Annotated in this window: 60 protein-coding genes and 1 pseudogene (2 of these 61 cut by a window edge); 56 read left to right on the top strand and 5 right to left on the bottom strand. The window is 39.1% G+C overall.

Annotation, left to right across the window (positions count from 1 at the left end; genetic code table 11):
- The 47 genes from J7Q84_RS10230 to J7Q84_RS10000 form a co-directional block, all read left to right on the top strand.
- Positions 1-1120, top strand: partial view of a S8 family serine peptidase gene (locus J7Q84_RS10230; RefSeq protein WP_280635583.1) — the 3' portion only. It extends 1058 nt beyond the left edge of the window; 1120 of the gene's 2178 nt are visible here — the last part of the coding sequence; the start codon falls outside the window, past its left edge; it ends in the stop codon at positions 1118-1120.
- Between the two features lie 282 nt (positions 1121-1402).
- A complete protein-coding gene (locus tag J7Q84_RS10225; protein ID WP_209094433.1) occupies positions 1403-1627 on the top strand; it encodes an AtpZ/AtpI family protein in 225 nt (74 codons plus the stop codon).
- Between the two features lie 3 nt (positions 1628-1630).
- Positions 1631-2026 carry an ATP synthase subunit I gene (locus J7Q84_RS10220; RefSeq protein ID WP_209094432.1) on the top strand — a complete coding sequence of 132 codons (396 nt, stop codon included), beginning with the start codon at positions 1631-1633 and terminating at the stop codon, positions 2024-2026.
- A gap of 7 nt (positions 2027-2033) precedes the next feature.
- Positions 2034-2756, top strand: coding sequence for a F0F1 ATP synthase subunit A (gene atpB, locus J7Q84_RS10215; protein WP_209094431.1), 723 nt, complete (start codon positions 2034-2036; stop codon positions 2754-2756).
- A 54-nt stretch (positions 2757-2810) separates the two neighbouring features.
- Entirely contained in the window at positions 2811-3023 is a 213-nt protein-coding gene (gene atpE / locus J7Q84_RS10210; RefSeq protein ID WP_209094430.1) for a F0F1 ATP synthase subunit C, read from the top strand.
- A gap of 132 nt (positions 3024-3155) precedes the next feature.
- Positions 3156-3668, top strand: coding sequence for a F0F1 ATP synthase subunit B (gene atpF / locus J7Q84_RS10205; protein WP_209094429.1), 513 nt, complete (start codon positions 3156-3158; stop codon positions 3666-3668).
- Positions 3665-4207, top strand: coding sequence for a F0F1 ATP synthase subunit delta (locus J7Q84_RS10200; protein ID WP_209094428.1), 543 nt, complete (start codon positions 3665-3667; stop codon positions 4205-4207). The genes atpF and J7Q84_RS10200 overlap by 4 nt, the downstream gene beginning before the upstream one ends.
- 11 nt (positions 4208-4218) lie before the next feature.
- Positions 4219-5727, top strand: coding sequence for a F0F1 ATP synthase subunit alpha (gene atpA / locus J7Q84_RS10195; protein WP_209094427.1), 1509 nt, complete (start codon positions 4219-4221; stop codon positions 5725-5727).
- A gap of 118 nt (positions 5728-5845) precedes the next feature.
- Positions 5846-6706 (top strand): ATP synthase F1 subunit gamma, encoded by an 861-nt coding sequence (gene atpG, locus J7Q84_RS10190; protein ID WP_209094426.1) that lies wholly within the window; start codon positions 5846-5848, stop codon positions 6704-6706.
- Between the two features lie 80 nt (positions 6707-6786).
- A complete protein-coding gene (gene atpD / locus J7Q84_RS10185) occupies positions 6787-8199 on the top strand; it encodes a F0F1 ATP synthase subunit beta (protein WP_209094425.1) in 1413 nt (470 codons plus the stop codon).
- Between the two features lie 22 nt (positions 8200-8221).
- A complete protein-coding gene (locus J7Q84_RS10180) occupies positions 8222-8623 on the top strand; it encodes a F0F1 ATP synthase subunit epsilon (RefSeq protein ID WP_209094424.1) in 402 nt (133 codons plus the stop codon).
- Positions 8624-8805: 182 nt separating this feature from the next.
- Positions 8806-9165: a DUF975 family protein gene (locus J7Q84_RS10175; RefSeq protein ID WP_209094423.1), complete on the top strand. Its 360-nt coding sequence runs from the start codon at positions 8806-8808 to the stop codon at positions 9163-9165.
- Positions 9132-9314: a DUF975 family protein gene (locus tag J7Q84_RS18745; RefSeq protein ID WP_209094422.1), complete on the top strand. Its 183-nt coding sequence runs from the start codon at positions 9132-9134 to the stop codon at positions 9312-9314. The genes J7Q84_RS10175 and J7Q84_RS18745 overlap by 34 nt, the downstream gene beginning before the upstream one ends.
- A 268-nt stretch (positions 9315-9582) precedes the next feature.
- On the top strand, positions 9583-9951 hold the full coding sequence (locus tag J7Q84_RS10165; RefSeq protein WP_209094535.1) for an NADH-quinone oxidoreductase subunit A: 369 nt from the start codon (positions 9583-9585) through the stop codon (positions 9949-9951).
- Positions 9942-10460 carry an NADH-quinone oxidoreductase subunit NuoB gene (nuoB, locus tag J7Q84_RS10160; protein ID WP_209094421.1) on the top strand — a complete coding sequence of 173 codons (519 nt, stop codon included), beginning with the start codon at positions 9942-9944 and terminating at the stop codon, positions 10458-10460. The genes J7Q84_RS10165 and nuoB overlap by 10 nt, the downstream gene beginning before the upstream one ends.
- A complete protein-coding gene (locus J7Q84_RS10155; protein WP_209094420.1) occupies positions 10457-12022 on the top strand; it encodes an NADH-quinone oxidoreductase subunit C in 1566 nt (521 codons plus the stop codon). Before nuoB ends, J7Q84_RS10155 begins: the two co-directional genes overlap by 4 nt.
- A 5-nt stretch (positions 12023-12027) precedes the next feature.
- Positions 12028-13128 carry an NADH-quinone oxidoreductase subunit D gene (locus J7Q84_RS10150; protein WP_209094419.1) on the top strand — a complete coding sequence of 367 codons (1101 nt, stop codon included), beginning with the start codon at positions 12028-12030 and terminating at the stop codon, positions 13126-13128.
- The gene (gene nuoH / locus J7Q84_RS10145; RefSeq protein WP_209094418.1) at positions 13128-14129 is read left to right on the top strand and encodes an NADH-quinone oxidoreductase subunit NuoH; all 1002 of its coding nucleotides are present in this window, start codon (positions 13128-13130) and stop codon (positions 14127-14129) included. The genes J7Q84_RS10150 and nuoH overlap by 1 nt, the downstream gene beginning before the upstream one ends.
- A gap of 144 nt (positions 14130-14273) precedes the next feature.
- Entirely contained in the window at positions 14274-14693 is a 420-nt protein-coding gene (gene nuoI / locus J7Q84_RS10140) for an NADH-quinone oxidoreductase subunit NuoI (RefSeq protein ID WP_209094417.1), read from the top strand.
- On the top strand, positions 14690-15223 hold the full coding sequence (locus J7Q84_RS10135) for an NADH-quinone oxidoreductase subunit J (RefSeq protein WP_209094416.1): 534 nt from the start codon (positions 14690-14692) through the stop codon (positions 15221-15223). The genes nuoI and J7Q84_RS10135 overlap by 4 nt, the downstream gene beginning before the upstream one ends.
- Positions 15216-15530, top strand: coding sequence for an NADH-quinone oxidoreductase subunit NuoK (gene nuoK, locus J7Q84_RS10130; RefSeq protein ID WP_209094415.1), 315 nt, complete (start codon positions 15216-15218; stop codon positions 15528-15530). Before J7Q84_RS10135 ends, nuoK begins: the two co-directional genes overlap by 8 nt.
- A 15-nt stretch (positions 15531-15545) precedes the next feature.
- Positions 15546-17399 carry an NADH-quinone oxidoreductase subunit L gene (nuoL, locus tag J7Q84_RS10125; RefSeq protein WP_209094414.1) on the top strand — a complete coding sequence of 618 codons (1854 nt, stop codon included), beginning with the start codon at positions 15546-15548 and terminating at the stop codon, positions 17397-17399.
- Positions 17399-18910, top strand: a complete 1512-nt coding sequence (locus J7Q84_RS10120) for a complex I subunit 4 family protein (protein WP_209094413.1) — start codon at positions 17399-17401, stop codon at positions 18908-18910. Before nuoL ends, J7Q84_RS10120 begins: the two co-directional genes overlap by 1 nt.
- Positions 18911-18916: 6 nt before the next feature.
- Positions 18917-20428 (top strand): NADH-quinone oxidoreductase subunit NuoN, encoded by a 1512-nt coding sequence (nuoN, locus tag J7Q84_RS10115; protein WP_209094412.1) that lies wholly within the window; start codon positions 18917-18919, stop codon positions 20426-20428.
- Between the two features lie 79 nt (positions 20429-20507).
- Entirely contained in the window at positions 20508-20744 is a 237-nt protein-coding gene (locus J7Q84_RS10110; protein WP_209094411.1) for a DUF1146 family protein, read from the top strand.
- A 138-nt stretch (positions 20745-20882) separates the two neighbouring features.
- Entirely contained in the window at positions 20883-21614 is a 732-nt protein-coding gene (locus J7Q84_RS10105) for a YwmB family TATA-box binding protein (RefSeq protein ID WP_209094410.1), read from the top strand.
- A gap of 47 nt (positions 21615-21661) precedes the next feature.
- Positions 21662-22969, top strand: coding sequence for a UDP-N-acetylglucosamine 1-carboxyvinyltransferase (murA, locus tag J7Q84_RS10100; protein WP_209094409.1), 1308 nt, complete (start codon positions 21662-21664; stop codon positions 22967-22969).
- Between the two features lie 348 nt (positions 22970-23317).
- A complete protein-coding gene (locus J7Q84_RS10095) occupies positions 23318-23950 on the top strand; it encodes a glycosyltransferase (protein ID WP_209094408.1) in 633 nt (210 codons plus the stop codon).
- A gap of 118 nt (positions 23951-24068) precedes the next feature.
- Positions 24069-25082 carry a stage II sporulation protein D gene (gene spoIID, locus J7Q84_RS10090; RefSeq protein ID WP_209094407.1) on the top strand — a complete coding sequence of 338 codons (1014 nt, stop codon included), beginning with the start codon at positions 24069-24071 and terminating at the stop codon, positions 25080-25082.
- 207 nt (positions 25083-25289) lie between these two features.
- Positions 25290-26243 (top strand): nuclease-related domain-containing protein, encoded by a 954-nt coding sequence (locus J7Q84_RS10085; RefSeq protein WP_209094406.1) that lies wholly within the window; start codon positions 25290-25292, stop codon positions 26241-26243.
- A 144-nt stretch (positions 26244-26387) separates the two neighbouring features.
- Complete coding sequence (gene spoIIQ / locus J7Q84_RS10080) at positions 26388-27251, top strand: stage II sporulation protein SpoIIQ (protein ID WP_209094405.1); 864 nt, start codon at positions 26388-26390, stop codon at positions 27249-27251.
- A 178-nt stretch (positions 27252-27429) separates the two neighbouring features.
- Positions 27430-27579: a hypothetical protein gene (locus J7Q84_RS10075; protein WP_209094404.1), complete on the top strand. Its 150-nt coding sequence runs from the start codon at positions 27430-27432 to the stop codon at positions 27577-27579.
- A 104-nt stretch (positions 27580-27683) separates the two neighbouring features.
- Positions 27684-28076 (top strand): DUF6232 family protein, encoded by a 393-nt coding sequence (locus tag J7Q84_RS10070; RefSeq protein WP_209094403.1) that lies wholly within the window; start codon positions 27684-27686, stop codon positions 28074-28076.
- 399 nt (positions 28077-28475) lie between these two features.
- Complete coding sequence (gene spoIIID, locus J7Q84_RS10065; RefSeq protein ID WP_209094402.1) at positions 28476-28748, top strand: sporulation transcriptional regulator SpoIIID; 273 nt, start codon at positions 28476-28478, stop codon at positions 28746-28748.
- A gap of 173 nt (positions 28749-28921) precedes the next feature.
- Positions 28922-29923, top strand: coding sequence for a rod shape-determining protein (gene mreB, locus J7Q84_RS10060; RefSeq protein ID WP_209094401.1), 1002 nt, complete (start codon positions 28922-28924; stop codon positions 29921-29923).
- Between the two features lie 572 nt (positions 29924-30495).
- The gene (gene fabZ, locus J7Q84_RS10055) at positions 30496-30930 is read left to right on the top strand and encodes a 3-hydroxyacyl-ACP dehydratase FabZ (RefSeq protein WP_209094400.1); all 435 of its coding nucleotides are present in this window, start codon (positions 30496-30498) and stop codon (positions 30928-30930) included.
- A gap of 681 nt (positions 30931-31611) precedes the next feature.
- Entirely contained in the window at positions 31612-32316 is a 705-nt protein-coding gene (locus tag J7Q84_RS10050; protein ID WP_209094399.1) for a YveK family protein, read from the top strand.
- Positions 32317-32334: 18 nt separating this feature from the next.
- Positions 32335-33027, top strand: a complete 693-nt coding sequence (locus J7Q84_RS10045) for a CpsD/CapB family tyrosine-protein kinase (RefSeq protein WP_209094398.1) — start codon at positions 32335-32337, stop codon at positions 33025-33027.
- Positions 33028-33110: 83 nt separating this feature from the next.
- Positions 33111-33875: a tyrosine-protein phosphatase gene (locus J7Q84_RS10040; protein ID WP_209094397.1), complete on the top strand. Its 765-nt coding sequence runs from the start codon at positions 33111-33113 to the stop codon at positions 33873-33875.
- A 240-nt stretch (positions 33876-34115) separates the two neighbouring features.
- On the top strand, positions 34116-35000 hold the full coding sequence (gene galU / locus J7Q84_RS10035) for a UTP--glucose-1-phosphate uridylyltransferase GalU (protein WP_209094396.1): 885 nt from the start codon (positions 34116-34118) through the stop codon (positions 34998-35000).
- 91 nt (positions 35001-35091) lie between these two features.
- Positions 35092-35778 (top strand): sugar transferase, encoded by a 687-nt coding sequence (locus J7Q84_RS10030; RefSeq protein WP_209094395.1) that lies wholly within the window; start codon positions 35092-35094, stop codon positions 35776-35778.
- A 113-nt stretch (positions 35779-35891) separates the two neighbouring features.
- Positions 35892-36821 (top strand): glycosyltransferase family 2 protein, encoded by a 930-nt coding sequence (locus tag J7Q84_RS10025; RefSeq protein ID WP_209094394.1) that lies wholly within the window; start codon positions 35892-35894, stop codon positions 36819-36821.
- Positions 36822-36887: 66 nt separating this feature from the next.
- Positions 36888-38306: an O-antigen ligase family protein gene (locus tag J7Q84_RS10020; RefSeq protein WP_209094393.1), complete on the top strand. Its 1419-nt coding sequence runs from the start codon at positions 36888-36890 to the stop codon at positions 38304-38306.
- Between the two features lie 120 nt (positions 38307-38426).
- Entirely contained in the window at positions 38427-39578 is a 1152-nt protein-coding gene (locus tag J7Q84_RS10015) for a glycosyltransferase family 4 protein (RefSeq protein ID WP_209094392.1), read from the top strand.
- Between the two features lie 420 nt (positions 39579-39998).
- The gene (locus tag J7Q84_RS10010; protein WP_209094391.1) at positions 39999-40523 is read left to right on the top strand and encodes a serine acetyltransferase; all 525 of its coding nucleotides are present in this window, start codon (positions 39999-40001) and stop codon (positions 40521-40523) included.
- A gap of 134 nt (positions 40524-40657) precedes the next feature.
- Positions 40658-41839 carry a glycosyltransferase family 4 protein gene (locus tag J7Q84_RS10005; protein ID WP_209094390.1) on the top strand — a complete coding sequence of 394 codons (1182 nt, stop codon included), beginning with the start codon at positions 40658-40660 and terminating at the stop codon, positions 41837-41839.
- On the top strand, positions 41836-42987 hold the full coding sequence (locus J7Q84_RS10000; RefSeq protein ID WP_209094389.1) for a glycosyltransferase family 4 protein: 1152 nt from the start codon (positions 41836-41838) through the stop codon (positions 42985-42987). Before J7Q84_RS10005 ends, J7Q84_RS10000 begins: the two co-directional genes overlap by 4 nt.
- Positions 42988-43449: 462 nt before the next feature.
- On the opposite strand, the gene J7Q84_RS18740 is transcribed toward J7Q84_RS10000, so the two are convergent.
- Positions 43450-43584 (bottom strand): transposase, encoded by a 135-nt coding sequence (locus tag J7Q84_RS18740; RefSeq protein ID WP_209094388.1) that lies wholly within the window; start codon positions 43582-43584, stop codon positions 43450-43452.
- Between the two features lie 1097 nt (positions 43585-44681).
- Here J7Q84_RS18740 and J7Q84_RS09990 point away from each other — a divergent pair.
- The 8 genes from J7Q84_RS09990 (at position 44682) to tagU (ending at position 53452) form a co-directional block, all read left to right on the top strand.
- On the top strand, positions 44682-46028 hold the full coding sequence (locus J7Q84_RS09990) for an oligosaccharide flippase family protein (RefSeq protein WP_209094387.1): 1347 nt from the start codon (positions 44682-44684) through the stop codon (positions 46026-46028).
- Positions 46029-46082: 54 nt separating this feature from the next.
- Complete coding sequence (locus J7Q84_RS09985) at positions 46083-47225, top strand: glycosyltransferase family 4 protein (RefSeq protein WP_209094386.1); 1143 nt, start codon at positions 46083-46085, stop codon at positions 47223-47225.
- 68 nt (positions 47226-47293) lie between these two features.
- Positions 47294-48619: a UDP-glucose dehydrogenase family protein gene (locus J7Q84_RS09980; protein WP_209094385.1), complete on the top strand. Its 1326-nt coding sequence runs from the start codon at positions 47294-47296 to the stop codon at positions 48617-48619.
- A gap of 46 nt (positions 48620-48665) precedes the next feature.
- The gene (locus J7Q84_RS09975; RefSeq protein WP_209094384.1) at positions 48666-50042 is read left to right on the top strand and encodes a sugar phosphate nucleotidyltransferase; all 1377 of its coding nucleotides are present in this window, start codon (positions 48666-48668) and stop codon (positions 50040-50042) included.
- A gap of 67 nt (positions 50043-50109) precedes the next feature.
- Complete coding sequence (locus tag J7Q84_RS18585; protein WP_280635582.1) at positions 50110-50232, top strand: hypothetical protein; 123 nt, start codon at positions 50110-50112, stop codon at positions 50230-50232.
- A gap of 45 nt (positions 50233-50277) precedes the next feature.
- Positions 50278-51339, top strand: a complete 1062-nt coding sequence (locus J7Q84_RS09970) for a glycosyltransferase (RefSeq protein WP_209094383.1) — start codon at positions 50278-50280, stop codon at positions 51337-51339.
- A gap of 12 nt (positions 51340-51351) precedes the next feature.
- Positions 51352-52350, top strand: coding sequence for a UDP-glucose 4-epimerase GalE (galE, locus tag J7Q84_RS09965; RefSeq protein ID WP_209094382.1), 999 nt, complete (start codon positions 51352-51354; stop codon positions 52348-52350).
- Positions 52351-52546: 196 nt separating this feature from the next.
- Positions 52547-53452 carry a polyisoprenyl-teichoic acid--peptidoglycan teichoic acid transferase TagU gene (tagU, locus tag J7Q84_RS09960; RefSeq protein WP_209094381.1) on the top strand — a complete coding sequence of 302 codons (906 nt, stop codon included), beginning with the start codon at positions 52547-52549 and terminating at the stop codon, positions 53450-53452.
- 54 nt (positions 53453-53506) lie between these two features.
- On the opposite strand, the gene J7Q84_RS09955 is transcribed toward tagU, so the two are convergent.
- Entirely contained in the window at positions 53507-54280 is a 774-nt protein-coding gene (locus J7Q84_RS09955; RefSeq protein ID WP_247739189.1) for an LCP family protein, read from the bottom strand.
- A gap of 708 nt (positions 54281-54988) precedes the next feature.
- Here J7Q84_RS09955 and J7Q84_RS09950 point away from each other — a divergent pair.
- Positions 54989-55933: a coiled-coil domain-containing protein gene (locus J7Q84_RS09950; protein WP_209094380.1), complete on the top strand. Its 945-nt coding sequence runs from the start codon at positions 54989-54991 to the stop codon at positions 55931-55933.
- A 237-nt stretch (positions 55934-56170) separates the two neighbouring features.
- Here the strand turns inward: J7Q84_RS09950 and J7Q84_RS09945 are convergent, their stop codons facing one another.
- The 3 genes and pseudogenes from J7Q84_RS09945 to J7Q84_RS09935 all read right to left on the bottom strand — a co-directional run.
- Positions 56171-56500: a hypothetical protein gene (locus J7Q84_RS09945; RefSeq protein WP_209094379.1), complete on the bottom strand. Its 330-nt coding sequence runs from the start codon at positions 56498-56500 to the stop codon at positions 56171-56173.
- A 392-nt stretch (positions 56501-56892) separates the two neighbouring features.
- A complete protein-coding gene (locus tag J7Q84_RS09940; protein ID WP_247739188.1) occupies positions 56893-57531 on the bottom strand; it encodes a DUF3885 domain-containing protein in 639 nt (212 codons plus the stop codon).
- A gap of 49 nt (positions 57532-57580) precedes the next feature.
- Positions 57581-57671, bottom strand: a pseudogene (locus J7Q84_RS09935) (IS1595 family transposase); its annotated part runs 839 nt beyond the window's last position; the annotation flags it as partial.

Raw genomic sequence — 57671 nt, 5'->3', positions numbered from 1 at the left:
TTTCACAGAAAAAGTAAAAAATGCCCAAGATGCAGGAGCCGCAGCGGTTCTTATTTATAATAATGTATCCGGAAGTTTTATGGGGAAAGTAGAGGGAGTCAGTATTCCTGTTGCATCTTTATCTCAAAGGAATGGTGAATGGCTGAAGCAATCAAAAGAGAAATATGTAAAAGTCTTTTTTTTGAAAGAGCAGGACAAGGTAGCCCCATTCAGCTCCCGTGGGCCAGTAACAGCGACGTGGGAAATGAAACCAGATGTAGTAGCGCCCGGGATCGGTATTACGAGCACGGTCCCCGGAGGATATTTATCGCTGCAAGGCACAAGCATGGCAGCCCCCCATGTGGCAGGAGCAGCGGCATTGTTGAAACAAGCCCATCCCGATTGGTCGCCGGAGCAGATAAAGGCTGCTCTTATGAACAATGCAAAAGTGCTGTATAAGGACAATGGACGCCCTTATCATCTTTATGAGCAAGGAGCGGGGCGAATTCAGCTGGAACGGGCTTTGTATCCGAGTGCACTTGTGTATCCTTCGTCGGTATCGTTTGGGATGTTTAAACAGACGGAGCAGCGTCTCCAACGGAAAGTCACGATTACCTTACAAAATGAATTGAATGTACCAAATCGTTTCAGCTTTGAAATTCCGCCGGCCCGGACAGGCATACAATGGAAGGTGCCGCATACATTGGTTTTACAACCCGGTGAGAAACGAAAAGTTGAGATTACAGCGGATATTACGCCATCTGCTCAAACAAAAGGAATCCAGGAAGGAAACTTGGTAATACGGGATAATAAAGAATTGATTCGGTTGCCGTATCTACTGTTCACAGAAGAGCCGAATTATCCAAGATTAATGGGGTTTCAGCTTAAGAAAGGAGATACGCCTGAAACCTATCGATACGAGCTGTATTTGCCGGGTGGGGCAGAGGAAATGGGGATTGTTTTGTACGATCCGGACACTTTTCATTTTGTCGATTTTGTCGAATACAGAAAGAATGTACCGAAAGGGATTCTTAAAAAAGCCATATCCCTAGAGAAAATCAAAAAGGGAACTTATAAGGCAGTGATTTTCGCGAAAAAAGGAAATCGTGAAGATACGATAGAAGCAACCATCACATTTTAGCTTGAATTCTGTATTATGTCACAAATTCGACACATTTCCGCTTTAGGGTTAAATTTTTAGATTTTTTTCGACTTTCACATTGACCTTTTTAACACACTATTGTATGCTACGAAGGGGGACAGATGAGAGGGCTTTCAATGGCGAAATTTCATATATTTTGTGAAAAATTAGCAAACTTTATTATCTGTACATCTTCTCAGGAAACTTGAGTCAAGATTACCCTATCACCAAATTGTTTTTCAAATAGTTACCTCGATTTTATTATATTGGAGGGATGAACGCTTGCAGGGGAACAAACGCAACCCAATGAAGGCGATGGCCTTAATGTCCGGCATCCTATCCCAATTAGTCGGTTCCATTTTGATTGGCATTTTCGGAGGTCAATGGCTCGACCACCAATTCGGAACCTTTCCCTTATTCCTTGTCATCGGCTTACTTCTCGGCCTAGGTACGGGCGTGTATGCAATGATTCGACTTATCCAACACTTTTACTCAGGAGATAAATAACTGATGGTAGAAATGCATGAACTGATAACCCGGCAAAAAAAGTATATGTACTATTTATTAGCTCTTTTTGTTCTAGGGTGGGGGTTCACAACGTATCGTGCCGTCTTTTTAGGATTAATCCTGGGAACTATCGTAAGCTTTTTTGGCTTACGTTTAGTCGCAAGAAGAACGGACAAGCTTCTGGATCGAGTGACAGAGGGGAAGAAAGTGAAGGCAAGAGCCAAAGCGGTCAGTACATACTCCAGACTCGCAACCATTGGTTTGCTGGTGATTCTGGCTGTACGATATAAAGATTTGATTGAGGTTTGGGCTTTAGGAATTGGATTGATGACAGGGCATCTTGTCATGATCATAGATTTTCTTTATTTACAGTACATTAAAGGCAGGGAAGAGAGGTGAATTACTAGTGGAACACGGTAAGTTAGTTGAGTTTTTAGGCTTGACCTTTGACATGTCTAGCGTATTGATGACAACCATTGCTGCTGTGATTGTATTCTTGATTGCCGTGGTAGCTACTCGCACTTTGTCCATCCGTCCAACAGGAAAACAAAACTTTATGGAATGGGTATTGGACTTTGTGAAAGGCGTCATCAACAGTACAATGGACTGGAAAACAGGCGGCCGTTTCCTGACGCTTGGGACAACTTTAATCATGTACATTTTTGTATCAAACATGCTCGGTCTTCCGTTCATGATTTCTGTGCATGAAGAGGGCGGTCACCATATAGCGTGGTGGAAATCTCCTACATCTGATCCAGCTATCACATTAACATTAGCCGTGATGGTAGTTGCCCTCACCCATTATTATGGAATTAAAATGAAGGGTACAAAAGAATACGCGAAAGGCTTTTTCCAGCCAATGAGTTTCTTGTTCCCGCTGAAGGTTATCGAGGAATTTGCGAACACGTTAACATTAGGTCTTCGTCTTTTCGGTAACATTTATGCCGGTGAGATACTATTAGCACAACTTGGAAAACTGGCAGCGATCGGTATCTTTGGAGCTATCGGTGCAGTACTTCCAATGTTATTATGGCAAGGATTCAGTGTTTTCGTAGGTACAATTCAAGCATTTATTTTTACAATGTTAACAATGGTATATATGGCTCATAAAGTAAGCGATGACCATTAATATACTTTTTAATTAAAAAAATATCTTTTCAATCATAAAGGAGGAAGTTTTACAATGAATTTAATCGCAGCTGCAATTGCAATCGGTTTAGCGGCACTTGGTGCTGGTATTGGTAACGGTTTGATCGTATCTCGTACAGTTGAAGGTGTTGCTCGTCAACCAGAACTACGTAGCACACTTCAAACTATCATGTTTATCGGGGTAGCGTTAGTAGAGGCGCTTCCAATCATCGGCGTAGTTATCGCGTTCATCGTATTAGGTCAATAAGGGATTTTTCCCAAAATAATAAATGGCGAAGATCGTTCGTTGAAGACCCTCTTCGCCATTGCTTTATGAGAAAAAAATGATAGACCGTTTTAAATATCTTCGAAACTAGAGTCTTGAAGGGAGTGAATCCTTGTGCCTAACCTATTAATAGGAGCTTCAGCTTCCATTGCATGGGGAACTATAGTTTACCAACTGGTAATCTTTATCATTCTACTAGCGTTACTTCGCAAGTATGCATTTGGTCCTTTAATGAACATTATGAAGCAGCGTGAAGAGCATATTGCAGGTGAAATCGAAGCTGCTGAAAAGAATAACCTAGAAGCTAAGAAGTTAGTAGAAGAGCAACGTGAAGCTATGAAGCAATCACGTGTAGAAGCGCAAGAATTGATTGAAAGAGCGAAAAAGCAAGCAGAAGATCAAAAAGAAGGCATTATCGCTGCTGCAAAAACAGAAGCTGAATCCATTAAAGAATCTGCTTTGAAAGAGATTCAACGCGAAAAAGATCAAGCTATTGCTGCATTACAAGAACAAGTGGCTTCTCTGTCCATCCAAATTGCTTCTAAAGTAATCCAAAGAGAATTGAAAGAAGAAGAGCAAGCTAAACTTATTCGCGATTACATCAAAGAGGTAGGAGAAGCGCGATGAGCAAAGATATCGTAGCAAAGCGTTATGCAGTCGCTCTTTTTCAACTTGCTAAAGAAAAACACATGCTCGAAACGTTTGAGGAAGACTTGCGCACAGTAAAAGAAGTATTCCTTACAAATAAGGATTTACACGCATTTTTAGAACTTCCAAGCGTTACGAAAGAAAATAAAAAACAAATGCTAAGCAAAGCATTTGCTTCCCTTTCTCAGCCGGTTTTAAATACACTGTACATGCTAACGGACCGTCATCGTCTTGACATCGTAGCAGAGATGGCAGATGCTTACTTTGCAAAAGCAAATGAAGAGCGTAATGTGGCTGACGCAACTGTATATTCCGTTCGTCTATTGACGGAGGATGAGAAAGCGGGCATTGCAGATGTATTTGCCAATAAACTTAACAAAGATGCGATCCGCATTAAAAATATCGTAGATGAAGATTTACTTGGCGGCATTAAAGTCCGCATCGGCAACCGTATTTACGACGGAAGCTTGCAAGGCAAAATAACGCGAATTCAGCGTGAACTTTTGAACAATAGATAGGGGTGAAACGCATGAGCATCAGAGCTGAAGAAATTAGCGCACTGATAAAGCAACAAATCGAAAACTATCAGTCTGAAATCGAAGTTAGTGATGTTGGTACAGTTATCCAAGTAGGTGACGGTATCGCACGTGCTCATGGTCTTGATAACGTAATGGCTGGGGAACTTGTAGAGTTCTCTAACGGAGTTATGGGACTAGCGCAAAACTTAGAAGAAAACAACGTTGGTATTATCATCTTAGGACCTTATACAGGTATTCGTGAAGGTGACGAGGTTCGCCGTACTGGACGCATCATGCAGGTACCAGTAGGTCCAGAACTAGTCGGACGTGTAGTAAACCCACTAGGACAACCTGTTGACGGCTTAGGCCCAATCAACACAACAAAAACTCGTCCAATTGAAAGCCCAGCTCCAGGTGTAATGGATCGTAAATCTGTACACGAGCCGCTTCAAACAGGTATCAAAGCAATTGACGCTCTTGTACCAATCGGCCGCGGACAACGTGAGTTAATCATCGGAGACCGCCAAACTGGTAAAACAGCAGTTGCGCTTGATACAATCTTAAACCAAAAAGATCAAGATATGATCTGTATCTACGTTGCAATCGGACAAAAAGAATCTACAGTACGTAACGTAGTAGAAACTTTACGTAAGCACGGTGCATTAGATTACACAATCGTTGTAACTGCATCTGCTTCTCAACCTGCTCCAATGTTATACTTAGCTCCTTATGCGGGTGTAACAATGGGTGAAGAGTTCATGTATAACGGCAAGCACGTTCTTGTTGTATATGATGATCTTTCTAAGCAAGCGGCAGCATACCGTGAGCTTTCATTATTACTACGTCGTCCTCCAGGTCGCGAAGCTTATCCAGGGGACGTATTCTACTTGCACTCTCGCTTACTAGAGCGTGCTGCAAAATTAAGCGATGCAAAAGGCGGCGGTTCTTTAACTGCATTACCTTTCATCGAAACACAAGCTGGGGACGTTTCTGCGTATATCCCAACAAACGTAATTTCTATCACAGACGGACAGATCTTCTTGCAATCTGACTTATTCTTCTCTGGTGTTCGCCCAGCGATTGACGCAGGTACTTCCGTATCCCGCGTAGGGGGAGCTGCACAGATCAAAGCGATGAGCAAGGTATCTGGTACACTTCGTCTTGACTTAGCTTCTTACCGTGAACTAGAGGCGTTCGCTCAGTTCGGTTCTGACCTTGATAAAGCAACTCAAGCAAAACTGAACCGCGGTGCTCGTACGGTTGAAGTATTAAAGCAAGGTTTGCACAAACCTCTTAAAGTAGAAAAGCAAGTTATGGTTCTTTATGCACTAACGCGTGGATTCTTAGACGATATTCCAGTTGAAGACATCCAACGTTTCGAAGAAGAAATGCTTGCATGGATGGATGCAAACCGTGCAGATGTACTTGATGAAATCCGCACTACTACAAAGCTTGCGGACGATGAGAAAATGGCATCTGCAATTAACGGATTTAAGAAAACTTTCGTAGTTTCTGAATAAGAAAAGCGGAACCGGCTTGTCCGGCTGTCTGCAATGAAATAAAGATGGAGAGAGTAGGCACGTCCTATTCTCTTCTCATGACAAATGCCTACTTCCGACAAAAAGGTGGTGAGAACCTGTGGCATCTTTACGTGATATAAAATCAAAGATTATCTCCACGAAGAAAACAAGCCAAATTACAAAGGCGATGGAAATGGTATCTGCTTCTAAGTTAAACCGTGCGGAGCAAAATGCGAAAGCATTCATTCCTTACATGGGTAAAATTCAAGAGGTAGTAGCAAATATAGCAAACGGCATTAAAGGTGCGAGCCATCCTATGCTGACAGCTCGTCCTGTCAAACGTACAGGCTATATTATCATTACATCTGACCGTGGACTGGCTGGTGCATATAACAGTAACGTGTTACGTGCAGTAAGTAAAGAAATTCAAGAACGTCATAATATGGATTCCAGCCAATATGCAGTTATTGTAGCTGGTCGTGTTGGACGGGATTATTTAAAACGCCGCAGCTTTAACATTATCGATGAGATTACAGGCCTTTCCGATCAGCCTGCGTTTGCAGACATTAAGGAAATCGCATCTCGTGCAGTATCAATGTTTACAGACGGCGCATTTGACGAGTTGTATATTTATTACAATCACTATGTGAGCAAGATTCAGCAAGAAGTAGAAGCGAAGAAGGTTCTGCCTTTAACTGATCTAGCAGCTGATAAGTCGACAGCTCTTTATGAATTCGAACCTTCCGAAGAGGATATTCTGAAAGTGTTATTGCCGCAATACGCAGAAAGTTTAATTTATGGTGCCTTGCTGGACGGTAAAGCAAGTGAGCACGCAGCACGTATGACAGCAATGAAAAACGCTACAGACAATGCACTCGATGTTATCGATTCATATACACTTTCTTATAACCGTACGCGACAAGCAGCGATTACGCAAGAAATTACGGAAATCGTCGGCGGCGCAGCGGCATTGGAGTAGACAGTTACTCTAATATTAATTGGGGCTTTAAGGGACAGCATGTCTCTTAAGGCAGCACCAAACATTTAGGAGGGAAACCGATGAATAAAGGACACATTACAGCAATAATGGGTCCGGTTGTAGACGTTAAATTCGAAGGCGGGCAACTTCCGGCTATCTACAACGCCCTTAAAATTTCACAAGAAGCTAGTAATGAAAATAAAACAGCAATCAACCTGACTTTAGAAGTTGCTATTCACCTTGGTGACGATACAGTTCGTACAGTTGCAATGGCTTCTACAGACGGGCTTGTTCGCGGATTAGAAGTAGTAGACACTGGAGCACCTATCTCTGTTCCTGTTGGTGATGCTACTCTAGGACGTGTATTTAACGTATTAGGCGATCCGATTGACCTTGATGGTGAAGTTGCAGCGGACGCTCGCCGTGACCCAATTCACCGTGCAGCTCCTTCATTCGAAGAGCTTTCTACAAAAGTAGAAATTCTTGAAACAGGTATCAAAGTAGTAGACTTACTTGCTCCTTACATCAAGGGTGGTAAAATTGGTCTATTCGGTGGTGCCGGCGTAGGTAAAACGGTATTAATTCAGGAATTAATCAATAACATCGCGCAAGAACACGGCGGTCTTTCTGTATTCGCTGGTGTAGGTGAACGTACTCGTGAGGGTAACGACCTTTACCACGAAATGAGCGATTCCGGTGTTATCAAGAAAACTGCGATGGTATTCGGACAAATGAACGAGCCACCTGGCGCACGTCAACGTGTTGCATTAACAGGTTTAACAATGGCAGAATATTTCCGTGATGAGCAAGGACAAGACGTACTTCTGTTCATCGACAACATCTTCCGTTTCACGCAAGCAGGTTCTGAGGTATCTGCGCTTTTAGGCCGTATGCCGTCTGCAGTAGGTTACCAGCCTACACTTGCTACTGAAATGGGTCAATTGCAAGAGCGTATCACATCCACTAACAAAGGTTCTATCACTTCCATTCAGGCAGTATATGTACCAGCGGATGACTACACTGACCCGGCTCCTGCAACAGCGTTCGCTCACTTGGATGCAACAACAAACCTTGAGCGTCGTTTAACTCAGATGGGTATTTACCCTGCGGTAGATCCATTGGCATCTACATCTCGCGGTCTTTCTCCAGAAGTTGTAGGAGAAGAGCACTATGCAGTAGCTCGTCAAGTACAGCAAACATTACAACGCTACAAAGAATTGCAAGATATCATTGCAATCTTAGGTATGGATGAGCTTTCTGAAGAAGATAAGCAAGTGGTACACCGCGCTCGTCGTATTCAGTTCTTCTTGTCTCAAAACTTCCACGTAGCAGAGCAATTTACAGGTCAACCTGGATCTTACGTACCTGTAAAAGAAACTGTACAAGGCTTCAAGGAAATTTTAGAAGGCAAATATGACCATCTTCCGGAAGAATCTTTCCGTCTAGTTGGTCGTATTGAAGAAGCTATCGAGAAAGCAAAAACTCTAGTGTAATAAGGTCTAGGAGGGGCTGTTTATGAAGACAATTAAAGTCAGTATCGTAACTCCTGACGGACCGGTATATGAAAATGATGTAGAGATGGTAAGCGCAAGAGCCGAAAGCGGAGAACTTGGTATCTTACCTGGCCATGTTTCTATGGTAGCTCCTCTTGCGATCAGCGCTGTTCGTCTAAAGCATGATGGAAAAACGGATCAAGTTGCGGTCAGCGGCGGCTTCTTAGAAGTACGCCCTGACAAAGTGACAATCCTTGCACAAGCTGCTGAAGAAGCGACTCACATTGATGTCCACCGCGCGAACGAAGCGAAGCGCCGTGCAGAGCGCCGTTTGGATGACAAACAAGCTCATGTGGATTTCAAACGTGCAGAGCTTTCTCTAAAACGTGCCATGAACCGTCTAAATGTTGCAAACACGAAATAAGAAAAAAGACCCTACAGGAGGAAATCTCTTTAGGGTCTTTTTTTTATAAGAAAGCATAGAATTTTTTAGAAAGGTTGTACTGCACTGCTTAGGAAAAAAGATTCTATTCAAAAAATTGGAAATTTTATGCTATAATTTTTGTAACAATCATTTTACAGTAAAGTGGGGAGAGGAGTATTGCGATGTTGATCGGACAAATCAAAAAACAAGCAAGAGCATCTTTAAAAGGAAGATGGGGCTTTGCTATTATTGTTGCTCTTTTAAATGGAATTATTGTTTCTATTATCCCTGAACTTATCAGAGCACCATTTGATAAAGATAGTTCCATGAAAGCATTAGGAGTAGTATTTTCATTAATTATCTCCGGACCGATGGCACTCGGCTTTGCATTAGTATACTTACATATAGTACGCGATGAGGCTGCTACAGTGGGAGATTCATTTTCTGGATTTCAACGTTTTGGCAAAGCATTTCTTACTAATTTGTTAATGGGTATTTATTTGATTGGATGGACGGCTATAAATGGAAGTTATTTTTGCTAGGACTAAGCTTTATTGGCTGGGGATTAGTTTGTATTATTACCTTGGGTATTGCGGCTATTTGGGTTGTACCTTATTACACCGCTTCTTTGGCACAATTTTATGTGGAAATATCTCAGAATTACAAAGAGAAAAATCAAATTGCTCTATAATTATCGAAAGCCCGCAGGTTCTCCTGCGGGCTTTTAAGCGGGGAGTGTTAAGATGAAAAGGGTTCTTTTTAAATATATTAATGGAAATTATCAGATACATTGTGTGCTTCTTATATTCAAGATGTCGACATGCGAAGTTAAACTTTGATATAATGATTACGATTACATTTTTTTGAAAAATTAAAAAATAATAAATAATGTGAAAGCATCATAAGTTTTTATGAAGATATGCTTGGGACGACATATAAATCTGAGGGGAGGTATCATGATGTTCAATGTGTATCAGAACAATTATGTTATTGTAGTTGTGTTTTTATTATTAGGTATTTTGCTGCCAATGGTTGCATTAACGATTGGAAAGCTGCTTCGTCCAAACAGACCGAGTGCAGCAAAGCAAACTACATACGAAAGCGGTATTGAACCGTTTCATGAAGCTAATGTGCGTTTTCATGCTCGGTATTATATTTTTGCATTATTATTTGTCATTTTTGATGTGGAAACGGTCTTTTTATATCCATGGGCTGTTGCATACGATGAATTGGGGCTGTTTGCACTTGTTGAAATGCTCATTTTTGTTGTGATGCTGCTTATTGGTCTTATCTATGCTTGGAAGAAGAAGGTGCTAAAATGGCTATAAATTTCAATCAACTTCACCCAGATGAAATGAAAGAGTTAGAACAAAATATATTTTTTACTACGTTAGAACAATTAAAGGGATGGGCTCGAAGCAATTCTCTTTGGCCGATGACATTTGGACTAGCATGCTGTGCAATCGAGATGATGGGGGTAGGTTCTTCCCACTATGATTTGGATCGGTTCGGCTCATTTTTCCGTACCTCTCCTCGTCAATCTGACGTTATGATTGTTTCTGGAACAGTAACGAAAAAAATGGCTCCCATCGTTCGTCGTTTATACGACCAAATGCCGGAACCCAAATGGGTCATCGCTATGGGATCTTGTGCCACAGCAGGAGGACCGTACGTTAAATCTTATGCGGTTGTAAAAGGAGTTGACCAAATCGTGCCTGTGGATGTTTATATTCCAGGGTGTCCACCAAACCCGGCGGCATTGATTTATGGAATTAACAAATTAAAGGAAAAGATTCGTTATGAAGCCAAGACCGGAAAGCAGGTGACGAATCGATGAGCGATGAAAAGAAGAGCTTAGATGAATTAAAAAAGGAAGCTGCTGCAAAAGCGAAAGAAGCAGCGATGAAAAAGCTTGCCGCAAGACAAGCTGCAGTAGAGCAACAAGCGAAGGAAGAAAGCAAAAATGCGCTACAAGATGAAGCTGCGGAAAGCATAGAGGAAGCGAAGAAAAGAGCAGCAGCGGAAGCAAAGGCGAAGGCGTTGGAACTGGCAAAGCAGAGAGCGGCGTCGAAAGAGGAAGGTCCAGCGGAGAGCGTAGAGGAAGCGAAGAAGCGAGCAGCAGCGGAAGCAAAGGCGAAGGCACTGGAACTGGCGAAGCAGAGAGCCGCATCGAAAGAGGAAGGTTCAGCGGAAAGCCTAGAGGAAGCGAAGAAGCGAGCCGCGGCGGAAGCAAAGGCGAAGGCGCTGGAACTGGCGAAGCAGAGAGCGGCGTCGAAAGAGGAAGGTCCAGCGGAGAGCGTAGAGGAAGCGAAGAAGCGAGCAGCAGCGGAAGCAAAGGCAAGGGCGCTGGAACTGGCGAAGCAGAGAGCGGCGTCGAAAGAGGAAGGTCCAGCGGAGAGCGTAGAGGAAGCGAAGAAGCGAGCAGCGGCGGAAGCAAAGGCGAAGGCGCTGGAACTGGCGAAGCAGAGAGCGGCGTCGAAAGAGGAAGGTCCAGCGGAGAGCGTAGAGGAAGCGAAGAAGCGAGCAGCAGCGGAAGCAAAGGCAAAGGCGCTGGAACTGGCAAGGCAGAGAGCGGCGTCGAAGTCAGAGGGAATAGCCGACGATGATGAAAAAGCGAAAACGATTGCCTTAGCAAAAGCGAAAGCAGCGGCAGCCGCGAAGGCAAAAGCGGCAGCGTTGGCGAAGCAGCAAGCCGGGAGCGGGGATGCAGCAGGAGATGAAGAAAAGGCAAAAGCGAAGGCGAAAGCAGCGGCAGCAGCAAAAGTGAAAGCGGCCGCGCTAGCGAAGCAAGGAGGAACGGCAGCCGGAGGCGATGAGAAGGCGAAGGCGATCGCTGCAGCCAAAGCAAAAGCCGCAGCCGCTGCGAAGGCACGGGCAGCAGGTAAAGCAGAACAAGCTGCGCCAGCTGAAGAGAAGCCGTCACCAAACCAGCCGTTTTTAGATAAGTATGTAAGGGTGATTGAAGAGCATTTTGGAAAGGGTGCACTTGAGGAAGCATATATTAACCGTTTGTCCAAGGATGTACCGACACTTGTGATAAATAAGGAAAAATACTTTAAAATAGCAGAATTTTCAAAGTATAATGAGCAGCTTGCTTTTAATTATTTATCTGAATTGCATGGTACGGATTTTGTTACTCATATGGAAGTGTATCTGCATTTATATTCTTATCAAAATAAGCAATCTGTCGCTATAAAAGTAAAGATTGATAGAGAAGAACCGAAGATTGCTTCTGCCGCGTCGATTTGGGAAGGAGCCAATTGGCCGGAACGGGAAACTTATGATTTATTGGGAATCGTTTTTGAAGGGCATCCAAACTTAAAGCGTATTTTATTGCCGGATGATTGGGTAGGGCATCCTCTTCGTAAAGATTATGAACCGTTTGATGTGGAGGTGTAGCAAATATGATTCGTACTGAAGAAATGCTTCTTAATGTTGGTCCGCAGCATCCAAGTACACATGGTGTATTCCGTTTAGTGCTTAAAATAGACGGGGAAATCATTAAGGAAGCTACACCTGTAATTGGGTATCTTCATCGTGGAACAGAAAAGCTGGCAGAGGATCTGCAGTATACACAAATTATTCCGTATACAGACCGCATGGACTATTTATCGGCCATGACGAATAACTATGTTATCTGTCATGCTGTAGAGACGATGATGGGTATTGATGTGCCGGAGCGCGCTGAATATTTACGTGTCCTTGCTATGGAGCTGGGACGGATTGCCAGCCATCTTGTATGGTGGGGGACAAATCTACTGGATATTGGGGCGGTCAGTCCGTTTCTTTATGCATTCCGCGAAAGGGAAATGATTATTAATTTATTAAATGAATTATGCGGTGCGCGTTTAACATTCAACTACATGCGTGTTGGCGGCGTTAAATGGGATGCGCCGGAAGGATGGATTGAAAAGGTGCGGGAGTTTGTACCGTATATGAGAGAACAGCTTCATGGCTATCATGAACTCGTGACAGGAAATGAAATCTTTCTGAATCGCGTCAAGGGCATCGGTATTTATACAAAAGAAGAAGCTATCGAATATTCCTTAAGCGGAGCGAATCTGCGCTGTACGGGCGTCAAGTGGGATCTTCGAAAAGATGAGCCATATTCTATTTATGATCGCTTTGATTTTGATGTTCCGGTTGGGGATACAGGAGATGCATGGGATCGATATATATGCCGCATGAGAGAAATTGAGGAATCCCTCAAAATCGTGGAACAAGCGGTGGAGCAATTCCCGGCGGAAGAGCTGATTCTTGCCAAGGTGCCGAAAATTATTAAAGCACCGAAGGGTGAAGCATATGTAAGAATTGAATCACCGAGAGGAGAAATTGGCTGTTATATCGCAAGTGACGGCAAAAAAGAACCGTATCGTTTGAAGTTTCGAAGACCGTCTTTTTATAATCTGCAAATTTTACCAAAGCTCCTGCAAGGTGAAAACATTGCAAACTTAATCACAATTTTAGGCGGCGTTGATATTGTGCTCGGGGAGGTAGACGGTTGATGATTGAAAACCTTTTAGAATCTACTCCTGGTTGGACGAACTTCTTTATCTTTTTTGGGTTAGCAGTGATTTTGTTGCTTGTAGTATTAGGGTTTGTTACATATGGCATTCTGGCTGAGCGTAAGGTCATGGGCTTTATGCAGGGACGGGTCGGGCCAAACCAAGTCGGCGGGCGCTTTGGTCTCTTGCAGACTGTTGCAGATGTATTAAAGCTTCTTATAAAAGAGGATACGATTCCAAAAGCAGCTGATAAGCCATTATTTATTCTTGCGCCGGTTCTTGCATTTGCTCCAGCATTTATGGTGCTTGCGACCATCCCCTTTACCGACAAATTTCAGTTTGCGGATATTGGTGTAGGGCTTTTATACTATATCGCAATTTCTGGTATCACTACTATCGGTGTGGTGACGGGAGGATGGGCTTCTAATAACAAATACTCCTTGCTTGGAGGGATGCGTGCTGCAGCCCAAATGATTTCCTACGAAATCCCGCTCGTTATGAGCGTATTGGGTGTGGTGCTTCTAGCAGGCTCCTTGAATTTAAATGATATTGTTGAATCGCAAAAGCATGTGTGGCATATATTCGTACAACCAATCGGATTTCTTGTTTTCTTAATTGCAGCGGTATCTGAATTGAATCGTACACCGTTTGACTTGCCGGAAGCAGAATCTGAGCTCGTTTCCGGATATCATACGGAATATTCAGGGTTTCGCTGGGCGTTCTTTATGCTTTCTGAATATGTATACTTCTTCGCTATGGCTTCGTTAACAACCGTTCTGTACTTAGGAGGATGGCAGCCAGTTGCCTTTTTAGGATTTATTCCTGGGGCTGTATGGTTTGCATTAAAATTTAGTGCCGTAGTCTTCTTGCTCATTTGGTTCCGGGTGACGTTCCCTCGTCTTCGTGCAGACCAACTGATGGAATTTGGTTGGAAAGTGCTGCTCCCTGTGGCACTTGCAAACATTTTTCTCACAGCTTTATTAAAGGAATTGTTTTTCTAAATGGCAAGAATATAAGGTTTGAGAGAAACATTCCACCGGCAAAGCGCTGTCAGCTAAGGATCTCGGCTGCACAATAGAGCGGAGAATTTTGTCCGTTGCGTCTGAAGGAGCCGGTTACAGAAATTCAAATAAGGGGTTGATGGCATGGTAGGGTTATTGAAAGGCCTGAAATATACTCTTAGCAACTTGACGAAAACAAAAGTTACGTATGATTATCCAAATCAGCCGCTTCCGCTGCCGGACCGTTTTCGAGGGATTCAAAAATTTTATCCAGAAAAGTGTATTGTGTGTAATCAGTGTGCGCAAATTTGTCCTACCGATTGCATTCAGTTAACAGGAAAAAAACATCCGGACCCGACGAAAAAAGGAAAAATTATAGATACGTATGATATTAATTTTGAAATTTGTATTCTTTGCGATCTTTGTACGGAGGTATGTCCAACAGAGGCAATCGTAATGACAAATAATTTTGAGCTGGCGGAATATACGCGGGATGATTTATTTAAAAATTTAGAATGGCTCGATGAAAACGATACAAACGTGAGAAAGGAGAATAAGGCATGAGCGGTGAGCTGCTGGTGTTTTCAGTATTAGCATTGATCGCTATCTTAGGCGGTATTTTGATGCTAAATTTAACGAAAGTCATGCATATGGTGCTCGCGCTTGTCTTTACCTTCTTAAGTATCGCGGGCTTGTATGTAATGCTGTCTGCCGAGTTTGTAGCTGTAGTGCAAGTGCTCATCTACTCGGGAGCAGTTACTATCATTATGATTTTTGGCATTATGCTGACAAAGCATAATGACGAAACAGAAACAAGTGGAAGTGTGCTGCAGCGCTTTCTTATCCTTATTGGAGTAATAGCATTCGGGGTGGTGCTGTATACGGCAGTTTACAACTTAGATTTTACCGGTTCATCACTGAGTCAACAGCCGGCGCTTTATGAAGAGAATACAAAGCAGATTGGCCTCACGTTGTACTCTAAGTATATCATTCCGTTTGAATTGACCTCTGTGCTGCTTTTGACTGCGCTTGTAGGAGCGATTATTTTGGCAAAGAAAGATGATGGAACAGAGGAGGCGAAATCTGATGAGTAACATTCCTGTTTCTGCTTATCTCTCTCTTGCAATCATCCTGTTTTGCATTGGCTTGTATGGTGCGCTGACCAAACGCAACACGGTTATCGTCTTGATTTGCATTGAGCTTATGCTGAATGCGGCGAACTTAAATTTAGTGGCATTCAGTAAGCTTGGAATGTTCCCTAACATCACGGGACAAATTTTCTCGTTGTTTACCATTACGGTAGCTGCGTCGGAAGCGGCGGTTGGACTGGCTATTCTGATTGCGTTATACCGAAACCGCGCAACTGTTAATACAGATGAAATGGATTCATTGAAGCATTAGGGGGAGGGTAATACGATGATGGAATATGCTTGGCTTATACCGCTTTTCCCGCTTGTATCGTTTGGGTTATTGCTCCTCGTTGGCAAGAAATTGAAACAGGGCAGCAGCTATATTGGCATAGCACTTACCTTGCTTTCTTTTGCAGGTGCAATTCTCGTATTGATTGAACGCTTGTCAGCTTCTACATTCAAAGACGAATGGAGCTGGCTGCAAATGGGGGATGTCTCCATTACATTTGGATTTGAGGTCAATGCGTTAAATGCACTTATGCTGTTTATTGTTACGCTTGTCAGCTTACTGGTGCATCTTTATTCAAAGGGATACATGCATGGGGATGAGAGACTTCATATTTTCTATGCATACTTGGGATTATTTACATTTGCGATGCTGGGACTCGTATTGTCTACGAATCTATTACAGCTTTATATTTTTTGGGAGCTCGTGGGACTTGGATCCTTCCTGCTCATCGGCTTTTACTTCTTTAAGGAAGAAGCAAAGGCTGCTGCAAAAAAAGCGTTCATTATGACGCGTATTGGAGATGTGGGATTATTTATTGGGATGATTCTATTATTCTGGCAGGTTGGCAGCTTTGAATACAATGATATTTTTCAAGCCATTCAAGCCGGTGACATCTCCGAATCTATGATTACGCTGACGGCAATTTTAATTTTCGTTGGAGCAATAGGAAAATCAGGTCAATTCCCACTTCATACATGGCTACCGGATGCGATGGAGGGTCCGACTCCAGTATCAGCATTAATCCATGCCGCTACGATGGTTGCTGCAGGTGTATATTTAGTAGCGACGATGTTTCCGTTGTTTGAAGCAAGTGATACCGCAATGATGACCGTTGCCTTTATTGGAGGATTTACAGCTATTTTTGCTGCTTCCATCGGTCTTGTGCAAACAGATATTAAGCGCGTACTTGCTTACTCAACAGTGAGTCAGCTCGGTTATATGATGCTGGCGTTAGGTTCTGGGGGATATGTTGCAGGAGTATTCCACTTAACAACACATGCCTTTTTCAAAGCTTTGCTCTTCTTGGCGGCGGGCAGCGTGATTCATGCTGTACATACACAAAACATTAAAAAAATGGGCGGCCTGTTCCATAAAATGAAGATGACCAGTATGCTGTTTTTAATTGGGGCGCTTGCCATCAGCGGCGTACCGCTTTTCTCCGGTTTCTTCAGTAAGGAAGAGATTTTGACCGCAGCTTGGGAGCATGGCAACTATGCCTTATTCTGGGTAGCTGTTGTAGCGGCATTTTTCACCGCATTTTACATGTTCCGTCTGTACTTTCTTGTCTTCACAGGGAAACCGCGAATGGAATATAAGGGAGTCCATGAATCCCCAAGTGTGATGACGATTCCGATGATGGTACTAGGGGTTTTGGCTGTTGTAGCCGGTTATATCAACACACCTTGGTTTGGGACATTTTTAGGGGATTGGCTGACAGAAGACGTAGCCTTTACGGTCCATGAAGGGCATGGCCCTATTTGGATTACTATTGTTGCAACGCTTGTGTCCTTTGCCGGTATTTTCTTAGCATACATGAGGTATGGAAGAGGCAGGGACGCAGAGGAAAACGAGGAATCGCTAGGGTATAGCATATTGCAGCATAAATACTATATTGATGAAATATATGGAGTAACCATTCTGCCACTGGTAAAGGGGATCGCTGTGGTACTTAAGTATATTGAAAAAATTGTGGTTGAAGGCATTGCACAGGGGATTGCAGCGCTGGTTAAGGGAATCGCATTGAGCGGATCCAGGCTGCAAAACGGTCAAGTTCAAGTATACGGAGCGGTGGCATTTGTCAGCTTAGCAATTCTGCTCGTGATTCTTGCCGTGACAGGGGGGTACTTATAATGAACAGCTTCTTTTTAACCATGTTTATCTTCTCCCCGCTTTTAGGCGTTTTGGCATTGCTATTCGTTCCGAAAGAGGAGAGCAGTACGGCCCGCTTTGTCGGGACGGCAGCTACAATCTTACCGTTGGCATGTTCTGTAATACTATACGGAACCTACTTATCAGGCTCTTCGTTTGATAGATTTTCTCAAAAAGCGGACTGGATTCAATTTGGTAACTTTACAGAGCTCAATGGGAAGTTCTTCAATGTCCCGTATGAGCTTGGCATTGACGGCTTTTCGTTCGTTATGATGCTGCTTACAGCCGTACTTGGCACATTGGTGGCTATTGCGGCGTTTTCTATCAAACAGCAGGTGCGCGGTTTTTACATGCTGCTGCTAATTCTCGAAATTGGGATGCTCGGTGTATTTGCTGCTGAAAACCTAGTGTTGTTCTTTATCTTTTTTGAATTGACGCTTGTCCCGATGTTTTTCCTTGTAGGACGCTTTGGAAAGTTTGCAAGCGAAAAAGCGGCATACAGCTTCTTGATTTATAACGGGATTGGCTCGGCTATCCTGCTGATTGTTTTTACCATTTTATTTGCCCGTACAGGAACAGCAAATATGGAAATGCTTCAGGATTTATTGAATGATGACCAAGCTCATTTGTTTGCACCGATTTCTGAATCGCTGCGTGTCGGGTTGTTCCTTGCCTTGCTTGTGGCATTTGGCATCAAGCTGCCAATCTTTCCGCTGCATCGCTGGATGGTGCACGTTCACGTGCAGGCACCTCCCCCCGTTGTTATGCTTCATGCCGGGGTGTTATTAAAAATCGGGGCATACGGAATGATTCGTTTCGGAATGGGGTTGTTTCCTGAGCAGTTTGAAAAATTTGCGGTGCTGCTAGCCATTTTAGGTGTAATCAATTTATTGTACGGGGCTTTTCTAGCCCTCATCCAAACCGATTTCCGAAAGGTACTGGCATACTCAAGTATTTCCCATATGGGCATCGTGTTATTGGGCTTGGCATCCTTAAATACAGCGGGTGTACAAGGCGCCATTTTCCAAGTCGTATCTCATGGTTTAATTGCAGCACTGTTATTCTTTCTGCTCGGTCTCATCGAGGAACGCTTCGGTACATCTAATATCGAGCGTCTCGGTGCTTTAGCGAAAAAGACTCCGATTTTATCCGGATTTTTATTGGCAGGTGCAATGGCATCCCTTGGACTTCCAAGTATGTCCGGCTTCGTCAGCGAGTTTTTCGCATTTTTAGGATTGTTTAACAGTATGCCGATTATCGCGGCAGTTGGTACGCTTGGAATTATTTTAACCGCGGCCTACTTACTGCGAGCGGTATTAGGGATGACATTCGGTACTCACAAGGAATCGTATAGAACCGCAGCTGATGTAAGAGGATGGGAGTTTATTCCTATAATTACGTTGATATTTTTGATTGTAGCTATCGGCATTATGCCGAGCATATTGGCTGAGCCGATCAGCACTACGCTTCAAACATTAGGGATAGGGGGGTAGGATAGAATGGATTTGCATACACTTCTTAGCTTTGATTGGAAAACGATGACACCGGAATTTATTATCGTGTTGGCAGCCATCCTTCTATCGCTACTGGATTTATTGGCAGGACATCGCATAAATCAGCGAGTACTCGGTTTTATCGGACTTGGGGCTGTTGTTCTTGCCTTGGCTTCGCTTATTTTACTTTATAATGAACCGGTTGTGGAAATTTTATACGGAACGTTCCGTTTGGACAGCTTTGCCAAAGCATTCAAAACACTATTATTGGTTGGTGCAGGACTTGTGTTTTTCTTGGCACTCAGCGATACGGAAAAAGATCCGATTACAGATAAAGGCGAGTATTATTACTTATTTTTAACTGCCTTGCTTGGCGCCATGTTCATGGCATCCAGCGCGGATTTAATTACGTTATTTGTCGGACTTGAGTTATTGTCGCTTTCTTCGTTTATCCTTGTTGGCATTCGCAAGCGCAGCTGCGCATCTAACGAGGCAGCGATGAAATACGTAATTAATGGCGGAATCTCCACTGCTATTACGTTGTTTGGAATGAGCTATCTGTACGGAGTAACAGGAACGACGAACCTTTTAGAATTGCAGAGCCGACTTGTGCAATCCATCAACAGCGATATTGCTTTCTTATTATCTCTGTCATTTTTGCTTATGTTTGTCGGTTTATCCTTTAAGCTGGCAGCGGTTCCCTTTCATCTGTGGGCGCCGGATGTGTATCAAGGAGCGCCAACTCCGGTTACAGCCTTTCTCGGTGCAGTTTCCAAAATTGCCGGATTTGTAATTATTTTGCGTATTTTCCTATCTGTGTTTGCGACGATTCCAGATGCAAGCGGAACGGCATCTTTCTTAGCAGATATGAAAATGTATATTGCAGTTTTAGCTGGTATTACAATAGTTGCGGGTAATACTGCTGCTTTAAAGCAATACAAAAATGTTAAACGGCTATTCGCATATTCGAGCATTGCACATGCCGGTTACCTGCTTGTGCCGCTTGTGGCATTATCACCGTTTATGATTGACAGCATGTGGTTTTATATGCTCGCATATATACTGATGAACATCGGCGTATTTGCCATCATTCACGCACTGCTTCGTACATCAGCAAGCGAAGGACTGGATGTATTTGCTGGATTATACCGCCGTTCGCCGTTTGCGGCCGTTATGATGGCAGTCTTTATTCTATCGCTGGCAGGATTTCCTGGAACGGCAGGCTTTATTGGAAAAGTAAATATCTTTATCGGGGCGTTTGTAGTGGAGCCGGCACATTATGTGTTAGCTTCCGTTATGATGGCAGGAACGGTCATATCGTTCTATTACTATTTCCGCGTGCTTCAGCAAATATTTTTCCGTAAGGGAGCAGGAAAGGTATCGCTTCCTTGGAATATAACAGTTGTTATCGTACTTTGTGCAGCAGGAACTGTTCTTCTCGGTATTCTTCCTGCGCTTGGATATGACTTTTTCTTTACGAATTTTGATTTTCGCGATTTTATGACGCCTGGAAAATAAAATGATATAATGTACAAGACAAAAGTGCAGAGACATGGATGCTCTGCACTTTTTATTTTCCTTTGAGAAGGTGAAAAGCATGGAGTTAATGTTAGGGCAACATGCACTTATTGCCATATGCTCGCATTTACTATTTATTACTCTTACTTGGTGGGCGCTGCAAGGCGTTCATTATGAACGATTGATAAAAAAAGGGCGGGTTTTGCAAGCGAGAGTGCTTTTAATTTTAGTAACTGTTGCGATTGGAGTAGCGGTTAGCAACTTCTTTTTAGACTACTTAGGGTATTCTAAATCATTGCCATATATTTTTAAATAATTTGTGTAAGAAAAGTGGACACGGTCCGCCTTCTTCTCTAGACAATTCCACGAAATTTGTAAACCAAAATCCCCCGTTTTTTCGTATACATCTCCTATCCCCTGTTAACAATGGGTACTAGGAAAGGCGGGAGAAACGATGGGGAAAATGATGCAAGCTTTAATGGCTGTAACAGCAGGGATTGTAATTTTTCTAGTTGGCTACGATCATGCGGCACTTGAAACAGATAAGCTGGCCCAAATAGCGGATGTCTATAAAGAGAAGGACATCAAGCTTACAGGCTGGTCTTTATACGCACGTGAAGAGAAGTACTCTGTGACTGATTTACATACGTTCAATGAGCTGCTAGAGGATGTACAGAAGCGTTCTGGCGATGTCAAATGGACGATAGAGCATAAGGAAGGTCAATATAAAGCAACGGCTGTAAAAAAATTATCAAATTACGAAGAAAGACTGGTTGTATCAGCCACAAAGGTCAATACTAAGTATCAAACATTTCTAATTTACGAAGTAAAAGGGCAGCATTGGGACGATAAAAAAAAGAGAGCGTTTTCAGCCCAAATTCGTAAAGAAATGGATAAAATTTTTAGCCAAAAACCTACAATTTATACTTGTGTTCGAGGGGTTTTGAGTGATAATATGGAAGGTGTTTTGCAAAAACAAGCAAGTCAAATCTTAACATCTTTTTCAGCAAAGCCCATTGAAGCAGTAGAGGAAGAAGCATTCGTTTCGGTATCAGCATATACTAAAAAGTGGAATGACGCTCTTCTGACAGAGAGAGAGAAAATGAATGTACAAGTGGCTTTGCGTAAAACAAACAACAAGACGGCCATAGTGGTTGGCACACCAATTATTACGTCTGAGTATTAAATAGATTGAAAATGAAACGTGAAAATATTGACACGGAGGGGAATAACTTGGAAAAAATCATCGTCCGTGGCGGAAATCGGTTGAATGGTGTTGTGCGTGTAGAGGGCGCTAAAAATGCTGTTTTACCAGTAATCGCTGCATCTTTATTAGCGAGTGAAGGAAAAAATGTTATATGTGACGTACCAGCTCTTTCCGATGTGTATACAATTAATGAAGTGTTACGACATCTAAATGCAGAAGTATCATTCGAAAACGGTCAAGTAATTGTAGATGCATCAAAGGAGCTTAATATTGAAGCGCCTTTTGAATATGTACGGAAAATGCGTGCGTCTGTTCAAGTTATGGGTCCGCTTCTTGCTCGCACAGGACGCGCAAGAATTGCATTGCCTGGAGGTTGTGCAATCGGTTCCCGTCCTATTGATCTTCACCTAAAGGGCTTTGAAGCAATGGGTGCAAAGGTACAGGTAGGCAATGGCTTTGTAGAAGCATACACAGAAGGAAAATTACGCGGGGCGAAAGTATATCTTGATTTCCCAAGCGTAGGAGCAACAGAAAATATTATGTCTGCTGCAGTATTGGCAGAAGGTACGACAGTAATTGAAAATGCTGCAAAAGAACCAGAAATCGTTGACTTAGCGAATTTCTTAAATGGAATGGGCGCAAAAGTACGAGGTGCAGGAACAGGCACGATTCGTATTCAAGGTGTCAACAAATTATATGGAACTCGCCATAATATTATTCCTGACCGAATTGAAACAGGAACTTTCATGGTTGCTGCAGCGATTACAGGTGGAAATGTTTTAATCGAAAACGCAGTTCCGGAGCATATTAGCTCTATGACAGCGAAAATGAGAGAAATGGGCGTTACAATCATTGATGAGGAAGAAGGTGTTCGCATCATTGGTCCTGAAAAGCTGAAGGCTGTGGACATTAAAACGATGCCGCATCCGGGATTCCCTACAGATATGCAATCCCAAATGATGTCCCTTCTTTTGAAAGCGGAAGGAACGAGCATGATTACAGAAACGGTGTTCGAAAACCGTTTTATGCACGTTGAAGAATTCCGCCGCATGAATGCAGATATTAAAATCGAAGGTCGTTCCGTTATCATGAATGGTCCATCTGATTTACAAGGAGCTGAAGTAGCAGCAACAGACTTGCGTGCCGCTGCTGCATTAATTCTAGCCGGCCTTGTTTCAGACGGATACACTCGCGTAACAGAACTCAAGCATCTTGACCGAGGGTATGTAAATTTCCATGGTAAACTGGCTGCACTAGGTGCAGATATTGAACGTATAAAAGAACACACAGAAGAGTCGGTAACCGAGCAAAGCACTTCCGATCTTCACGCATAAGAAGCCGCCCACCGGCTTCTTTTTTAATTAGAAAAGCATTTTGGGCCGTTCAGCTCCCATAGACTAAAAGGCACTTCCATCCCTAGGGGGATAAGGGATGGAAGTATTCCTTACCTCAGATCAAGATGAGGTTCTACATTTGTTATGCTCAAAAGGAAGGAAGAATATACAATTTTATGATAAAAATTTAGAAAATTCAATTAATAAAAATATTATTTATCACGAGGTGGTTCCTACTATAGTACATACATCATGCTATAGGATTTTTGAGAATGAAAAAGAAGCAAGTTCTTAAAACTAAGTAAGGAAGGGTGGATGCCTGTAAAAACAAGAAGAGGAGTGAGAAGCATGAAAAAATTATTCCTGCGATTTTCGCTAGTGGCTATGCTGTTTGTATGCTTAGCTGCCCCAGTTAAGGCGGACGTACAAAATCAGTGTTACAGCTCATCTAAAGTGAAGGTAATGTTTGATTTGCGAAAGCTATGGATTGATCATGTGGTATGGACAAGAAATTATATTATAAGCAGTGTAGGAGGATTAGACGATCAACAGGCGGTATTGGCCAGATTGTTAAAAAACCAAGAGGATATCGGAAATGCAATGAAACCGTATTATGGTGTTGCTGCCGGAGATAAGTTAACCCAGTTATTAAAAGAACATATACTAGTGGCGGGAAAGATAGTTGAGGCAGCGAAAAAAGGAGACCAGGCTAATCTGGAAAAATACAATAAAGAATGGTACAAGAATGCAGACGATATTGCTAATTTGTTAAGCAGCGTCAATCCAAACTGGTCAAACACAGAATTAAAAGAACTATTATATACGCATCTTAAAATGGTAACTGACGAGGCTGTGGCCAGAATCAAACAAGATTGGCAGGGCAATATTATTGCTTTCGATAAAGGGGAGGATCATATCATTGTGCTCGCGGATGCCCTTACTAAAGGCATCGTTAAGCAATTCCCAAATAAGTTTAAATAAATACAGCGGTAGATATGCACGGCTTCTGTACTCTGGATGTTTTTCTTGTTCTAAATGCTTGTCCTGAGCCATAAGAATGGAGTATACAAGAAAATGACATACGGAGGAAGAAACAGGCATGAAAATGACGAAGCCGCTTTTAGTTTTCCTTTCGGTGCTGTTTGTTCTTGTCATCCTCGTGCCAGCTTTATTAGTGCTGCCCTTTCATGAGAAGGCGAGCGGGAATCTTGCAAAAAAAGAGAAGGAACCAGCAGCAATACCCGCTTCTTCACAGAGCGCTGTGCAAGTCGCTGTATACCGAAGCAAGCAAAAAATGGTGGAAACCTTCCCTATCGAAGATTATGTTGTCGGTGTAGTTGCGGCAGAAATGCCAGCTGATTTTGAACTGGAGGCATTAAAAGCACAAGCTCTGACAGCCCGCACGTTTATTGTGAAGACTATGCTGAACGAACAAGGCGGAGTCCCAGATCAAGCGAATATATCGGACACAATTAATGACCAGGTGTTTAAAAATGAAGAGGAGCTTAAGAAACAATGGGGCAAAGAGTATGAATGGAAAATCGAACGAGTTCGCGAAGCCGTCGCAGCGACCGCCGGACAAGTTCTTACGTATAACAATGCCCCGATTAACGCTTCCTTCTTTTCGACGAGTAACGGCTTCACAGAGAACTCAGAGGACTATTGGGGCAGCCCTGTTCCTTATTTAAAAAGCGTAAACAGCCCTTGGGATAAGGAGTCGCCTAAGTTTTCCAGCAGTCAAACAATTAGTATTGCTGATTTTCAAAAGAAATTAGGCATTACGATTGCAAAAGATGGTACCGTCGGAAAAATAGTATCCCGCACAGATGGGCAGAGAGTAGGATTGGTCAACTTTAACGGCAAAACACTTACAGGAAAACAAATCCGCGAAAAGCTTGGTCTTCGCTCCTCCGATTTTACATGGGAGCAAAAGGGACAGCAGATTGTCATCAAAACAAAAGGCTACGGTCACGGCGTCGGGATGAGTCAATATGGTGCAAACGGCATGGCAAAGGAAGGAAAGAGCTATGAAGATATTCTCAATCATTATTACACAGGAGTAACAATCGCCAGCATAAATGAATACGAACAAAAGCTGACTGCGAAGCAATAGCCGGGGAGGACCTCGGCTATTTTTTTATGGAGCGGAGCAATTATGTGTTCATTTGGAGCAATTTCAATGAAAATCGGAGCAATTACCCGATAAAATGGAGCAATTATGGTGAAAATCAAAGCAATATCAGCAGGATTCTTCAAATGTGATACCTCTAGAAGGGACGAGCTCCTTTTTCTAGAATACTTCCTTCAAGGAGTTGATAACATGATCAAAAAAGAGCGTAAAAAGCCGCTGAAGATCCGGAAATTAGAAGCTCTCATGCGAAGGCTGCCACCCTTTCACCCGAAGCGACCTATCATTGAAGAGGAGCTTGCTAAAAGCATGGCCGGCTATCGGGGTGAACAGTCACTGGATTACCATTTGGATTTTCTTCCCCCAAAAAGATATTTCATCTTCCATGATCTTCGCCTTTTGAATCCCCCTCATTTTTTTCAGCTTGACACACTGATTCTTTCTCCATGCTTTCTTCTTATAATTGAAGTAAAAAATATTACCGGAACACTTTACTTTGATAGCACCTTTCATCAGCTCACCCGAACTATGAACGGGAAAGAAGAAGGGTTTCCTAGCCCGTTATTACAGGTGAAACGCCAGTTATCTCAATTGAATGAGTGGCTGCAGACAAATAAATTCCCGGCTGTTCCCATCGAAACATTAGTCGTTATCAGCAGCCCCTCCACCATTATTAAAGCGTCTCACCATCTTCCTACTGTCATCCACCGAGATAGTCTTGTATCCAAAATAGAATCATTCGAGAAGAAGCATAAGGAACAAAAGCTCTCCGAACAGGAACTGCGAAGGCTCTCCGCTCGTTTATTGAAGCGCCATACTCCTATCTCCTCTAACATTCTGCAGCGTTTTCGTATTGACGAAATCGAGCTGTTAAAAGGGGTGCATTGTCCCGAGTGCCGGTTGATTCCGATGCAGCGAAAGGGACATTCATGGCTATGCTCTTCTTGCAACTATTCATCCAAGGACGCCCACATAGAAACACTGCAGGATTATGCGCTTCTCATCTCTCCTACAATTACAAACCAACAATTGCGAGGATTTCTTCAGCTTCCATCCAGACACATTGCTACTAAAATACTCATGTCTATGGGTTTAAAACATGTTGGCATAACAAAAGGAAGAGTGTATCAGTTGTTTATTGATTGAGATTTTATCGCTATTTCTTTCATTTCCTCGGAAATTTTACAAAAATCATGAATAATTTTATGGATTCTGTCGAAAAATAATCAGTTTGCCTTATGTATAGTTTGATGGGATTTTGTTCAGAATGATTGCTGAGGTGATGTTACAATGAGAGAGGGAGAAAAAAAGCATACTTCTCGAAAAGTAGTGCGCTTATTCCAAAAGCGCTGGGTATTTCCAACAGTTTATATCGTTTGTGCAGCTATTATTTTAACTGCAGCACTCTGGTATCAAGCGGTTAATAAGGATCAAGACGGTAATCAGGCCACTCCTTTTGGCCAAACAGAAAAGGAAACTCCGGCTGTTCCAGTTTCTAAGCCAACTGAACTTGTGAAAATGCCAGTAGTGGATGCAAGCAAAGCGGTTGTTAAGAAAAAATTCTATGACGACACAGCATCTGAAAAAGAGCAAGAAAATGCACTTGTTTTCTATAACAATACGTATATGCCGAGCACAGGTATCGATATTGCGGCAGAAGACGGCAAATCCTTTGAAGTCGTTGCTGCATTAAGCGGTACAGTATTAAAAGCGGAAAAAGACCCTCTTCTTGGTTATGTAGTAGAAATTGACAGCGGAAATGGTGTTGTATCATTCTACCAAAGCCTAGGAGATTTGAAAGTAGAATCCGGTGATATGGTTGTACAAGGTGATGTACTTGGTACAGCAGGCTTAAGTGAAGTAAATAAACAAGCTGGCTATCACGTTCATTATGAACTTCGCAAAGACGGCACAGCGGTAAATCCAGAAACATATCTAGAAAAACCAGTGGGTCAAGTGAAGGTTGAACAGCAAAAAGCTGCTGGAGATGATAACAAAGATCCGAAGCAAGACGGAGATAAGCAAAACAGCACAACTCCTGACAAAGGTGACGAAAAAGAACCTGCCAAAGATGAAAAGCAGCAAAAAGACGAAGACAAGCCTTCTGATGACAAAGAAAAGCAAAAGTCTTCTGACGAAGATAGCGCAAACTAATTATCGGGACAATCAGTTCTTCAAATGCGAATTACGCTTGAGGAGCTGATTTTTTTGTCTAGAAAACTAGACAACTTTTGAATACATGAAGTGCTCTAAAAAGCTTCGGGCCTTTGCTCGAAGCTTTTTCTATTTTTCGTTGTCCGTGCATATAGTGTTAGAAAAAGGAGGGATGAAGATGTCGGTTGTATCAGTCATTATTATTATTTTTATCTTATTATTTTTAGCGGCGGCACTCATCCTCATGGGGAGCGATGGCACTCATGCCAACAGCTGGGACTACCTTGAGGATGAGAAGAAGGAAAAGAAATTTGAGCCGGATGAATAATTATGCTGTTCCTGCTTTCGGGCAGGTTTATTTTTTGTATATCGACAGTATAAAAATTCTTATATAATTAAGGGGGTAAGGGGATGAGTATAGGAGGGGAGATAATGGAGCAGGTAGTAAATGATCAATATTTTTATGAGGGCGATTTGAATATTACACGAACGAGAGTGTATGCATCTGGTCAAGTATATGCCATGGCTAATATTACATCTGCGAGAAAGAAAGAAACGAAGCCCGATTTATCTTGGGAAAAAAACTTAGCCATTATTGGTGGCGTTACATTACTTCTAGGCATTCTCTTTAGCAATGCAATACTAGCCGGATTGTGTGTGGTTTTTTGGGGTGCTGCTATGATTAAATTTCGCTTTAATAGTTCTACATACTCTATTTTTATTAAAACAGCAGCTGGTGAAATAGAAATATACCATACTAAAGATAAGCATGAGGCAGAAGAAGTACTACAAGCCTTTCATAAAGCTTTTCTTGCCCGTGGATAAAAAGGACAAAAGATGTGCCCTGTACAGGACACATCTTTTTTGTTTCTTATATTAGTTGACGAAGAGGCTTTGCAATTTATCTGATACATAATCCATTGGAAGCAAGATATTTTTCTCCATCACACCCTCCATTTGACTCAATTCATAAAATTTTTATAAAAACATGTAATTTTTGTCAACTTAGTCCGCAAAATTGCAATGAATGTAGCATATATCAGTCCTTCTCTCAATACAATGGTATAAACCCAACAATGAGAGCGTTTGAGGTGAGAAATCGTGGATCAATTTATTATAAAAAATAGGGTATCACGACAAAAGCAGCAGGCGAACTTACATCCGAGTATAACGCAGCGAGTCTCATTTCACCCTTCTCACATCCAATTTAGGGAGGCGAGTGGAGTGCACGATTACATCAAAGAGAGAACTATCAAGATTGGAAAGTATATCGTGGAGACCAGGAAAACAGTTCGCGTCATTGCGAAAGAGTTTGGAGTTTCCAAAAGTACTGTTCATAAGGACCTCACAGAACGTCTGCCAGAGATTAACCCGGAGTTGGCGAATGAAGTGAAAGAAATTCTAGATTATCATAAATCAATTCGGCACCTTCGCGGCGGGGAAGCAACAAAACAAAAGTATCGTAAAGAAGAACCAGAAAAAATTGTCAAGCAATAAAAAATCTTGAGCAAACATTCTTTTATCCTTGGGTAAACTAACGATAGAAAAATTTTCACATATTGTATTGTTCACTTGTTACGCTTGGATATAAACTGTGATAAAATTATAAATTAGGTGTAAAAGAATTCGGGGCTCTAATGAGCGAAGAATCAAGGAGGAAAAGGAAAAGAATGTTTGCGAGAGATATCGGGATTGATCTTGGCACAGCCAATGTATTGATTCATGTGAAAGGTAAAGGTATTGTATTAAACGAACCGTCTGTAGTAGCGATCGACCGTAATACAGGAAAAGTATTAGCTGTTGGGGAAGAAGCAAGACGCATGGTCGGGCGTACACCCGGCAATATTGTCGCAATTCGTCCGTTAAAAGATGGAGTCATCGCAGATTTTGACGTAACAGAAGCAATGCTGAAGCATTTTATTGATAAACTGGATGTAAAAGGCTTTTTATCTAAGCCGCGTATTTTGATTTGCTGTCCGACAAATATTACGTCTGTTGAGCAAAAAGCTATTCGTGAAGCTGCTGAAAAAAGCGGCGGCAAAAAAGTGTACTTAGAAGAAGAGCCGAAGGTAGCTGCAGTTGGTGCAGGAATGGATATCTTCCAGCCAAGCGGTAACATGGTGGTGGATATTGGTGGAGGTACAACGGATGTCGCTGTTCTATCCATGGGTGATATTGTTACCTCCTCCTCCATTAAAATGGCAGGCGACAAATTTGACATGGAGATTTTAAACTACATTAAGCGTCATTACAAGCTGTTAATCGGGGAACGTACAGCAGAAGATATCAAGATCAAAGTCGGCACTGTATTCCCTGGAGCACGCAACGAAGAAATTGATATTCGCGGACGTGATATGGTAACAGGATTACCGCGTACCGTAACAGTTAAGTCAGAAGAAATTCAGCATGCACTAAGAGAAAATGCAGATGTCATTGTACAAGCTGCAAAAGGTGTACTAGAGCGTACTCCGCCGGAATTAGCAGCGGACATCATTGACCGCGGTGTGATTTTGACTGGGGGTGGCGCATTACTGCACGGAATCGACATGCTGTTAGCAGAAGAACTAAAAGTACCGGTTCTGATCGCAGAAGATCCAATGCAATGCGTAGCAATCGGAACAGGCATCATGCTTGAAAACATCGATAAGCTGCCTCGCCGCAACATATTTTAATATCGTCAGCTCGTTTTTTCATACTTGTATGAAGTCGGACAAGCTGAAGTTTAAAAGGACAAGCGTTCATCTTGTCCTTTTATAATTTTTTATTTAAAATTCAGTCCTCTGATGAAATCTTTATAAGAAAATAATGCAAAAATAAAGAAATTTATAGAAAAAAAGATAAAATATGTAAAAAAACTAATTTCAAATTGTCCTTCTGTATATTAATTGTGTATAATGAAGGTGAGGTACAAAAGAAGGCTGCAGTATGCTCCATATGGAGAAACCTGTTTTATCTCTTTGTCATCGATACCCTACATAATTGATCGACAAACGGACTCTTTTGTACCTCATTTATATCATGATGAAGTTTAAAATTTTTTACTATAATCCCGATAAAACCTATGTACATAAAAGGAATAATTTTGTACAATGAAGCAGCACCCATTCCCGTCTAGTATGAAAAGAATGACCTCTCATCTCTTCATATTAGACGGGTGTTTAATTTAAGGGACTTTCTTGATGGACAAGTGGTATAATAAGAACATACTTAAGTGGTAGGACCACGTATTAAAGGAGATGTTCCTATGTTAGATATTCAGCAAATTAAAGAAATTATCCCCCATCGTTATCCGTTCTTGCTTGTTGATCAAATTTTGGAAGTAGAAGAAGGAAAGCGCGCAATCGGCATCAAAAATGTAACGGCGAATGAAGAATTCTTCAATGGCCATTTCCCGGATTATCCGGTAATGCCAGGCGTTCTTATTGTAGAAGCACTTGCTCAAGTAGGCGCAGTTGCTATTTTGAAAAAAGAAGAAAACCGCGGAAGACTTGCTTTCTTTGGCGGAATTGACAATTGCCGCTTCAAGCGCCAAGTACGCCCGGGTGACCAGCTTCGCCTTGAGGTTGAGATCATCCGTGTGCGCGGACCTGTCGGTAAAGGAAAAGCAATCGCAACAGTCAACGGCGAAGTGGCTTGCGAAGCAGAAATTACATTTGCATTAGGCGATAAAAAAGAGTAAGTATAAGATAGATAAAAAAACAGCCTTATTCGTCAATAAGAAGAATAAGGCTGTTTTGTATGGGGTTTATATTTTATCTTCTGTAAAGAAGTAATATGGAACTATACAAACATGATATTTGTTTATGTGATGAACAATTTTATTATCTTTCAGAAAAAAGGAGAATAATAGAGAAATATGAAGAAAACAGAAGATTTTCTGTGAAAAATACTCGAATTTAAGATTTTTGTTTAGTATGTTAATTTAATATAATAATTATATGGATAAAGAGTGAAGATATTCCTGTAAAATCAGGTTTTTTTCCATAAAAAGTAATATATGAAAAAAACGTATGACGTATAGTCAATAAGTAGAAGTAGTTTTAACTATCTTCAAATGTATTTGGAACAGACGGCTCAGTTGTTTATGTGGATAGGGACGAATGAAGCTGAATATTGTGATAATACTCATGGAATCGTTTACTTCATCGTATTCAATCATTTAGTTGCAATTTACAGTTGTAAAGTAGGGATTTCTTTTATAAGATGGATATTGTAAGATTTTTGGAAAGTAATTTTTCCAATTTTTTTATGTGCAAATAATATATTTCTTTTATTTATAGTTGTAAAACAGATTATAAAATGTTTATAACAGTATAATTGTAAATTGATGTTACAAAAGTTTACAAAAACGGAGGCTATCATGGAAGAAACAATAAGCTTACAGGAATTATTTCAAGTATTACGCAAACGCTTGTGGATGATTGCTGGTATTACGGTTGCCGCAGCAATGATCAGCGCAATAGTCAGCTACTTTTTTATTACTCCAATCTATCAATCTTCTACACAAATTCTAGTTAACCAAAAGAAGCAAGAAGGCGTGTTCCAGCCAGGAGAAATCCAAACAAACCTGCAATTGGTGAATACGTATAATGTCATCATTAAAAGCCCGGCTATACTGGATAAAGTAAAGGAAAATATGAATCTTGATATGTCCGTCGAGCAATTGAAACAAAAAATTACTGTGGCGAGCGAAAAGGATTCTCAAGTCATTGCCGTTACTGTACAAGATCCGGATCCTCAGACTGCCAGCGATATCGCAAATACAACCGCAGAAGTATTCCAAAATGAAATTTCACAAATCATGAATATCGATAATGTCAGCATTTTAGCAAAAGCAGAAGTGGCAGAAAATCAAGGACCTGTCAAACCTCGTCCTGTATTAAATGTCGCAATTGCTATTGTAGTTGGACTTATGACATCAGTTGGCTTGGCGTTCTTATTAGAATACTTAGATAACACAATCAAGAAGGAACAAGACATTGAAGCCTTGCTAGAATTGCCGGTACTCGGCGTTGTCGCAACAATGGACGAAGAAAAAACAACTGCGCCAAAAACAGCAGTGTAGAAAGTGAGGGGCAAGCTAGTGATTCGTCGTAAAACCAAATCGCAACCAAGACGTCAATTAATCGCAAAGAATCAGCCGAAATCACCGATTTCTGAGCAATACCGTAATATCCGAACAAATATTCAATTTTCGGCAGTGGACACAGATATCCGTTCCCTCATGGTAACATCCGCAAATCCAGGAGAGGGCAAAACAACAACTACAGCTAACCTGGCAGTCGTATTTGCCCAGCAAGGAAAGAAAGTACTGCTTGTGGATACTGATTTACGTAAACCAAGTCTTCACGAAATGTTCCGTACCGACAATATATTGGGACTTACAAGTATTCTTTCCAAGCAAGGAACATTAGAAAAATGCATCCGCAAGACAGAAGATGCGAACCTGCACTTCCTGCCGTGCGGAGCGATTCCGCCAAACCCGGCCGAGCTGCTTGGATCTGCAGCGATGAAAGACTTCATCGAAAAAGCACAATCGCAATATGACCTTGTTATCTTTGATACACCGCCTGTACTTGCAGTAACAGATGCACAGGTGATGGCGAACCAATGCGACAGCATCGTCATGGTTGTCCGCAGCGGCCAGACCGAAAAAGAACAAGCATTAAAAGCAAAAGCTTTGCTTGAAAACGCAAAAGGCAAATTGCTTGGAGTAGTACTGAACGACAAGAAGCAAAAAGAAAGTGAGTACTACTACTATTACGGCAAAAAGTAGGATTGAATAGAGGTGTATATCCTTATTAGTTTATACATCTCTGTTTACATATATTTAATCTAACTAGGGAGGAGGATGAAAACATGATTGATTTACATTGTCATATTCTGCCTGATATAGATGACGGACCAAAAAACATAGAAGAAAGCTTACTTATGGCACAAGAGGCGGCAGCGAAAGGCATCCGCACCATCGTTGCCACACCCCATCGAAATGCCAAATACAAAAGTGAAGTGCAAGAAATACTTTATAAAGTGAAGATGTTGAACGAACAACTAAATCAACAGAACATACCTCTAAATGTGGTGCCAGGACAAGAAATCCGATTGTACGGGGAAATTGTACCAGACATTATGAACCAAAGCCTCTTGACCATTAATGGTGCAAACAAACATATCTTTATCGAATTCCCATCTGATCATGTACCAAGGTACGCAGAACGATTACTGTATGAAATACAGCTGCAAGGCATTATTCCTGTCGTTGTACACCCGGAGCGAAATGCTGAAATTGCAGAACAACCATCCCTGCTGTACAACCTAATTAAAAAAGGGGCACTGTCCCAAATTACCGCTGCGAGCGTAACAGGAGCATTCGGAAAGAACATCAAAAAGCTCTCCCTGCAGCTCATTGAGCATAATCTGACTCAGATGATCGCATCCGATGCCCATAACACAACAAACCGCTCCTTCGCACTAAGCGAGGCATACAGCGTCATAGAAAAAGAATTTGGACATGGTATCGTTTCTGATTTTCAAGAAAATACATATTTTCTGCTAGAAGGACAATCGGTTTACAAGCCGGCTCCCGAACGCATTCGCAAGAAAAAGCTGTTTGGAATCTTCTAGGGGAAAACTGGTGATGTCTCCTTACCGTTATCAACGGGGGCACTCGGTCACACTGTGGGTATAGAGCATACCTTAGACGCCAGTCGTCGGAAGTGGGGCGTGAGGATGGGTTTGATGCCCTTTTTATTACTATATATAAACGTATCATTACAAGGGCGATAAAAGCCCTAACTATGCCGCTCCAAACGGGGCGTTATAGTTAGAGCTTTTAACTACAAATAGAAAAAAGGGGAAATGAGAATGAAAAAAGTAAGAAAGGCCATCATTCCGGCTGCGGGATTGGGAACTCGCTTTTTACCCGCAACAAAGGCCATGCCTAAGGAAATGCTGCCAATCGTTGACAAGCCGACAATCCAGTACATCGTCGAGGAAGCAATCGAATCCGGCATCGAAGACATCATCATCGTAACAGGAAAAGGAAAGCGTGCAATTGAAGACCACTTCGACCATGCATTTGAGCTAGAACAAAACTTATTAGAAAAACAAAAATACGAGCTGTTAGAAAAAGTACAAGCCTCATCTAAAATGGTGGATATCCATTATATCCGTCAAAAAGAACCACAAGGTTTAGGTCACGCAGTATGGTGCGCAAGAAGCTTTATCGGAAACGAACCATTTGCTGTTCTTCTTGGCGATGACATCGTGCAAGCAGAAACACCGGGCTTGCGTCAATTAATGAACCAATACGAACAAACATTATCTTCTGTTATTGGTGTACAAACCGTACCAGAAAACGAAACGCACCGCTATGGCATCATCGACCCGCTAACACAAGCAGGACGCCGCTACCAAGTGCGCCAATTCGTAGAGAAGCCGGCACCAGGAACAGCTCCTTCAAATTTAGCTATCATGGGACGCTATGTGCTAACACCAGAAATCTTTATGTTCCTCGAACAGCAAAATATCGGCGCAGGCGGAGAAATCCAGCTAACGGATGCAATCCAAAAGCTAAATGAAATTCAACGCGTGTTTGCGTATGACTTTGAGGGCAAACGTTATGACGTTGGGGAAAAGCTAGGGTTTATTCAGACGACGATTGAGTTTGCATTGCAGCATGGAGACTTAAAAGACAACTTATTGCAATTCATGGAACAAATCGTAAGTAAAGAGAAAACAACGATATAAAGAAAAAGGATCTCATGCAGTGGATGCTGAGATTCTTTTATATGAAGTTCCAAAAAAATACAAAATTAAATAGAGTAAGGTGGGGCGTACGTTGGATTTGTTAAAGGTATCAGGTGGAAATGAAGTAAGACAAACATCCCCGTTACTTCAAAGAGAAGACATCAATAATCAAAAGGGATACTTATTTGCAAAGCGTTGTATGGATCTAATTGGTGCATTATGCGGACTTATTATTCTTTCTCCAATTTTTCTTATCATTGCACTATGGATTAAAATCGAAGATCCAAAGGGCCCTGTTTTCTTCAAACAAATTCGGATTGGAAAAGACGGCCGAGAATTTTATATGTACAAATTCCGCTCTATGGTTACAGACGCAGAACAAAAGCTGCAGGGGCTTTTAAAGCATAATGAAATATCAGGTGCCATGTTCAAAATGAAGCATGACCCAAGAGTAACAAAGGTAGGCAGACTCATACGAAAAACAAGCATTGATGAACTTCCACAACTATGGAATGTTGTCAAAGGTGATATGAGCTTGGTTGGACCAAGACCGCCTCTACCGAGGGAAGTGGAAGAGTATACAAGCTATGATATGCAGAGATTGCTTGTTGTTCCGGGATGTACGGGACTGTGGCAGGTGAGTGGGAGAAACCATTTGAGCTTTCATGAAATGGTGGAGCTTGATTTACAATATATTCGTCAAAGAGCTCTTCTATTTGATATGAAAATCATACTTAAAACCATAAAGGTATTATTTGGATCTGAGGGTGCCTTCTAAAACTATTCGGTAAACGTTAAATAGATTTTCAAAAAATCTATTTATAAGAAAAGCAGCTATTTACAAGAAGTAAGACATGTGAATTATTTTAATTATTATTTAAGGAGATAACAATGAGAGTTTCAGTTATTGTACCTACATATAAACGTGTAGGTGACTTAGAAAGATGCCTTATGGGTCTAGAGAATCAGGATAGAAAACCAGATGAAGTAATAGTGGTTTTTAGGGATACTGATTTAGAGACTCAAAACTTCCTTAAAGAGTTTAAAGGAACAGTGAGAATAAAGAAGGAGGTGGTGGATAAAACTGGGCAGGTAGCTGCTTTAAATAAAGGTGTCTCTAGTGCAAATGGCAACCTTATCTGTATATTAGATGATGATGCTGTTCCTAGAAACTCATGGTTGAGAAATATAGAGAGTATTTTTATAAAGAATCCAGCAGTTGGTGGTGTCGGTGGTAGGGATTTTGTTCACCTTAACGAGGGCATAATTCAGGGTTCAAAAGAAATAGTTGGAAAATTAAAGTGGTACGGAAAAGTAATTGGTAACCATCATTTAGGTGTTGGAGAACAGAGAGAAGTTGATGTCCTTAAGGGGGCAAATATGAGTTATAGAAGAGAAGTGTTTGAAAAGATTCAATTTGATGAAAGGCTACTGGGAACAGGAGCACAAGTAGGTAATGATTTAGCGATTAGTTTAGCAACAAAAAGGATTGGGTGGAAGTTAATATATAACTCTAAAGTAATTGTTGATCACTACCCAGCGCAAAGGTTTGATGAAGATAAAAGAAACACATTTAACGAAGAAGCATTATTTAATAATACTTATAATAATACATTCATTATATTAGAGCACTTTAATAATTGGTTTAAAAGGTTTGTATTTTTATCTTGGGGAATAGCAATCGGTACCTCGGATAGACCAGGATTCTTACAGTGTATTCGTCATTTTCTTAAAGGCGAAAAACAAAATTTATTAAAACTAAAGATAGTAGTAAAAGCTAGGGTGTTAGCATATTTAAATTGGAAGAACCAAATAGGGTAGGAATAATATAATAATGTTTAATTTAAACTAATAGTTTTATGTGTATAAACTTGAGGAGCATTTTTAATGAATAAAGACTACAACTTTAGTAGCTATAGAAGATATATTACATTTACTTTTTTAAGTGGATTAGCTATCTCTATATTATCTGGACTTATTGCAGCAAAGGCTGATTCGAAATTTTCAATACAGTTAGCTATTTTAATACTAATACTATTAATAGGTTTTCTCTTTTCTTATACTAATTCAAAATTTGTTATACCGTATATTTTATCAATATGGGCTTTTGCTCCTGAAATAAGAAGATTAATTGATTGGTTTTTTGGAGAGTATAGCTCTGTACAACTGTTAAGCGTCTCACCTTTATTAGTTACCCTCACGTTATTAGTTCAGGTGAACAAGCGGTTTTCACCACTTCAAGGATTGCAGAAAAAGATTATTATTAACTTTGGTATTGCAATCTCATATAGCTTTGTTATTGGAGTTATTATGAATAAATTTGGAGCGGTATATGAGTTACTTAATTATACTATACCGTATTTATTATTAGTTTATGTAAATACAAGAAAAGGAAACGAATTAAAATTTAGGGATAACTGGTTAAGAAGCGTATCTTGGATTGCTATCGTAGTTTCGGTATATGCATGGATTCAATTCCTGTTATTACCGCCTTGGGATAGGTTTTGGATGGAGAACGTCCAAATGGGTTCCATTGGTTTACCGAATCCATTGGAAGTCAGAGTATTTTCAACTTTAAATTCGCCTGGTCCTGCGGCAATCTTTCTATCTTTCGCATTAATACTAATGATAATTGAAAGGAAATGGCGGACTGTTCTAGGTTGGACAGGAGTTATAATTGTAGTTTCAGCCCTTATGTTGACTTTAGTAAGGTCCTCTTGGCTCTTTACAATTATAGGTATTGTGTTGTATGCGGTGCTTAATAGGAATAAGACTGGTTTTAAACTTATGATAAGATTGGTTTTGTTTTCGATAGTTATCTTTATAGTAACACCACTTTTACCTAGTGCTGAATCTGTAACTCAGAGATTTGAAACATTTCAAAACATATCAGAAGACCATTCTTTTCAAGCTAGAATAAACTTTTCGAAATATGCGCTTAATAAAGTGCTTACAAATCCTATTGGTTCAGGTTTGGGTTCAACAGGACAAGGGACCAAGTTAAATAATGATGGTAACTTAGGGGAGTATGGAAACTTTGATAATGGATTCTTAAACATTATTTTTACTTTTGGATGGTTAGGAACTTTGTTTATAGTTAGAGCATTGTATTATCTGCTTGTTTATATTAAAGAAGTGAGTACTAAATTCGATGGAGATATCTTTGTGCGTGTTACATTCAGTGTAACTATCTGTATGATTGTTAGTCTTAGTTTTGTAAATAATTTTGCCGGTTTAGGTGGTTTGTTGTTTAGTGTTGTACTCTCAACTGTATTTATTAATAAAAAGCACTTACATCCTGAATAATATAAAGGGCTTGAAATATAATCAGGAGTGCTAATATTTTCAATATGCTAAATAAACTACAGGACTTTTAATACCACCGTGGGATCTCTACATTAATTTTTATAGAAGGTGAAAATATATATGCATTTAGGGATAGTGACGCATAAAGTTGTTAAAGGAGATGGACAGGGAAGAGTTAACTACGAAATAGTGTTAGCAGCCTTAGAAAAGGGTCATAGGGTAACTATTGTGTCCACAGAAATAGATAACATACTATTAGAGAATAATAATGTGAGTTGGAGAAAAGTTGATTTGGGTAAAACTCCAACGGCATTTCTAAGGTTATTATTATTTATTATCAAAAGTTCAAGCGTATTAAAAAAATACGGTAAAGAAATAGATATACTAGTTGCAAATGGAGTTACATGCTGGGCTAAAAGTGATGTTAATATAGTTCATTTTGTTCATAGTGAATGGCTTAAATCAAAAGTTCACCCAATAAAAATAAGAAAAGATTTGAGTAGTTTGTATCAATATTTATATAATTCTTTAAATTCTTTTGCTGAAAAAATTGCTTTAAATCGAAGTAAGTATATAGTGGCTGTATCTAGTAAGGTAAAGGATGAAATAATAAACTCTGTGAGTATTAGGAATAGAGATAAGATTGAAATAATATTAAATGGTGTAGATGAAACGGAGTTTTATTCTAAAGATTTTAATGAAGGAAGAGTGGGGGCTCTAAATAGATCATTAAAGGCATTATTTGTTGGTGATATTAAAACGAACAGAAAAAATTTAGATACTGTATTGTTGGCAGTTAAAAACATTCCTAAATTAGAGTTAATGGTCGTTGGAAACTTGAAAGGAAGTCCTTATCCGAATATGACAAAACGTCTTAATATTGATGATCGGGTATTATTTCTAGGTTATAGAGACGATGTAGCAAATTTAATGAGGCAATCTGATATTTTTATCTTCCCATCAAGGTATGAACCGTATGGCCTAGTTATATTAGAAGCCATGTCAACAGGTACTCCTGTAATTACTTCTTCTATTTGTGGTGCTTCTGAGCTTGTTGCATCTTCAGATAATAAGTGTGGATACGTGGTTAAAGATGCAGAAAACGTTAAAGAACTGATTGAATATATAAATTCCTTTATTGAGAAGTCGGAATTACTGGTATTATATGGTAGAAATGCTAGTAAAGTGGCTAGAGTTAACAATTGGGATATGATGGCTAAAAAGTATTTAGACCTATTTTCCAGAATCTACAAAGAAAAAGGTAGATATTGATGTGAAGTTAAGGTTGTTTATCATAGCTTTTCCTTAAAAATTCAAATTTAAATCATCTTTAGGAGATATTTAGTTAAAGAGTAAGAAGGGGATTCAATTAAGCACTTAAAAAACACATTTTATACTAAGTGATATTATATAAATCCTGCTTAATTTCTCGACACATTTAGAGGATAGATCTGTTTTCACAATCCACATAAATTTAAATATATTACGTCGTTCGTCATATCTAAAAATTATTTGTGACTTATATAGAATTTGAAGACAATACATGAATTAAATACTATTAAACCTAAGATTAAAAAAGAGAGAGTAAATATTTAGTACAAAATCAATTTTTTCTTCCAGAATGGTGTTTAGTTTAGTCTAATTCTATGAAGTGCTTATTTGTAGGAAGTTGGTATAAGGAGGATAGGCATATTGAAGTACTTTTTAAAAGATTTAAAAATGAATAACAAGGCCGATCCTATAATAATAATTTCATTGGCTATCTATCGATTTGGAAATTATATTTATAGTCACTTTAGGGTTCCGGTGTTCAAAACAATATTTTGGTTGTTTTACAGGATATGTGATTTCATTTTTATAAGAATAATTGCCAATGGTCAATTACCTGCGGAGAGTAAAATTGGTTCAGGAATAAGGTTTCCTCATGGGCTAAATGGAATAATCATACACAAAAATGCTCAAATTGGGAAGAATGCAACAATATTTCATCAAGTGACAATTGGCTACAAAGATAGTCCCACATGTAGTTATGGTCCACCAATTCTAGGTGACAATGTATATATAGGAGCTGGAGCAAAGATATTAGGAGATATCCGGATAGATGATAATGTTGTAATAGGGGCAAATGCTGTGGTTGTGAAGGATATAAAAGCTAATAACACTGCGGTTGGGGTTCCTGCTGAAATACTATTAGTTCAACGATCACGAATAAATTAAACTAGAGAATACCAGGGGATTTAAGAAAGAAATCATGTATACGAATAGATTGTACGAGTCTTTATGGCTAAACATTGTATAAGATGATTAATCCAAGATTATTAGTAAAATAATACTCATTCGAGGTGAAGAACTTGAATATATTATCAACAGGAATGGGTTGGTTTGACCATGTTCCGGGTGGTTTAAATAGATATTTTGCAGATTACTTAAATATTATGTCGCAGATGCATAATATAGAAGCATTTGTGACATCAGATAATAAAAGGATAGAAACAGGGCTAAATATAGTAAATGTGACAGAAGGGATATCTAATCCTAATATTTTTAATAGAACCCAATCTTTTAGAAAGATGGTTCAAAGTAAGGTGTTAGCTAATAATATAGATGTTTTTAATCCACATTTTGCATTATATGCATTACTGATTACAAAAAATATTATACCAAATCATGTTCCAATAGTTACACATTTTCATGGTCCATGGGCTCAAGAAGGTATAGTAGAAGGTAAAGAAAAGAAAGTTATTGACAACATCAAAAATGATTTAAAGGAAATGGTTGAGAACATTGCTTATCGAAGATCGGATAAGTTTATAGTATTGAGTACTTATTTTCGTGATATTTTATCTAAAGATTATGGAGTAAGTGAAGATAACATTTATATTGTTCCAGGTGCTGTAAATACTAATATATTTACACCGGCAAACGATAGAAATAATATTCGTAAGAAATTAGGAGTTTCAGAAGAGCAAACATTAATTTTCTGTGCTAGGAGATTAATGCGTCGTATGGGTATTGGGAATTTGATAGAAGCGATGATCAGTATAACCCATCAGTTTCCAAATACAGTTTTATATATTGCTGGGCAAGGTCCATTAGAAAATGAATTAAGAGATCAAATAAAGAAAGCTAGATTAGATTCATCTGTCAAATTGCTTGGCAAAGTATCTAACGAAAATTTAGTAAGTTATTACCAGGCAGCTGATTTGTCTATTGTGCCAACAATTACATTAGAAGGATTCGGTTTGGTTACAGTTGAATCACTCGCTTGTGGAACTCCTGTCTTAGGAACGCCATATGGGGGGACAAAGGAAATACTTCAATCTTTCAATGAGAAGCTTTTGTTTAAAGATAGTTCTTCACAGGCAATATCAAGTAAGATAATTTCAATCTTAAAAAAAGAAATTGTTATTCCGAGTCGTGAGGAATGTAGAGAATATGTCATGAATAAATTTACTTGGAATCATGTAGCAACATCAGTCACCAGTATTTTTGAAGAAGCAATTAAAGAGAAATTGGATTCGGTAAAAAAATGAGAGTGGCATTTTATAATCATACAAGTGAAATAAGTGGAGCAGAAATAAGTTTATTACTTACAGCTAAGAATCTTTCTTTAACAACTCCAATTATATTTGCTCCTGAAGGTGAATTATTAGATCAGGCAAAAGAGTTACAAATTGAAGTTGTTAATATAAAAAGTTTTCGAGCAAGACTAACTAAAAATCCAATACACCTATTGAAGAATATATTTGGATTATTATATGGAGGATGGAAATTTAGTCGTAGTGCACGTAAGAGTCATATTGATATAATTCACGCGAATTCTTTAAGAGCAGGTATTATGGCATCAATTTTTAAGTGGTATCATAAAATTCCTGTTATATGGCACGTTAGAGATATTCCTCCAAAAGGAATAATAGGAAATCTAATAATTCTTTTAGGACAATTAACAATTAAAGCATTGATAGGTATTTCAGAACCTGTAATTAATGGTCTTAAAAATGATTCTTTAATATCGAGGCTTTATTTGGTTCATAACGGTGTAGAGGTTGTAAGAAAAGATGTGGAAGAAAAAACAACCTTACGACAAAAATTAAGGAAAGAGTTTAGCACGCCACTTAATAGTAAAGTCGTAGTTATTATTGGACAAATAGCCCCTTGGAAAAGACAAGAGGATGCAATCTTAGCTATAAAAAAAGTCATTGATAGCGGAGAAAATGTGTATCTTTGGGTTGTTGGAGAAGCCAAGTTTAGAGAAGAAAATATCCTTTATAAGAAAAAATTATTAGAGCTTGTTAAAGTGTTAAATCTCGAAGGTAGAGTACATTTCACAGGTTTTCGAAATGATGTAGTAGATATATGTTGTGCTTCTGACATTTTGCTCCTCTGTTCAGATAATGAACCGTTTGGTCGCGTAGTTATAGAAGGTATGTCACAAGAAATTCCTGTTATCGCCACAAATGCTGGTGGAGTACCAGAAATAATAAATGATAAAGTAAATGGACTACTATATGAAGTTGGTGATGTTAGGAGTTTGAGTAAAAATATTGTTACTTTACTTCACGATAATAAAAAAAAGGAAGAGATAATTGTAAATGCATTAAGTAGCGTGGAGAACTCTTTTACAATTCAAGGAACGGCACGAAAGGTAGAAGAGATTTATAGGATAATTACTGCTAAGTAAAGTTAATGAACTCCTTTAGATATGTAGAAGTTATTTTATGTAAAAGAATGACCTTTAGACGAAAATTACAATTAGACATGATTGATTAGTTACTTATATATCCGTCTTAAGAAGGCTTTAGAGTGAATATGTGAAGTTTTTTCAAAAATAGATTTATTGGCATAACAAATTTTATACAAAATGTTGAAAGAATTTTTATAAAAATAAATAAAGTAAGCACTACTTTTATATAAAAGGTGTTATTAGCAATTAGACAGTCAAATTACGGAATCTATTAAAATGCACTGTTTTCTATATGTAGTTGAATTATAACTTCGATATAAGATTTCGATGCAACCTTAGTCGGTGTGGCATGAATTGAGAAGTGGTAATGATATCTATCAAAGAGATATGAATTGCTTCCTTGATTGTGGCTTTTTTGGGGGAAAAGCGGTTCGTAATCACCTATTGCTTTACTTAGTTTTACAATCGTTCAATGGAATTAAGGTTCGGTGAGTACAGTGGCGGGCATACCAATATTAAACGAGATTTCTGTTTTGCCAGGAAGTCTTGCACTAGTTGTCTCTTATGGATACGTGTATTATTCGTGATTATCAAGACTAATTTAGATATTATTCGGTAATTTAGGAGATAAATGTAAAAAATATTCCTATTTATAAGAAGATCTAGTCTGTTGTATCACTTCTCTTGTGTTTATAATTATGGCATCAAAAATTGCGACACTGGCAGGATGGATGAGAGTAATATGTAGGAATCTGTTTTTATTCGCCCCACTTTGACCAAGTAGCATGAAAATTTTGATATGCCCGGACATAGGAATTGTCTTAGTAAAGAGAGATCATGTTGACATTCAAAAATTTTTTATACACATCATTTGATGAAGAAACACGTCCTGTTTTTGATTTACTTTCTGCAAGATATAAGGAGGACAGATGTAACGTAGCTTCAGTCGCTAAAGTATATGCAACATGCCGGTAGATGACATCTCCACATGATAGGTATGGTACAAGTACGGCTGAACAATAGGAGTGGTCCGGTATATTGCATATCCTAAGTCTTGTTTTCTAGGAGTGCTGATATGTTTCAGTTTCTATTACTAATCATTAATCAGCTTATAGATCCTTCCTGGGGCTGTTTTTGTTCTAGAAGAAAATTCAAAATATCTTTGATTGAAGTGTTGCGCATATTCGCGAATCTACTGAAGGGTGATGCCACAGATGTTCGTTGCTTCCTTTCCTAATCTCCCTTTCACTATGAGGCGCCCTGCAAGAAGGTATTTCCGAAAGAAGGCATTTTTTCTTATCTTTTTTTTACAGTTTTGTGAATGTAAAATTATGTGTATAATTGTTAATCGTTTCATCTATCATCCACTTTTTTATTGTTCTATCATTTATTATAGACAAGAGTTTGAGAGTGTAAGTGTGGAAAGTTGAATTTATTAATCAGTTATATAAATTGTGTTTGATTTTTCGACATGAAGATTCAGCAAGTAAATATATATAGGAATATCAGACCAATTCATATGTTGGAAAATTAACTTGTATTTATATAAATTAAGAAAGATATGAGAAAATACTTTTAAAATAGTACCGAAATATATTTAGAAGCATGTTGCTTCAGAGAGATTTGAATAATATGAGACTGTTGTTAAGTTAACTGTACTTAAAGATTAATATGATAAGGGGAATAATAACTTGTACAATAGTAGGATTTTAAAAAAATTTAATATATTTAGAAAATCTAATGGTAATTTATTCTCAGTTTTTAAATCAATTCTAACAAATGGCTTTGTAACTTTACTGGGTTTAGTAACTGGTATGATAACTGCTAGATATTTAGGGGTAGAAGGTAGGGGGGAACAAGCTGCCATAATTATTTGGCCTCAGTTTTTAGCTTATATCCTAACACTAGGTCTCCCTTCTGCATTAGTATATTATTTTAGAATTCGAAAGAATATGAATGCTGCTTATTTTTATTGTTCTATAATATCTAGTCTCATTTTAGGAGTAATATCTGTAATAGGAGGAATTATAATAGTACCTTTTTTCTTAAGAGGTTATTCTGAGGACATTATTTTATTTTCTCAAATTGTAATGATTGCTGCTCCATTTATACTTAATGATGCTTTAATAAATGCAATTCTACAAGGAAGAGGCCAATTTAATACATTAAATAGGGTTAGATATTTGACTCCTTTTTTCACTTTAGTACTACTTGTTTTTTTTATTGTAACAGGTACTAATAATTCCTATACTTTTGCTTTAGCGTACTTAATCCCATCTATCCCTATTACTATTTATAATTCTATAAGAATGTATAAAGAATATAAAATTCCTTCATGGAAAGAGCTTAAGAAGGCCACTCAAGAATTGTATGGTTATGGCATAAGATCTTACGGTATTGATCTTGCAGGAGCAATAAATGTTCGTTTAGATCGCTTTTTAGTAGTCGGTTTATTAAGCCCTAAAAACATGGGATTATATGTAGTAGCTTTAAGTTTATCTAGAATGCTGAATATTTTTACAACTGGTATAGTCACTGTTTTATTCCCAAAAGCATCTGGGAAACAAGAGAAAGAAATTGTAGAAATAATAGGACGAAGTGCTAGGTTGAACCTTTTTTTCACAGGTGTAGGCGCGTTGATAATAATTCTATTTGGGCCTTATGCTCTTAACCTATTATATGGTAAAGATTTTTTAGATGCTCTACCTGCATTTCGAATTCTAATACTGGAAGTCATGATTACAGGAACAGTAGAGATATTAAGTCAAGCGTTTATGGCTTTAAATAAACCAGGAAGAGTAACTATACGTCAAATGATTGGACTAGTAATTAATCTGCCATTATTGTTAATACTTGTTCCTAAATATGGAATTAATGGTGCTGCAGTGTCCTTATTAATATCGTCTATATTTAGATTATTATTTATATTGATTAGTTTTAAAAAGGTTTTAAAAGTGGAAACACCAAGCCTTTTAATAAATATTAAGGATTTTAGATGGTTAAAGAATACAGTAAATAAAAAATATAAAATAGCTTAATCTATCTTATTATTATTTTAAGTTAGAATGTGTGCCTTTTAGGAGAGGATATATTTGAAGATAGCAATAGTACATGATTGGTTAGTAACTTATGCAGGTGCTGAAAAAGTGTTAGAACAAATATTAGACGTGTTCCCGGAAGCCGATTTATTCAGTGTGGTTGATTTTATCAATGAAAATGAGCGTACCTTTATAAAAAATAAAAAGGTTACAACCACTTTTATTCAAAAATTACCTCTAGCTCAAAATAAGTATAGAAATTATCTGCCATTAATGCCATTTGCCATAGAACAATTGGACTTATCAAAATATGATATTATTATATCGAGTTCACATGCTGTAGCAAAAGGAGTAATAACAGGTCCAGACCAATTACACATCTCTTATGTTCACTCACCTATAAGATATGCTTGGGATTTGCAGCATCAATATCTAAGAGAGGCTGGTTTAAACAAGGGGATAAAAGGTCTATTGGCACGATATATGTTACACAAAATTAGAAATTGGGACTATAGAACTGCTAATGGGGTTGATGTATTCTTATCTAACTCAGAATTTATTTCACGAAGAATTTGGAAAGTATATCGTCGTGAATCAAAGGTGATTTATCCTCCTGTTGATATCTCTAGCTTTTCTTTAAAAAGAGGTAAGGAAGATTTCTATTTAACAGCTTCTAGGATGGTTCCTTATAAAAAAATTGATACTATTGTAGAAGCCTTTACAAATATGCCAAATAAGAAGCTGGTTGTGATTGGAGATGGCCCAGACTTTAATAAAATTAAAGCTAAAGCAGGGAGCAATGTTCAAATGCTTGGATATCAACCTTTTGATGTTTTAAAAGAGCACATGCAAAATGCTAAAGCTTTTGTATTTGCTGCGGAAGAGGATTTTGGGATTACTCCTGTAGAAGCACAAGCATGTGGAACACCTGTTATTGCATATGGTAAGGGTGGAGCATTAGAAACTATAAAAGGGCTAGAGTATAGCCATCCTACTGGAATTCATTTTGGTGGTCAAACTCCTGAGAGTATTCAAAATGCAGTAAGAGAGTTTGAAATGAATGAAGGCATATTTAATGCTGATAGGTGCAGAGAAAATGCTATGAGGTTTTCAGAGGATCGTTTTAAAGAAGAACTTAAAAATCTTGTGATAGAAGAGTATGAAAAGAAAAGTAATCTACAACTACAAAAAGCTTAATAAAGAACGATTTTAAATGGCTATCAGTAGATTATGCTGATAGCTTTATTTATTGGGGGGGTATATATATGAACATAGCCGTAGTTGGAACTGGTTATGTAGGTTTAGTTACAGGTGTATGCCTTGCAGAAATAAATCATAGTGTAATTTGTATTGATACGGATACTGCTAAAGTAGAAAAAATGAAAAGTGGCATCTCACCTATTTATGAGCCAGGGTTAGATGAATTAATGCAAAAAAACATTACAAAAGGTACACTACAGTTTACTAATAGCCATGTTGAGGGATTTAAAGATGCCGAAGTCATTTTTATTGCAGTTGGTACGCCACAAATGCCTGATGGTTCAGCTAATTTACAATACATTGAAGAAGTAGCTAAAACTATCAGTAAACATATTACTAATGATGTGATTGTAGTAACGAAGAGTACAGTGCCTGTTGGAACAAATGATTTTGTGAAGCGAACTATTATAGAAAATCTTGTGCATGATGTACAAATTAAAGTAGCATCGAATCCGGAATTTTTACGTGAAGGTTCTGCAATATATGATACTTTTCATGGTGACAGAATTGTTATTGGTACGGAAGATACAGAAACTGCAGATGCTTTAGAAGCGATGTATCAACCTTTTGGCATCCCTGTTTACAAGACAGATGTAAAAAGCTCTGAGATGATTAAATATGCGTCTAATGCTTTTTTAGCTACAAAAATTAGTTTCATTAATGAAATTTCTAATATTTGCGAAAAGCTGGGAGCTAATGTAGAGGATGTTGCAAATGGTATGGGATTTGATAATCGCATTGGTCGGGCTTTCTTAAATGCGGGAATTGGTTATGGGGGTTCTTGTTTTCCAAAAGATACTCATGCATTAGTGCAAATTGCTGGAGGAGTAAATCACAACTTCAAATTATTGAGATCGGTAATTGAGGTTAATAATAACCAACAAAAATTAATGGTAAGTAAGATTAAAGATAGATTTGGAAATTTAGAAGGAAAAACTATTGCATTACTTGGACTAGCGTTTAAGCCCAATACGGATGATATGCGTGAAGCGGCTTCGATTGTGTTGGCTCACTCTTTAGTACAAGAAGGAGCTAGCATTAAGGCCTATGATCCGATTGCTATGGAAAATGCTAAAAAGTATCTTCCAAATGCAGTAACTTTTGTTTCGTCTAAGGAAGAGGTGCTTCAAGAAGCAGATGCTGCTGTTATTGTGACAGAATGGGAAGAGTTTAGAAGTCTGGACTTATCTAAGTTAAAAGATTTGATGAAGGAACCTATTTTATTTGACGGTAGAAATTGTTTTGATTTAGGAATGATACAAAATTTAGGAATAGAGTATCATTCTGTTGGTAGGCCATCTGTGGGCGTTAAGAATTTGGTAATAGATTAAAAAGACTGGTATATACACAGTCTTTTATGTTTCAGGAGGACTTCAAGTGAAATTAGTTTTATTATCTGGTGGATCTGGTAAACGTCTTTGGCCTTTATCCAACGATTCACGTTCTAAACAATTTTTAAAAGTATTACGCAATGAAGAAAATCAGCTCCAATCCATGGTTCAACGAGTATGGGGTCAATTAGATAAATTAGGCTTAACGGAGTCTGCAGTTATAGCTACAAGTAAAACACAGGTAGAGATGATTCAAAGTCAAATTGGAAAGAATGTGTCTGTAATTGTTGAACCGGAAAGAAGAGATACTTTTCCTGCTATTGCGTTAGCTGCTTCATACCTATATTCTAAAGAGGGTGCAGATAGGGAAGAGGTAGTCGGTGTATTACCTGTTGATCCCTATGTAGAGGACCAGTTCTTTGGCAGGTTATTAGATTTAGAAGATGTTTTAAAATCAACAACTGCTGATTTGGCTCTTATGGGAGTACAGCCAACGTTTCCTTCAGAAAAGTATGGTTATATTGTACCTAATGTTGAGGAATCGACTCAAGAAATTGTTAAAGTGAGTCACTTCAAAGAAAAACCAAAAGCAGAAGAAGCTGAGGTTTTATTACAACAACAAGCTTTATGGAATTGCGGAGTGTTTGCATTTAAATTAGATAAAATCATTTCTCTTTTAGAGCAGAAAGAATTGCCTACAGACTATGATACTTTATCAGCTAATTATGCTTTATTACCTAAAATCAGCTTTGATTATGAAGTGGTTGAGAAAACAGCAAACATTGTTGCTATTCCTTATCAGGGAAGTTGGAAAGACCTTGGGACTTGGAACACGTTAACAGAAGAGATGGGGACTAATATTCTTGGGAAAGCAAATGTAAGCAAGGATTCTAAAAATACACATATTATTAATGAATTGGATATTCCCATTTCAGTACTTGGGTTATCTAATATTCTTGTAGCAGCAAGTCCTGACGGTATCCTAGTAACAGATAAAGAAGCAAGTCCGCGTGTTAAAGAATTAGTGGGACATTTAGACCAAAGACCAATGTATGAAGAACGTCGTTGGGGTTGGTACAGAGTCCTTGAACATACTAAGTACGATGATGGTACTGAAGTTCTCACTAAACGTATTAACATCTCAGCAGGCAAAAACTTAAGCTATCAATACCATAATTGTCGGAAAGAAGTTTGGACAATTGTGAAGGGTGAAGGTGTTATATTGTTAAATGATGAATTTCAAGTAGTTCGTTCAGGAGATGTAATTCAAGTACCTATCGGAGTAAAGCATGCTGTAAAAGCTGTTACTGATTTGGAGTTTATTGAAGTACAGACAGGAACGGAGTTAATCGAAGAAGATAATCATCGTATTCTTTTAACGTGGGAAGAGATTGAAGAACAAGCATATGCTTTAAGTAGATAAGAACATCAGATTGCCTAAATAGTAATCCACTGTTCTTATTAGTGTCTTAGTAAAAGGAAGAAATTCCATGATGCCAGTTGTTGGTGGAGCAGGTTTCATTGGTAGCCAAACAGTAAAAGGGCTGTTGGACCGAGGTGATGATGGTATTATGCAACATTATTATCAATCACAGGCACAAGTGATTGTATAAACCGCTGGATATTCCAGCGGTTTTTTCTTTATATGGAGCTGAATGATGAAAACAATTGCTTACTATATATCAGATTACGGCTACGGCCACGCATCGCGTTCAATCGCTTTAATTCGTGAATTGTTAAAAAGAGATGAGGATGTACAAATTATTATTTGTCATTCATTTGCCTTGTCTTTTTTACAGGATTCTTTAAAAGAATATAACAGTAGCATTATCTATCATAAGGTGAAAACAGATGTTGGGTATGTGCTGAAACAGCATTCTCTTGAAGTCGATACAGCTGCACTTGAGAAGAAATGTAGAGAATACTTGGATTATCTTCCTTTCGTTGCAAAGGAGGAAGCGGTATTTTTAGAAGCGCATCATGTACAGCTTATAGTTTCTGATATTACTCCGCTTGCATTTGAAATAGGTGAGATATTAGGTGTACCTTCTATTGGAGTTTCCAATTTTACTTGGTATACGGCGTATCAAGGACTGGTCAGTGAAGGGGTGTTGTCACAACTATATGATTCCTATCGCAAGATGACTATGTTTTATGCTCTTGCGGGAAGCAGTGAACCGAGTTGGGGAGAAGTTCATAAGTTTGGATTTTTCAGCCGAACTGCAGACAGTGCAGAGGTGAAACGAATTCAAACAACCTTGAATCCGTTAGGCAACAAGAAATTAGTCTTTATGCCAATAGGCATGAAAATTGATATTGGTGACCTAAGCGATTGGGATTTTTGGAATCAAGAAGGATGTGTCTTTATTGTGTCGAGCAATATGGATGTTTCGCATCCTAATGTAGTGAAAATTCCATTTGATTATACAGAGTCTCAAAATTATGCAGCTGCTTCTGATGTAATGATTTCGAAGGCAGGATGGGGAACGGTTAGTGAAGCTGTCACTAATACTAAGCCTCTTATTGTGATTAATCGAAATGTGCAGGAAGATCAGAATACGATTGAGTATTTGCAAGAGAATGGTCTTTGTAAGGTGGTTGAGTGGGAGGAATTCCACCTATTAGATATCGAAAGTGTAATAAGGCAATATAACAAAGGCTATATACAAAATGAAGTGTCTCATATAGTGGAGTGTATATTGCATCTTATTACAGTATAAGGAGGAACACACATGATCCTAGTCATCGGCGGCGCCGGCTATATCGGCAGCCATGCAGTGAAAGAACTATTGGACCAAAATCATAAAGTAGTTGTACTGGATAACTTGTCTACAGGTCATCGTGAAAGTGTGGATAACCGAGCTATGTTTGAGCAGGGGGATTTAGGGAATACTGCTGATTTAGATCGCGTATTTTCCACTTACAATATCGATGCGGTGATGCATTTTGCAGCAAACAGCTTGGTGGGGGAGTCAGTTGTTCATCCGTTGAAGTATTATCAAAATAATGTGGTGGCAACTATTACTCTGTTAGAAGCGATGATGAAGTATAGTGTGAAGAATTTTATCTTCTCTTCTACTGCTGCGACGTACGGTATTCCAGAGGTGGATATCATTACAGAGGATACAGTAACGAATCCAATCAATCCGTACGGTCAGTCTAAGTTGATGATGGAGCATATTTTACATGATTTCCACAATGCATATGGTTTGCAGTATGTGGTGCTTCGCTATTTCAATGCGGCAGGGGCGCATATGACAGGGGAAATCGGGGAAGATCATACGCCGGAAACGCATTTGATTCCTCTTGTATTACAGCATCTTTTAGGATTGCGTGACAGTATTTCTGTATTTGGTACGGATTACGATACAGAGGATGGTACATGTATTCGTGATTATATCCATGTAACCGATTTAGCACGTGCTCATATTCTTGCGTTAGAAAGCTTGCTGGAGGACAAGAGTGCAAGTGCAACGTATAACTTAGGGAACGGGAAAGGCTTTTCTGTTAAAGAAGTTATTCAAACGTGCGAGCGTGTAACAGGGAAGCAAGCTAATGTGGTGTATACAGACCGCCGTTCCGGTGATCCAGCTCAGCTCATTGCATCTTCTCAAAAGATTTATGAGACATTAGGGTGGAAGGCAGAGTATTCGTTAGAACAAATCATCCAATCAGCTTGGAGCTGGCATCAGGCGAATCCATCAGGCTTTAAAACAGGTATCAAGCAATAATGTATGGAAGAGAGCATAAAATGCTCTCTTTTTTGATTATGAATAGGTATGAAATGCCGAGTTTCCTTGCAAAATGAAAGATATTCTCTATCATTTCATCTCCCGGAATCTATAAAATCAAGTATAATGAAGTATAGATTACAGACAGTATGTCTGTTCTTCTCGTTTTCTATTTTTACTATAAGGTGGAACTATGATGAAAAAGAAAATCCTGTATTGGATGTTAGGTATTATTGTAATAGGGGCAGGTATTTTTGTGTATAATGTGTATTCTTCCGTTTCTAAGACGGTAGATACGATGCATGAGCCGTTAAAGCGGGATAAGTCGGAGAAGCGTGAGGAAGAAGTGAGCACGAAGGACGAACATCCAATCTCGATTTTAGTATTTGGTGTGGATGAGCGTGAGAATGATCGAGGCCGTTCGGATTCTCTTATGCTTCTTACGGTAAACCCGGCTGAGAAATCTACGAAGATGCTCAGCATTCCTCGTGATTCGTATACGGATATTATCGGCAAAGGCAAAAAGGATAAGATCAATCATGCGTACGCCTTTGGCGGTGTTAATATGACGATTGATACGGTAGAGAATTTCTTGAATGTTCCGATTGATTATTACATTCAGGTGAATATGGAAGGTTTTAAGGATATTGTTGATGCGGTCGGCGGTGTAACGGTGAATAATGACTTTGCATTTACGTATGGCGGATATGATTTTGCAAAAGGTGTTATTGATTTAAATGGTGATGAAGCATTGGTCTATTCCCGCATGAGGTATGAAGATCCAAACGGTGATTTTGGCCGCCAGCATCGCCAGCGTCAAGTGCTGCAGGCTGTGGTTCAACGCGGGGCGACTGTGGAATCCTTGACGAATTACGGTGGTATTTTAGAAGCGATTCAAAAGAATGTGCGTACGAATATGACGGTAGAAGATATGTACAATATTCAAAAGAACTATCGGGATGCAAGCAAGCATATGGAGGAACTCCAGATTCCGGGCGAGGGCACGAAGATGGACGGAATTTATTATTATATCGTGTCAGATGAGACTAAGCAGGAATTATCGCATACGCTGCGCCAGCATTTAGGATTGGCGGCAGAATAAGAAAAGCGGACAGGCTTCGTTGGGAAGCTTGTCCGCTTTTTTGCGTTGTGTAAATTAATTCATGAAATACTGGGTTACCAATTGCTTCATTTTTTCTTCGTCAATGATTAATTGGTCGTTGTTGTTTTTTAAGATATCGTCACGCATCGTTTTCCACTCTCCAGCTAGCTGATGGTACTGCAGCTGTGCCGGGTTAAAGTCTTTTACCGCAAGTCCTAAGCTCAGCATGTCTGGTGTAGTCATGTTAGTTGCGATCAAGAAGTTTGGTATTTGCTTGACGAAGGCAGGTAGCTTGGTCACATTGGAGGGATCCAGTGCTTTTTTAGCCATTCCTACTAATGCTTCCTCCTGCAGGCGCTGACGGTCATATTCGCCGTTTTTCAGAGAGTAGCGTTCATGTACAAGTTCGGTTACCAATTTGCCGTCCGCTTCGTATATCCCTTTTGTGATGACTTTGTTTTTGTTTTCTGCATACCAAGGATGTGTAAATTTGACATCAAACGGTACATTCATTTCGATGCCGTCTAATGCATCCACTGCTCCCTGCAGGCCTTGGTAGTTTGTTTCTACATAGTAGTTAATCGGAATGCCTGTTAATTCGGAAACAGATTGAATCGCGGCATCGATTCCTTGCTGGCGTCCTTCTGTCGCTTGTTTAATGTATTGCACACTTGTCAGTTTTGTATAGCCGTAGCCTTCGAGATGTACACGTGTGTCACGCGGAATGCTCATGGCTTGGTATTCCTTTTTATTTAAATCCACATGGACAACAATCATGGAGTCAGAGTGTCCGATATTGTCTCCTTTGCGTTCGTCTGATCCGATCAACAGAATGTTGAAGACGCTGTTTTGGACTTTGTTATCTTCATCTGACGCTGCGACAGGTACAGTTTTAAAGTGGTTTTCTGGCTGTAGCTGTTTATAGGCATATGTACCGCCAGCTACAAGGAGTATGATTAATATTAGTATGCTGTAGCTGACAATTTTGCTGACTTTTCTCTTTTCATATGAACCTCCGTTGCTTTCCTTACATATGAGGGGTTTTTACCTATTTTACTATATTACGAGATAGTTTTATATGTAATAGTTGGAATGTTTGTGGAATTGCAAGAAAATATGGTTCTGGTGTAAATACCAAGACAAATAGAAAAAAGTTGTTGGTCCACTTTCAGATAACCCCTTAGGCCGTTATCCCAAACAGTCTATGTATGAAGTCCACTTGAATAAATGTTGCTTTTCCATACTGATGACGTACCTTTTTAAGAGTACTAGTATCAGTATGTCTAGGGTTTAGAGATTAATTGCAATTGTCTTGAAGTTTGTGCACCAGAACGCAAAATTATATATTATTATATATCTCCTCTGAAATTACAATATATAACATTATATACATATTTTACTTGACTAAACCCTTAGAACGCTATATTCTTATAAAAGAACATAGCGTTCTTTATAAAGTTCATATACCTTCTTTATCAATCTTCATTGCCATTTATGTTCTATCTTTTATTTTTAATATAAGAAGGGGATGATTTAATGGCGGTAGTTGGTAAATTATTAGTGGCAGTTTCGCTTACAGGAACTATGGCAGCAGGTGCACTAGCTTGGAATGGTGGTGAAAACCTAGAACTCATAAAAAGTTATGCGGTGTCCATGAAAGACAAAGTTTCAGCGTTATCTGATGATATTAGTTTCCTTAACAATTCTATTTCAGGAAAAAATGACAAGATTAATGGACAAAAAGAAAAAATAGCAGAACTTGAAGGAATTATCACTCAGTTAACTGCGGAAAGAGATGCTCTCCAAGCAGAAGTAACCCGGTTGACGGCGGAAAATGCACAAATTCCTGCATTGGGAGCACAAATTGAAGCTTTGAACGCAACAATTGCGGAATTAGAAGGACAAGTTACTGATTTACAAGCTTCCTTAGCTTCCCTTCAAGCTGATTACGACAATACAGTTGCTGAACTTGAAACAGCAAATAGCGAAATTACTAAAGCTAATCAGGAATCACAAGAATTAAAGGATTATGCAGCCAATTTAGAAGCTGAAACTACTAGTACATATAATGCTGCAAAAGTTGATCGGACTAACCCTATGTATGAAGTCGGAGAAACAATACCTACAACCCCAGGTGAATTTCCTACTTTGGCAGGAGGATGGAATAGCTTAATATATGCTTTGCAAGATACTGAGGTAGGAGTGGTTATGAATAGTATTATAAGCACTTCTATTCATCAGATAGGGTCCTATGGAAATAGCCCTGACCTTACTGTATGGTTAATTGACATGCCTGAATATCAAGACGGAGATTTGGATGGTTTAATGGGATTTCTTGTACAGAATTCTAATATAGTTGACATGCCTAGTTCGTTTAATATCATTTTCAAGGTGCTAAATTCCGATACTCATATTGTCACCTACAAGGTTTATATTGATAACGCCACTGGGGAGTATGTAGCGGATAGAAAGGTTAACTAATTTATAAATGAAAATTAAAAGGGAATAATGAATATCTTTCATTATTCCCTTTTAATTACCCAATAAGTAACAGTCACATAATATATAAGTTCTATCATGCTATGTTAAAATTTTTTTGCTTAATTTATCCGAAAAATTCTCAATGATTCTAATAGGTAGGAGAAAAACGGTTCTGGTGCAAATACCAAGACAAATAGAAAAAATATGAAGTGGACAGGGAAATCCTGTCCACTTTTTTTATTTAGCTGCTTCTATCGAAAAGACAGCCGGTTTGTTAAAATACCCCAGCATGTCGAGCCCTGACATTTTCGGAAGCCGCGACAGGAAAAAAAACATCTCTTGTGATGTCGGAAAGGAGATGGGGGCCAGCTCTGAAATCATAAATTCCTCTTCTTCTTGTGGGAACGCGAGCAGGTGTACGGTATATCCGCCCTCCTTTTGTTCATGAATGAACCCTGTGGCTACGGTTACGCCGTCTTCATCTGTAATGGTCAAGGCGGCATCGGCATGGCTGCTGTGTCTTAGCTCGAGATTAGAAAATGGAACAGCTTGTAAGGGATTGTTCATTTATTTTTCCTCCTGATTGGTAAAACTTAAGATTCATTTGCAGTGTAGTATAGATACAAACTGTGGACAACTTGGTAAAATTGCGCTTTTTAGGCTTGAAAATTGGATTTTCTCCTAGGGAAAATTGGATTTTGCCAGCATGAAATTTTAAATATGGAGGTTTTGTATTCTGAAAGATTTATCTTTGGGAGAAAGGCTGTTTTTGAGGTTTAAGTAAACAAATAATTATATAAAGCCATAGACTACGGTATTTTATTTTACTTGGATGTAAAGGTTGAACATCTGTTTTGGTTTTTCTATACTTTTTAAATTAAGGCTCTGTTAAACTTTAATGTTGATTTTTGATATATTAGAGGGAAACGCCAGAAATGGTGTTTCCCCTTCTTCAAAATTCAATTAAAAACCTTGTCAATCTCAGGTTTGTCATAATCCAAAATCCACTCATTAAATATTTCATACATATCTCTTATTGTTTCAGGTGAAGTTGCTAATAAATCACAACCCCTGTCATCGTAAACGTGAAAGATAGTTTTTTTGTTAATATTTATGAAATAAACCCGATGATAAATACTTGGTTTTAATCCTAAATCTTGATTGCATAATGCTTTTAACAAAGGTTTGAATTTAAATTCAGTGGTTTTACACTTTAGAGTAAATCTATGTGTTCTATATGTTCCTTCTTCGTCATCTTCTGGGAAAATATAGGGCATCATTTGATGCTTCAACCTATACAAAATCGACTTCTCAACATAAGGTGAATAGTTCTTTAATTCACGTTTGATATTTTTACCTTTATCAAAATCATTTACATCTATCACTACAAATATATCATCCGTAGGAGAGTGTAAGGCTTCAAATAAAGTAATCGCTCTTTTATAACACCCCAATACATATGGGTTGTTGGGATAATCGTATCCCCTTTTCCATTCGACTCCAAGTTCAAACCGTATACCAATATTCCAACTATAAAACAAAGGCGGTCTCAGCTTTAAATTGGGGAATGTTTCTTGCATAAATTCTTTTAAATTCATTCCGACACCTCATAAAATTCAATCTTCAAATCAGACAAAAAACCAAGGACTAAACATTAAATTTTGACAAACGCAAACTATCATAAGTATTCGTCATTTCAAATACAAACGATGTTAGCAAGAACTCTTTAATGTTGTGT

Origin of the sequence: Bacillus sp. 165 (genome assembly GCF_017742235.1) — a bacterium.
In the GTDB taxonomy this organism is placed as follows: domain Bacteria; phylum Bacillota; class Bacilli; order Bacillales; family Bacillaceae_G; genus JAGHKQ01.
The sequence above is the reverse complement of the archived record's forward strand: the minus strand, read 5'-3'. Positions and strand labels throughout refer to the sequence as shown.

Coding starts and splice junctions, on each gene's coding strand:
- J7Q84_RS09970 (WP_209094383.1), top strand. CDS start 50,278: ATGAAAACAATTGCTTACTATATATCAGATTACGGCTACGGCCACGCA.
- J7Q84_RS10015 (WP_209094392.1), top strand. CDS start 38,427: ATGCATTTAGGGATAGTGACGCATAAAGTTGTTAAAGGAGATGGACAG.
- J7Q84_RS10220 (WP_209094432.1), top strand. CDS start 1,631: ATGGTAGAAATGCATGAACTGATAACCCGGCAAAAAAAGTATATGTAC.
- J7Q84_RS10020 (WP_209094393.1), top strand. CDS start 36,888: ATGAATAAAGACTACAACTTTAGTAGCTATAGAAGATATATTACATTT.
- mreB (WP_209094401.1), top strand. CDS start 28,922: ATGTTTGCGAGAGATATCGGGATTGATCTTGGCACAGCCAATGTATTG.
- nuoK (WP_209094415.1), top strand. CDS start 15,216: ATGAGTAACATTCCTGTTTCTGCTTATCTCTCTCTTGCAATCATCCTG.
- nuoN (WP_209094412.1), top strand. CDS start 18,917: ATGGATTTGCATACACTTCTTAGCTTTGATTGGAAAACGATGACACCG.
- J7Q84_RS10105 (WP_209094410.1), top strand. CDS start 20,883: ATGGGGAAAATGATGCAAGCTTTAATGGCTGTAACAGCAGGGATTGTA.
- J7Q84_RS10075 (WP_209094404.1), top strand. CDS start 27,430: ATGTCGGTTGTATCAGTCATTATTATTATTTTTATCTTATTATTTTTA.
- J7Q84_RS10200 (WP_209094428.1), top strand. CDS start 3,665: ATGAGCAAAGATATCGTAGCAAAGCGTTATGCAGTCGCTCTTTTTCAA.
- atpE (WP_209094430.1), top strand. CDS start 2,811: ATGAATTTAATCGCAGCTGCAATTGCAATCGGTTTAGCGGCACTTGGT.
- fabZ (WP_209094400.1), top strand. CDS start 30,496: ATGTTAGATATTCAGCAAATTAAAGAAATTATCCCCCATCGTTATCCG.
- galE (WP_209094382.1), top strand. CDS start 51,352: ATGATCCTAGTCATCGGCGGCGCCGGCTATATCGGCAGCCATGCAGTG.
- J7Q84_RS10000 (WP_209094389.1), top strand. CDS start 41,836: ATGAGAGTGGCATTTTATAATCATACAAGTGAAATAAGTGGAGCAGAA.
- atpA (WP_209094427.1), top strand. CDS start 4,219: ATGAGCATCAGAGCTGAAGAAATTAGCGCACTGATAAAGCAACAAATC.
- spoIIQ (WP_209094405.1), top strand. CDS start 26,388: ATGAGAGAGGGAGAAAAAAAGCATACTTCTCGAAAAGTAGTGCGCTTA.
- J7Q84_RS09940 (WP_247739188.1), bottom strand. CDS start 57,531: ATGAATTTAAAAGAATTTATGCAAGAAACATTCCCCAATTTAAAGCTG.
- J7Q84_RS10175 (WP_209094423.1), top strand. CDS start 8,806: ATGTTGATCGGACAAATCAAAAAACAAGCAAGAGCATCTTTAAAAGGA.
- J7Q84_RS10050 (WP_209094399.1), top strand. CDS start 31,612: ATGGAAGAAACAATAAGCTTACAGGAATTATTTCAAGTATTACGCAAA.
- J7Q84_RS10180 (WP_209094424.1), top strand. CDS start 8,222: ATGAAGACAATTAAAGTCAGTATCGTAACTCCTGACGGACCGGTATAT.
- nuoH (WP_209094418.1), top strand. CDS start 13,128: ATGATTGAAAACCTTTTAGAATCTACTCCTGGTTGGACGAACTTCTTT.
- J7Q84_RS10070 (WP_209094403.1), top strand. CDS start 27,684: ATGGAGCAGGTAGTAAATGATCAATATTTTTATGAGGGCGATTTGAAT.
- J7Q84_RS10040 (WP_209094397.1), top strand. CDS start 33,111: ATGATTGATTTACATTGTCATATTCTGCCTGATATAGATGACGGACCA.
- J7Q84_RS10095 (WP_209094408.1), top strand. CDS start 23,318: ATGAAAAAATTATTCCTGCGATTTTCGCTAGTGGCTATGCTGTTTGTA.
- J7Q84_RS10135 (WP_209094416.1), top strand. CDS start 14,690: ATGAGCGGTGAGCTGCTGGTGTTTTCAGTATTAGCATTGATCGCTATC.
- spoIID (WP_209094407.1), top strand. CDS start 24,069: ATGAAAATGACGAAGCCGCTTTTAGTTTTCCTTTCGGTGCTGTTTGTT.
- J7Q84_RS18585 (WP_280635582.1), top strand. CDS start 50,110: ATGATGCCAGTTGTTGGTGGAGCAGGTTTCATTGGTAGCCAAACAGTA.
- J7Q84_RS10155 (WP_209094420.1), top strand. CDS start 10,457: ATGAGCGATGAAAAGAAGAGCTTAGATGAATTAAAAAAGGAAGCTGCT.
- J7Q84_RS10120 (WP_209094413.1), top strand. CDS start 17,399: ATGAACAGCTTCTTTTTAACCATGTTTATCTTCTCCCCGCTTTTAGGC.
- J7Q84_RS10150 (WP_209094419.1), top strand. CDS start 12,028: ATGATTCGTACTGAAGAAATGCTTCTTAATGTTGGTCCGCAGCATCCA.
- atpD (WP_209094425.1), top strand. CDS start 6,787: ATGAATAAAGGACACATTACAGCAATAATGGGTCCGGTTGTAGACGTT.
- J7Q84_RS18745 (WP_209094422.1), top strand. CDS start 9,132: ATGGACGGCTATAAATGGAAGTTATTTTTGCTAGGACTAAGCTTTATT.
- J7Q84_RS10025 (WP_209094394.1), top strand. CDS start 35,892: ATGAGAGTTTCAGTTATTGTACCTACATATAAACGTGTAGGTGACTTA.
- J7Q84_RS09980 (WP_209094385.1), top strand. CDS start 47,294: ATGAACATAGCCGTAGTTGGAACTGGTTATGTAGGTTTAGTTACAGGT.
- J7Q84_RS10165 (WP_209094535.1), top strand. CDS start 9,583: ATGTTCAATGTGTATCAGAACAATTATGTTATTGTAGTTGTGTTTTTA.
- J7Q84_RS10085 (WP_209094406.1), top strand. CDS start 25,290: ATGATCAAAAAAGAGCGTAAAAAGCCGCTGAAGATCCGGAAATTAGAA.
- nuoB (WP_209094421.1), top strand. CDS start 9,942: ATGGCTATAAATTTCAATCAACTTCACCCAGATGAAATGAAAGAGTTA.
- nuoI (WP_209094417.1), top strand. CDS start 14,274: ATGGTAGGGTTATTGAAAGGCCTGAAATATACTCTTAGCAACTTGACG.
- J7Q84_RS09950 (WP_209094380.1), top strand. CDS start 54,989: ATGGCGGTAGTTGGTAAATTATTAGTGGCAGTTTCGCTTACAGGAACT.
- galU (WP_209094396.1), top strand. CDS start 34,116: ATGAAAAAAGTAAGAAAGGCCATCATTCCGGCTGCGGGATTGGGAACT.
- tagU (WP_209094381.1), top strand. CDS start 52,547: ATGAAAAAGAAAATCCTGTATTGGATGTTAGGTATTATTGTAATAGGG.
- J7Q84_RS10110 (WP_209094411.1), top strand. CDS start 20,508: ATGGAGTTAATGTTAGGGCAACATGCACTTATTGCCATATGCTCGCAT.
- J7Q84_RS09945 (WP_209094379.1), bottom strand. CDS start 56,500: ATGAACAATCCCTTACAAGCTGTTCCATTTTCTAATCTCGAGCTAAGA.
- nuoL (WP_209094414.1), top strand. CDS start 15,546: ATGATGGAATATGCTTGGCTTATACCGCTTTTCCCGCTTGTATCGTTT.